The organism is Rodentibacter heidelbergensis (assembly GCF_002000125.1).
Classification (GTDB): Bacteria; Pseudomonadota; Gammaproteobacteria; order Enterobacterales; family Pasteurellaceae; genus Rodentibacter; species Rodentibacter heidelbergensis.
The window spans coordinates 1-57,671 of record NZ_MLHH01000004.1 but is presented as its reverse complement, the minus strand read 5'-3'; the positions used below and the strand labels follow the sequence as shown (position 1 = coordinate 57,671).

General features: G+C 40.8%; 54 protein-coding genes, 2 tRNA genes and 5 pseudogenes (1 of these 61 running past the window's edge). 33 read left to right on the top strand and 28 right to left on the bottom strand.

What is annotated here, in order from left to right:
- The 5 genes from BKK48_RS02005 to fabZ form a co-directional block, all read right to left on the bottom strand.
- On the bottom strand, positions 1-701 hold the 5' portion of the coding sequence (locus BKK48_RS02005) for an SLC13 family permease (RefSeq protein WP_077426537.1). Its footprint begins 1,156 nt before the window's first position; the window shows 701 of its 1,857 coding nt (coding positions 1-701); its start codon is at positions 699-701; its stop codon lies off the left edge, out of view.
- A gap of 15 nt (positions 702-716) precedes the next feature.
- Positions 717-1,310 (bottom strand): ribonuclease HII, encoded by a 594-nt coding sequence (gene rnhB / locus BKK48_RS02000; RefSeq protein ID WP_077426536.1) that lies wholly within the window; start codon positions 1,308-1,310, stop codon positions 717-719.
- Positions 1,303-2,475: a lipid-A-disaccharide synthase gene (gene lpxB / locus BKK48_RS01995; protein ID WP_077426535.1), complete on the bottom strand. Its 1,173-nt coding sequence runs from the start codon at positions 2,473-2,475 to the stop codon at positions 1,303-1,305. The genes rnhB and lpxB overlap by 8 nt, the downstream gene beginning before the upstream one ends.
- A 105-nt stretch (positions 2,476-2,580) precedes the next feature.
- Positions 2,581-3,369, bottom strand: coding sequence for an acyl-ACP--UDP-N-acetylglucosamine O-acyltransferase (gene lpxA, locus BKK48_RS01990; RefSeq protein ID WP_077426534.1), 789 nt, complete (start codon positions 3,367-3,369; stop codon positions 2,581-2,583).
- A gap of 14 nt (positions 3,370-3,383) precedes the next feature.
- Complete coding sequence (gene fabZ, locus BKK48_RS01985; protein ID WP_077426533.1) at positions 3,384-3,833, bottom strand: 3-hydroxyacyl-ACP dehydratase FabZ; 450 nt, start codon at positions 3,831-3,833, stop codon at positions 3,384-3,386.
- A gap of 232 nt (positions 3,834-4,065) precedes the next feature.
- Here fabZ and asd point away from each other — a divergent pair, with 232 nt between their 5' ends.
- Both asd and bamJ read left to right on the top strand, forming a co-directional pair.
- Positions 4,066-4,935 carry an archaetidylserine decarboxylase gene (gene asd / locus BKK48_RS01980; protein ID WP_077426532.1) on the top strand — a complete coding sequence of 290 codons (870 nt, stop codon included), beginning with the start codon at positions 4,066-4,068 and terminating at the stop codon, positions 4,933-4,935.
- A gap of 21 nt (positions 4,936-4,956) precedes the next feature.
- Positions 4,957-5,580 (top strand): BamJ family beta-barrel-assembly machinery protein, encoded by a 624-nt coding sequence (gene bamJ, locus BKK48_RS01975; RefSeq protein ID WP_077426531.1) that lies wholly within the window; start codon positions 4,957-4,959, stop codon positions 5,578-5,580.
- 61 nt (positions 5,581-5,641) lie between these two features.
- Here the strand turns inward: bamJ and BKK48_RS01970 are convergent, their stop codons facing one another.
- Positions 5,642-5,986, bottom strand: coding sequence for a hypothetical protein (locus BKK48_RS01970; RefSeq protein ID WP_143538755.1), 345 nt, complete (start codon positions 5,984-5,986; stop codon positions 5,642-5,644).
- 9 nt (positions 5,987-5,995) lie between these two features.
- Positions 5,996-7,099, bottom strand: a complete 1,104-nt coding sequence (gene proB, locus BKK48_RS01965; protein ID WP_077426530.1) for a glutamate 5-kinase — start codon at positions 7,097-7,099, stop codon at positions 5,996-5,998.
- 115 nt (positions 7,100-7,214) lie between these two features.
- Between proB and folA the strand changes: the two genes are divergently transcribed.
- The 6 genes from folA to BKK48_RS01935 all read left to right on the top strand — a co-directional run bounded on the left by folA (position 7,215) and on the right by BKK48_RS01935 (position 10,085).
- Positions 7,215-7,697, top strand: a complete 483-nt coding sequence (folA, locus tag BKK48_RS01960) for a type 3 dihydrofolate reductase (RefSeq protein WP_077426529.1) — start codon at positions 7,215-7,217, stop codon at positions 7,695-7,697.
- A 152-nt stretch (positions 7,698-7,849) separates the two neighbouring features.
- Positions 7,850-7,925, top strand: a tRNA-Phe gene (locus BKK48_RS01955).
- A gap of 2 nt (positions 7,926-7,927) precedes the next feature.
- Positions 7,928-8,003: transfer RNA gene (locus BKK48_RS01950), tRNA-Asn, on the top strand.
- Positions 8,004-8,093: 90 nt separating this feature from the next.
- Positions 8,094-8,471: a cytochrome b562 gene (locus BKK48_RS01945; RefSeq protein ID WP_077426528.1), complete on the top strand. Its 378-nt coding sequence runs from the start codon at positions 8,094-8,096 to the stop codon at positions 8,469-8,471.
- A gap of 130 nt (positions 8,472-8,601) precedes the next feature.
- Complete coding sequence (locus BKK48_RS01940) at positions 8,602-9,429, top strand: class II glutamine amidotransferase (RefSeq protein ID WP_077426527.1); 828 nt, start codon at positions 8,602-8,604, stop codon at positions 9,427-9,429.
- Positions 9,430-9,503: 74 nt separating this feature from the next.
- Entirely contained in the window at positions 9,504-10,085 is a 582-nt protein-coding gene (locus BKK48_RS01935) for an NAD(P)H-dependent oxidoreductase (RefSeq protein WP_077426526.1), read from the top strand.
- 516 nt (positions 10,086-10,601) lie between these two features.
- Here BKK48_RS01935 and copM (BKK48_RS01930) read toward each other — a convergent pair.
- Positions 10,602-10,829 (bottom strand): CopM family metallochaperone, encoded by a 228-nt coding sequence (gene copM, locus BKK48_RS01930; protein ID WP_244154848.1) that lies wholly within the window; start codon positions 10,827-10,829, stop codon positions 10,602-10,604.
- A gap of 286 nt (positions 10,830-11,115) precedes the next feature.
- On the opposite strand from copM (BKK48_RS01930), the gene BKK48_RS01925 reads away from it, so the two are divergent.
- Positions 11,116-11,376, top strand: a complete 261-nt coding sequence (locus BKK48_RS01925; protein WP_077426525.1) for a type II toxin-antitoxin system Phd/YefM family antitoxin — start codon at positions 11,116-11,118, stop codon at positions 11,374-11,376.
- Between the two features lie 9 nt (positions 11,377-11,385).
- Positions 11,386-11,802 carry a type II toxin-antitoxin system VapC family toxin gene (locus BKK48_RS01920; RefSeq protein WP_077426524.1) on the top strand — a complete coding sequence of 139 codons (417 nt, stop codon included), beginning with the start codon at positions 11,386-11,388 and terminating at the stop codon, positions 11,800-11,802.
- 57 nt (positions 11,803-11,859) lie between these two features.
- On the opposite strand, the gene BKK48_RS01915 is transcribed toward BKK48_RS01920, so the two are convergent.
- From BKK48_RS01915 to BKK48_RS01905, 3 genes and pseudogenes are all read right to left on the bottom strand, one after another.
- Positions 11,860-12,075 carry a carboxymuconolactone decarboxylase family protein gene (locus BKK48_RS01915; protein ID WP_077426523.1) on the bottom strand — a complete coding sequence of 72 codons (216 nt, stop codon included), beginning with the start codon at positions 12,073-12,075 and terminating at the stop codon, positions 11,860-11,862.
- Between the two features lie 186 nt (positions 12,076-12,261).
- The gene (locus BKK48_RS01910; protein ID WP_077426522.1) at positions 12,262-13,806 is read right to left on the bottom strand and encodes a class I SAM-dependent methyltransferase; all 1,545 of its coding nucleotides are present in this window, start codon (positions 13,804-13,806) and stop codon (positions 12,262-12,264) included.
- A 52-nt stretch (positions 13,807-13,858) separates the two neighbouring features.
- Positions 13,859-14,011, bottom strand: a pseudogene (locus tag BKK48_RS01905) (aldo/keto reductase); the annotation flags it as partial.
- A gap of 391 nt (positions 14,012-14,402) precedes the next feature.
- Between BKK48_RS01905 and BKK48_RS01900 the strand changes: the two are divergent.
- The 5 genes from BKK48_RS01900 to BKK48_RS01875 all read left to right on the top strand — a co-directional run bounded on the left by BKK48_RS01900 (position 14,403) and on the right by BKK48_RS01875 (position 22,331).
- Entirely contained in the window at positions 14,403-14,966 is a 564-nt protein-coding gene (locus BKK48_RS01900; protein WP_077426521.1) for a hypothetical protein, read from the top strand.
- Positions 14,967-15,125: 159 nt separating this feature from the next.
- The gene (locus tag BKK48_RS01895; RefSeq protein WP_077426520.1) at positions 15,126-16,334 is read left to right on the top strand and encodes an ATP-binding protein; all 1,209 of its coding nucleotides are present in this window, start codon (positions 15,126-15,128) and stop codon (positions 16,332-16,334) included.
- A gap of 53 nt (positions 16,335-16,387) precedes the next feature.
- Positions 16,388-19,189: an SIR2 family protein gene (locus BKK48_RS01890; protein WP_077426519.1), complete on the top strand. Its 2,802-nt coding sequence runs from the start codon at positions 16,388-16,390 to the stop codon at positions 19,187-19,189.
- A gap of 1,126 nt (positions 19,190-20,315) precedes the next feature.
- Positions 20,316-20,771, top strand: a complete 456-nt coding sequence (locus BKK48_RS01880; RefSeq protein WP_077426518.1) for a DUF411 domain-containing protein — start codon at positions 20,316-20,318, stop codon at positions 20,769-20,771.
- A gap of 12 nt (positions 20,772-20,783) precedes the next feature.
- Complete coding sequence (locus tag BKK48_RS01875) at positions 20,784-22,331, top strand: multicopper oxidase family protein (protein WP_047977617.1); 1,548 nt, start codon at positions 20,784-20,786, stop codon at positions 22,329-22,331.
- Positions 22,332-22,650: 319 nt separating this feature from the next.
- On the opposite strand, the pseudogene BKK48_RS09800 reads toward BKK48_RS01875, so the two are convergent.
- The 6 genes and pseudogenes from BKK48_RS09800 to BKK48_RS09960 all read right to left on the bottom strand — a co-directional run bounded on the left by BKK48_RS09800 (position 22,651) and on the right by BKK48_RS09960 (position 28,112).
- Positions 22,651-23,820: pseudogene (locus BKK48_RS09800) on the bottom strand (IS3 family transposase).
- A gap of 18 nt (positions 23,821-23,838) precedes the next feature.
- Positions 23,839-23,982 (bottom strand): annotated as a pseudogene (locus BKK48_RS10180) (helix-turn-helix domain-containing protein); the annotation flags it as partial.
- A gap of 53 nt (positions 23,983-24,035) precedes the next feature.
- Complete coding sequence (locus BKK48_RS01860) at positions 24,036-24,302, bottom strand: alcohol dehydrogenase catalytic domain-containing protein (protein WP_238327096.1); 267 nt, start codon at positions 24,300-24,302, stop codon at positions 24,036-24,038.
- Between the two features lie 352 nt (positions 24,303-24,654).
- On the bottom strand, positions 24,655-26,865 hold the full coding sequence (locus BKK48_RS01855) for a copper-transporting P-type ATPase (RefSeq protein ID WP_425271801.1): 2,211 nt from the start codon (positions 26,863-26,865) through the stop codon (positions 24,655-24,657).
- Positions 26,866-27,148: 283 nt separating this feature from the next.
- Positions 27,149-27,895 carry a CopM family metallochaperone gene (gene copM, locus BKK48_RS01850; protein WP_077426516.1) on the bottom strand — a complete coding sequence of 249 codons (747 nt, stop codon included), beginning with the start codon at positions 27,893-27,895 and terminating at the stop codon, positions 27,149-27,151.
- A gap of 70 nt (positions 27,896-27,965) precedes the next feature.
- Entirely contained in the window at positions 27,966-28,112 is a 147-nt protein-coding gene (locus BKK48_RS09960; RefSeq protein ID WP_167366156.1) for a hypothetical protein, read from the bottom strand.
- Between the two features lie 190 nt (positions 28,113-28,302).
- Between BKK48_RS09960 and cueR the strand changes: the two genes are divergently transcribed.
- The gene (cueR, locus tag BKK48_RS01845; RefSeq protein WP_005612063.1) at positions 28,303-28,692 is read left to right on the top strand and encodes a Cu(I)-responsive transcriptional regulator; all 390 of its coding nucleotides are present in this window, start codon (positions 28,303-28,305) and stop codon (positions 28,690-28,692) included.
- Positions 28,693-28,728: 36 nt separating this feature from the next.
- Positions 28,729-28,911: pseudogene (locus BKK48_RS01840) on the top strand (arsenic resistance protein); the annotation flags it as partial.
- Here the strand turns inward: BKK48_RS01840 and BKK48_RS09835 are convergent.
- Positions 28,899-29,069, bottom strand: coding sequence for a hypothetical protein (locus BKK48_RS09835; protein WP_220186751.1), 171 nt, complete (start codon positions 29,067-29,069; stop codon positions 28,899-28,901). The pseudogene BKK48_RS01840 and the gene BKK48_RS09835 sit on opposite strands and share 13 nt — an antisense overlap.
- Positions 29,070-29,240: 171 nt before the next feature.
- Between BKK48_RS09835 and BKK48_RS01835 the strand changes: the two genes are divergently transcribed.
- From BKK48_RS01835 to arsB, 3 genes are all read left to right on the top strand, one after another.
- A complete protein-coding gene (locus BKK48_RS01835) occupies positions 29,241-29,543 on the top strand; it encodes an ArsR/SmtB family transcription factor (protein WP_014550505.1) in 303 nt (100 codons plus the stop codon).
- Between the two features lie 64 nt (positions 29,544-29,607).
- Complete coding sequence (gene arsC / locus BKK48_RS01830; RefSeq protein ID WP_047977621.1) at positions 29,608-30,012, top strand: arsenate reductase (glutaredoxin); 405 nt, start codon at positions 29,608-29,610, stop codon at positions 30,010-30,012.
- 3 nt (positions 30,013-30,015) lie between these two features.
- Positions 30,016-31,032: an ACR3 family arsenite efflux transporter gene (gene arsB / locus BKK48_RS01825; protein ID WP_047977622.1), complete on the top strand. Its 1,017-nt coding sequence runs from the start codon at positions 30,016-30,018 to the stop codon at positions 31,030-31,032.
- Positions 31,033-31,115: 83 nt separating this feature from the next.
- Here arsB and BKK48_RS01820 read toward each other — a convergent pair whose 3' ends face one another.
- Entirely contained in the window at positions 31,116-31,730 is a 615-nt protein-coding gene (locus BKK48_RS01820) for a cation diffusion facilitator family transporter (protein ID WP_010907412.1), read from the bottom strand.
- Positions 31,731-31,802: 72 nt separating this feature from the next.
- Between BKK48_RS01820 and BKK48_RS01815 the strand changes: the two genes are divergently transcribed.
- Both BKK48_RS01815 and BKK48_RS10075 read left to right on the top strand, forming a co-directional pair.
- The gene (locus BKK48_RS01815; RefSeq protein ID WP_010907411.1) at positions 31,803-32,201 is read left to right on the top strand and encodes a Cd(II)/Pb(II)-responsive transcriptional regulator; all 399 of its coding nucleotides are present in this window, start codon (positions 31,803-31,805) and stop codon (positions 32,199-32,201) included.
- A 14-nt stretch (positions 32,202-32,215) separates the two neighbouring features.
- Positions 32,216-32,581 (top strand): annotated as a pseudogene (locus BKK48_RS10075) (bile acid:sodium symporter family protein); the annotation flags it as partial.
- Between the two features lie 52 nt (positions 32,582-32,633).
- Here BKK48_RS10075 and BKK48_RS01805 read toward each other — a convergent pair.
- Positions 32,634-33,389, bottom strand: a complete 756-nt coding sequence (locus BKK48_RS01805) for a zinc-binding dehydrogenase (protein WP_143538752.1) — start codon at positions 33,387-33,389, stop codon at positions 32,634-32,636.
- On the opposite strand from BKK48_RS01805, the gene BKK48_RS01800 reads away from it, so the two are divergent.
- On the top strand, positions 33,328-34,092 hold the full coding sequence (locus BKK48_RS01800) for an efflux RND transporter permease subunit (RefSeq protein WP_077426515.1): 765 nt from the start codon (positions 33,328-33,330) through the stop codon (positions 34,090-34,092). The two genes, BKK48_RS01805 and BKK48_RS01800, sit on opposite strands and share 62 nt — an antisense overlap.
- A gap of 49 nt (positions 34,093-34,141) precedes the next feature.
- Here the strand turns inward: BKK48_RS01800 and BKK48_RS01795 are convergent, their stop codons facing one another.
- From BKK48_RS01795 to BKK48_RS01775, 5 genes are all read right to left on the bottom strand, one after another.
- Positions 34,142-34,552 carry a hypothetical protein gene (locus BKK48_RS01795; RefSeq protein WP_005631033.1) on the bottom strand — a complete coding sequence of 137 codons (411 nt, stop codon included), beginning with the start codon at positions 34,550-34,552 and terminating at the stop codon, positions 34,142-34,144.
- A 1-nt stretch (position 34,553) separates the two neighbouring features.
- Positions 34,554-36,281, bottom strand: coding sequence for an integrase (locus BKK48_RS01790; protein WP_244154846.1), 1,728 nt, complete (start codon positions 36,279-36,281; stop codon positions 34,554-34,556).
- 313 nt (positions 36,282-36,594) lie between these two features.
- Positions 36,595-38,115, bottom strand: coding sequence for a site-specific integrase (locus BKK48_RS01785; RefSeq protein WP_208604175.1), 1,521 nt, complete (start codon positions 38,113-38,115; stop codon positions 36,595-36,597).
- Positions 38,102-39,382: a site-specific integrase gene (locus BKK48_RS01780; protein ID WP_059245731.1), complete on the bottom strand. Its 1,281-nt coding sequence runs from the start codon at positions 39,380-39,382 to the stop codon at positions 38,102-38,104. The genes BKK48_RS01785 and BKK48_RS01780 overlap by 14 nt, the downstream gene beginning before the upstream one ends.
- Positions 39,383-39,532: 150 nt before the next feature.
- Complete coding sequence (locus BKK48_RS01775; protein WP_077426514.1) at positions 39,533-40,036, bottom strand: single-stranded DNA-binding protein; 504 nt, start codon at positions 40,034-40,036, stop codon at positions 39,533-39,535.
- A 154-nt stretch (positions 40,037-40,190) separates the two neighbouring features.
- Here BKK48_RS01775 and uvrA point away from each other — a divergent pair, with 154 nt between their 5' ends.
- The 3 genes from uvrA to BKK48_RS10010 all read left to right on the top strand — a co-directional run bounded on the left by uvrA (position 40,191) and on the right by BKK48_RS10010 (position 44,566).
- Positions 40,191-43,022 carry an excinuclease ABC subunit UvrA gene (gene uvrA, locus BKK48_RS01770; RefSeq protein WP_077426513.1) on the top strand — a complete coding sequence of 944 codons (2,832 nt, stop codon included), beginning with the start codon at positions 40,191-40,193 and terminating at the stop codon, positions 43,020-43,022.
- A gap of 266 nt (positions 43,023-43,288) precedes the next feature.
- Complete coding sequence (locus BKK48_RS01765) at positions 43,289-44,329, top strand: YeeE/YedE family protein (RefSeq protein ID WP_077426512.1); 1,041 nt, start codon at positions 43,289-43,291, stop codon at positions 44,327-44,329.
- Between the two features lie 15 nt (positions 44,330-44,344).
- The gene (locus BKK48_RS10010) at positions 44,345-44,566 is read left to right on the top strand and encodes a sulfurtransferase TusA family protein (protein WP_077414580.1); all 222 of its coding nucleotides are present in this window, start codon (positions 44,345-44,347) and stop codon (positions 44,564-44,566) included.
- Between the two features lie 56 nt (positions 44,567-44,622).
- Here the strand turns inward: BKK48_RS10010 and nanQ are convergent, their stop codons facing one another.
- Positions 44,623-45,093, bottom strand: coding sequence for an N-acetylneuraminate anomerase (gene nanQ, locus BKK48_RS01755; RefSeq protein WP_077426511.1), 471 nt, complete (start codon positions 45,091-45,093; stop codon positions 44,623-44,625).
- A gap of 243 nt (positions 45,094-45,336) precedes the next feature.
- On the opposite strand from nanQ, the gene pnp reads away from it, so the two are divergent.
- From pnp to mltF, 4 genes are all read left to right on the top strand, one after another.
- On the top strand, positions 45,337-47,466 hold the full coding sequence (gene pnp, locus BKK48_RS01750) for a polyribonucleotide nucleotidyltransferase (RefSeq protein ID WP_077426510.1): 2,130 nt from the start codon (positions 45,337-45,339) through the stop codon (positions 47,464-47,466).
- 78 nt (positions 47,467-47,544) lie between these two features.
- Positions 47,545-48,480: a lipoprotein NlpI gene (nlpI, locus tag BKK48_RS01745; RefSeq protein WP_077426509.1), complete on the top strand. Its 936-nt coding sequence runs from the start codon at positions 47,545-47,547 to the stop codon at positions 48,478-48,480.
- Between the two features lie 192 nt (positions 48,481-48,672).
- On the top strand, positions 48,673-50,469 hold the full coding sequence (locus BKK48_RS01740) for a DEAD/DEAH box helicase (protein ID WP_077426508.1): 1,797 nt from the start codon (positions 48,673-48,675) through the stop codon (positions 50,467-50,469).
- Between the two features lie 84 nt (positions 50,470-50,553).
- Positions 50,554-51,978, top strand: coding sequence for a membrane-bound lytic murein transglycosylase MltF (gene mltF, locus BKK48_RS01735; RefSeq protein WP_077426507.1), 1,425 nt, complete (start codon positions 50,554-50,556; stop codon positions 51,976-51,978).
- 199 nt (positions 51,979-52,177) lie between these two features.
- Here the strand turns inward: mltF and BKK48_RS01730 are convergent, their stop codons facing one another.
- The gene (locus BKK48_RS01730; protein WP_077426506.1) at positions 52,178-52,975 is read right to left on the bottom strand and encodes an outer membrane protein assembly factor BamD; all 798 of its coding nucleotides are present in this window, start codon (positions 52,973-52,975) and stop codon (positions 52,178-52,180) included.
- A 109-nt stretch (positions 52,976-53,084) separates the two neighbouring features.
- Here BKK48_RS01730 and rluD point away from each other — a divergent pair, with 109 nt between their 5' ends.
- Positions 53,085-54,059 (top strand): 23S rRNA pseudouridine(1911/1915/1917) synthase RluD, encoded by a 975-nt coding sequence (gene rluD / locus BKK48_RS01725; protein WP_077426505.1) that lies wholly within the window; start codon positions 53,085-53,087, stop codon positions 54,057-54,059.
- 1 nt (position 54,060) lies between these two features.
- Complete coding sequence (pgeF, locus tag BKK48_RS01720) at positions 54,061-54,795, top strand: peptidoglycan editing factor PgeF (protein WP_077426504.1); 735 nt, start codon at positions 54,061-54,063, stop codon at positions 54,793-54,795.
- Between the two features lie 65 nt (positions 54,796-54,860).
- Here the strand turns inward: pgeF and brnQ are convergent, their stop codons facing one another.
- The gene (gene brnQ, locus BKK48_RS01715) at positions 54,861-56,159 is read right to left on the bottom strand and encodes a branched-chain amino acid transport system II carrier protein (protein WP_077426503.1); all 1,299 of its coding nucleotides are present in this window, start codon (positions 56,157-56,159) and stop codon (positions 54,861-54,863) included.
- A gap of 232 nt (positions 56,160-56,391) precedes the next feature.
- On the opposite strand from brnQ, the gene nhaA reads away from it, so the two are divergent.
- On the top strand, positions 56,392-57,555 hold the full coding sequence (gene nhaA / locus BKK48_RS01710; protein WP_077426502.1) for a Na+/H+ antiporter NhaA: 1,164 nt from the start codon (positions 56,392-56,394) through the stop codon (positions 57,553-57,555).
- Positions 57,556-57,671: the final 116 nt, after the last annotated feature.

Below are 57,671 nucleotides of genomic sequence, written 5' to 3'. Positions count from 1 at the left end.
AAACCGTATTCATCAATCAACTCGCCCATTGAACGTTGGCTATTTTCCGGGTTATCGGTGGCAATCGCCCCACCCAACCAACGGCGGGTTAAAAGCATATAGCCAATACCTAACAATAAAATGACGATGCCGATAGGTGTGAAATCAAAAAACTTTAAACGCACACCGGTATCTTTGACTAATTCGGCATTCACCACCAAGTTAGGTGCGGTGGCGATCAAGGTCATCATACCGCTTATCAACCCCGCCACACTTAGCGGCATCATTAAACGTTTTGGGGAAAGGTTCATTTGGCGGCAAATCATCAACACCACAGGGATAAAAATTGCCACGACCCCCGTAGAACTCATAAATGCCCCCAACCCTGCCACCGCAAGCATCAGTAATACCAAAACTTTGGTTTCACTATTTCCGGCAAGTTTTAAGATCCCTTCACTGACTTGATAAGCCACACCGGTACGCACCAATCCCTCACCGATAATAAACAACAAAGCTATCAAAATAATATTCGGGTCACTGAAACCGGCAAAAATTTCATGGGTGGTGAGAATACCGCTCAAATAGAACGCTAACATCACCAAAAGCGCAACTGCATCCATTCGCACTTTGTTTCTGATGAACAAAACCACAGCGATGGCGAGCAACACCAGCGTCCAAAAAAGTGGGCTAACCCAAAGTGCATGAGTAAATAAGGTATTCATTTCCTTTCCTCACTTTTAGCGATGTTCCAAAACTTTACGAACCGGTGCAAAACTACAGCGGTGCTGAGGTAATGCCCCGAATTCAGCGAGTTTTTCTAAGTGTAATTTGGTCGGATAGCCTTTATGTTGCGCAAAGGCATACTCAGGATATTGACGATCTAAGGCTTCCATTTCCTGATCCCGCGCCACTTTTGCCAAAATAGAGGCAGCACTAATTTCAGCCACTAAACTATCGCCTTTGACAATGGCTTGGGCGGGAATATCAAGATCTTGAGGAATGTTATTGCCATCCACCAGCACAAAGTGCGGTTGAATTTTTAAGGATTTTACCGCTCTTGTCATGGCAAGTAAGGATGCTTGCAAAATATTCAGTTCGTCTATTTCCTCTGCTTCCGCCCGCCCCAACGCCCAGGCGAGCGCCTTTTGTTTAATTTCTTCTGCCAGTGCAAGGCGTTTTTTTTCCGTCAATTTTTTAGAATCGGCTAAGCCCTCAATGGGCTGATTCGGATCTAAAATGACAGCCGCTGTCACCACGGCTCCCACTAAAGGCCCCCGCCCCACTTCATCGACACCGGCAATCAGCTCATAGCCTTGGGGATAGTTAAACATGTTGGTTTTCCTCTAATAAATCAATCACCGCTTGGGCCGCTTGTTTATCCGCATCACATTGGATTTGTTGGTGTAAATCCGTAAAGCGTTGAATTAAAACATGGCGATTTTTAACCGCACTTTCTTCGTCCGATAAATAGACCGCCAATCTTTCGGCCAGTAATGCAGGTTCACAATTTTCTTGAATCATCTCCGGCACAAGCATTTCATTCGCTAGGAGATTAGGTAAGGAAATATAGTCCGTTTTTACCAAGCGTTTAGCCAGTAAATAAGTGAGGGGTTTCATTTTATAACCCACCACCATTGGCGATTTACATAACATGGCCTCAAGCGCGGCTGTGCCGGAAGCCAATAATGTAGCCTGTGCAGCAATTAAAACTTGGCGTGCATTGCCATCGATCAGGTGCATCGCTAAATCCGGTGCTACTTTTGCCTTAATGGCTTCGAATTGCTGTCGGCGTTTTTCATTCACTAAAGGCACAAGAAATTGCAGATCAGGAAATTGTGCCTTCAACAATAAGGCGGTTTTCAAAAAAGGCTCGGCTAAAAATTCAACTTCCGAACCTCGGCTTCCAACCAGTATCGCCAAATAACGTTGAGTAGGATCAATATTGAGAAATTGGCACGCCTCGGCTCGATTGGGTTTAAGGGGAATGGCATCGGCCATGGTGTGACCGATAAAACGGCAAGGCACATTGAATTTATCATAAAAGGCCTTTTCAAAAGGTAAAAAGGCTAATACTTGGTGTGTGGCTTTTGCAATTTTGTGAATACGGTTTTGACGCCACGCCCACACGGAAGGGCTGACATAATGAATGGTTTTAATGCCATTGGCTTTGAGTTTTAACTCCACATCTAAATTAAAATCCGGTGCATCAATCCCGATATACACATCAGGCTTTTCACGCAACATGGTTTGGATCACCTTTTTACGGATTTTTAGCAAATGAGGTAAATGCTTCACCACTTCCGCCAACCCCATCACAGAAAGCGCTTCCATATCCACCAAGGTTTCGCACCCCTCAGCCAACATACGAGGCCCAGCAATGCCAATAAAACGGGCATGAGGATAATGAATTTTCAGTTGGCGAATAAGGCCGGCACCGAGAATATCGCCCGACACTTCTCCGGCAACAAGGGCAATGGTGATGTTTTCTTTATTCATTAAATTTATCCTAAAAAATAACCGCACTTTTAATCTGAAAGTGCGGTTGATTTACAATTGATTTCTTGAAAATTTCCATTTTGGAAGGAGGATAAAGGTTCGAGATTAACGAATAATACCGCGTGTCGAACGCTTGAAAAAATCAGTGAAAAAACTAATGGCAGAATCTGTTTCTGCGATTTGTTCAATTTCCGGTATCACTTCCTCAAGGGTTTTCCCACTGCGATAAATCATTTTGTAAACATTACGAATGGCATGCATTGTCGGCTTATCAAACCCACGGCGTTTTAACCCTTCTAAATTCACACCAAACGGGCGGGCATGGTTGCCTTGCGCCATCACATAAGGCGGCACATCTTGGCTCACCATAGAGCCGCCGCCGAGCATAACGTGTGCGCCCACCACAACAAACTGGTGAATGGCAGACATTCCCCCAACAATGACAAAATCATCTAATTCCACATGACCGGCCAGGGTGGCATTATTGGCTAAAATGCAGTTGTTTTTAATTTGACAATCATGTGCCACATGAACATTAATCATCAGAAGATTATTATTGCCGATACGGGTAACCCCGCCCCCTTGAATCGTGCCACGATGAATCGTCACATGTTCACGAATTTTGTTGGCATTTCCTACGATGGTTTTCGTCGCTTCACCTTTGTATTTTAAATCTTGGTTGACTTCCCCAATCGTTGCAAATTGATAAATTTCGTTATCTTCACCAATTACCGTATCACCGCGTACGACCACATGAGATTTCAGCACGGTGCGTGCTTTAATCTCCACACTTCCTTCAACAATACAAAAAGGACCAATGACCACATCCTCACCAATAATAGCCCCGTCTTCAACTAATGCTGTCGGGTGGATTTTTGCACTTGAGTGAATCATAGTTATTTCCTTACTTAGCGACGAGCGCACATTAATTTCGCTTCACAAGCCACTTCACCATTGACCGTTGCAATACCGGTGAATGCGGTGATCCCACGGCGTTCTTTGATGACTTTAACGTTTAATTCCATTTGATCCCCGGGTAGGACCGGGCGTTTAAAACGGGCTTCATCAATCCCCGCAAAATAAAACAGCTCTCCCCCTTTTAATTCGTGGGTTTTGAAAGCCAAAATCCCCATGGCTTGCGCCAGCGCTTCTAAAATTAACACGCCCGGTAAAATCGGCTCTCCGGGGAAATGCCCGGTAAAACAGGGTTCATTCACGCTGATATTTTTGATCGCTTTTAACCATTCGCCTTCTTTGAAATCCAACACACGATCCACTAATAAAAACGGATAACGGTGTGGTAATAAAGTCATAATTTCTTTTGCTTCAATCACTCTGTCTGCTTGAATTTCTGACACGTTTAATCCCTTTTAAAAAAATGCAAGATAGGCGAAATTATACGGTATTTTAATAGCGATTACAAAATCGCCCGCTTCTCATCTCGCTCAAAAAATCTACTATTAAAACGTAAGTGTTCCCAACAATGGCGATAGACCAAACCTTTTCCCTCACCGTTACATAGAATTTAAACGTTGGAAGAATGACAAAAATTGCTATAATCACCGCTCATTTTCATGAGGAAAAATAAATATGCATTCAATTTCTTATTGGCAACGTTTAAAAGTGGCTTTTCAATATGTGATGCCTCAACATTATTTAACCCAATTTGCCGGCTGGTTTGCTAAGCAAAAATGGGGAGCAATCACCCATCTTTCCATCAAAGCCTTTGCGAAAAAATACAACATTGATATGAGTATTGCGCAAAAAGAACAATTTAATGACTACGAAAGTTTCAACGAATTTTTTATTCGCCCGCTCAAAGATAACGCCCGTCCAATTAACCAAAATCCGACCGCACTTTGCTTGCCGGCAGACGGTCGTATCAGTGAATATGGTCATATTGATGATAATCGCTTATTACAAGCCAAAGGGCATTTTTTCCGTTTAGAGGATTTATTGGCAGAAGAAAAAGAATTAGTGGATACCTTTAAAAATGGTGAGTTTGTCACCACTTATCTTTCGCCAAGAGATTATCACCGTGTGCATATGCCTTGCGATGGGATACTGCGTAAAATGATTTATGTTCCCGGCGATTTATTCTCCGTCAATCCGTTTTTGGCTCAGCATGTACCGAATTTATTTGCCCGTAACGAACGGGTAATTTGTGTGTTTGATACAGAATTTGGCACGATGGTACAAATTTTAGTAGGGGCAACGGTCACCGCAAGCATTGGGACAACATGGGCAGGGGTCATCAATCCACCACGTCATCATGAAGTGAAAAGCTGGACCTACGAAGGCGAAAATGCAGTGAAACTAGTAAAAGGTCAAGAAATGGGTTGGTTCCAACTCGGCTCTACCGTCATTAATTTATTCCAAGAAAATCAAGTACGATTGGCAGACCACCTCAGCGTAGGCGAGCCGGTTCGTATGGGTGAAATTTTGGCATATAAAAACTAATATTTAACAAAGGAAAACACCATGAATTTTGAACAAGTTAAATTAGACAGCCTTTCAGAAAAAGGTAGCTACGGTATCGGTTTACAAATCGGTCAACAATTATTAGATAGCCAAATGGAGATTACCGTTGAAGCAGTAGCCAAAGGAATTTTCGATGCCATTAATCACAATCAACCGGCATTGGATATCAATGAATTAATGCTTTCCGTGCAGCAACTTCAACAACAAGCGGCACAAGCACAACAAGCCCAATTTAAAGCCATCGAAGAAGAAGGCAAAGCTTTTTTAGCAGAAAATGCGAAAAAAGCCGGCGTCAGCGTGACAGACAGCGGACTTCAATATGAAGTTATCACCGAAGGGAACGGTGCGAAACCCTCAGCCTCCGATAAAGTGCGTGTTCACTATACAGGAACATTACCAGACGGCACGGTCTTCGACAGTTCCGTTTCCCGTGGTCAACCGGCAGAATTCCCGGTTAATGGTGTCATTCGTGGCTGGGTAGAAGCATTACAAATGATGCCGGTAGGTTCTAAATGGAAACTGACTATTCCTCACGAACTTGCCTACGGCGAACGTGGCGCAGGTGCGTCAATCCCACCTTTCTCTACTCTTGTATTTGAAGTGGAATTATTAGATATTCTTTAATCTCAAAGAAAAAGAGCGGTTGATTTTCAAGGTGAATTTCAACCGCTCCCTTTATATCAAGCTAAACTCGAGCGTGTTTTTTTCGTTTTTTCTTACTCTGTTTTTTCTGAAGTGGTGCTCCTTTTTTATAACCTTGCATCCATGCCGACTTTAACCCACTAGAAACACCCCCGTATTGCTGACAGTAATTAATACGCTGTTGCAATAAACTTTGTTGATAAGCACTGAACGTTTTTCCTACTCTAAAACCATCTAGATACCAATCATCCGCATCATGGCAATCGGCTGTGTTTAAACGTTTTGTTGAGCTATTCACATAAAAGGGAGAACGTCCTGCACCACTATCTGCCAACACATTTAATGTCAAAGAACCCCATAACAAAGCAAAAATAAAGGCTTTTTTCACAATACATCCTTATAAAATAATCATATCATCACGATGAAGCGCTACTGCGCCATATTCGTAACCTAAAACCGCTTCAATTTCTTGAGATTTTTTTCCTTTGATCAGCAATAAGGCATCACTATTATAACGAGGCATACCCAGTGCGATATTTTTGCCTGCCTGGTTATAAATTTTCACTACTTCACCACGAGAAAAACGCCCTTCAACCGCGACAATCCCTGCGGGTAATAACGATTTATTTTGCATAAGCATCGCTTGTTCGGCCCCTTCATCAATGGTGATTTCCCCGGCTGAAGGGGCGGCAAATAACCATTGCTTGCGACTTTCCAAACGATCTGAGTGATGAGCAGTAAACTTTGTGCCAATATTCTGTTCATGGGCTAAATCCACAATCACATTTGAACGATTGCCCGGGGCGATAATGGTTTCAATACCGGATCGGGTTGCCACATCGGCGGCGATAATTTTCGTACTCATCCCGCCTGTACCAAGATTTGTACCACTCCCTCCGGCAATGGAACGAATATGATCGGTAATTTTATCCACCACTGAAATCAATTTTGCTTGCGGATTTTTACGGGGATCACTATCAAATAGCCCTTGCTGATCCGTTAAGAGATAAAGTTGCTCTGCTTGCACGAGAATGGCCACCAACGCCGAGAGATTATCGTTATCCCCTACCTTAATTTCTGCCGTTGCCACCGCATCATTTTCATTAATAACAGGAATGATGTGATTATCCAAAAGCGCATGCAAGGTATCACGGGCATTGAGAAAACGCTCACGATCTTCGATATCTGCACGGGTCAATAAGATCTGTCCGATATGAATATCGTAAATCGCAAATAATTTTTCCCAAGCCTGGATCAGTTGGCTTTGCCCTACCGCAGCTAATAGTTGTTTGGATGCAATGGTCGGAGGTAGCGTAGGATGATTTAAATAATGACGACCTGCGGCAATAGCGCCGGAAGTAACAATCACAATACGAAAGCCCTCATGATGAAGCTGTGCAATTTGTCTGACAATTTCCATCATATGCGGCGAATTTAATTTTGGTGAGCCTTGAGTTAAGGTGCTGGTGCCAAATTTAACAACAATGGTTTTCTTATTCATTTTGCTTTATTTTCATCTCAAAAAATGCCGTTTACGTTATCACTAAATTTGTTAAAAAGCATTAACTTTATGTGGCGCTGTGATATATTGCTTCACTCTTCAACAAGGAGTTTTTATGACATTCAGTTTAATTGTTGCCACCACTCTCAATAGCGTGATTGGTAAAGACAACCAAATGCCTTGGCACCTTCCCGCCGATCTGGCTTGGTTTAGAAAAAATACCACAGGGAAACCGGTGATTATGGGACGTAAAACCTTTGAAAGTATTGGTCGCCCCCTGCCCAAACGTGTGAATATTGTGCTATCACGTCAACCCTATGAACATGAAGGGATCATCTGGAAAAACAGCCTTGAAAGTGCGGTCGATTTTGTCAAAGATTCAGAAGAAATAATGCTTATTGGTGGCGGTGAACTCTTTAAGCAATATTTACCCCAAGCAGATAAACTCTATTTAACGCAAATTCAAACCGAACTGGATGGCGATACTTTTTTCCCTCCCTTAAATTGGGCTGAATGGCACATTGAATTTGAACAATATCGCCAAAAAGATGAAGATAACCCTTACGACTGCCGTTTTCTAATTTTAGCGAGAAAGTAAAAAAATCAGACAAAATTCGTCTTTTTTATCACCATTTTGATTATTAACCATTCAAATACGATTTTTTTTTCACTTTTTTAAATTTAGTTGTTGACCGATAACCGAAAAAATAGTTTAATACGCCCCGTTGTTCGGCACTAGCCTATAATAACGCCTCGATAGCTCAGTCGGTAGAGCAGGGGATTGAAAATCCCCGTGTCGGTGGTTCGATTCCGCCTCGAGGCACCATTTCCTCCTTAGTTCAGTCGGTAGAACGGTGGACTGTTAATCCATATGTCGCAGGTTCGAGTCCCGCAGGAGGAGCCAAATTCTAAGAAGCCGCTAGAGAAATTTAGCGGCTTTTTGCTATGTTTAAAATAACATTGAATTTAATCTCTAAAAGATAAGGAATTGTTTATGAAAAAACTTTTTACATTCTTTGCTTTCTTGATGCTTTGCACATCTACTTTTGCCTCCAATCAAGTTAATCTGCGCGATGAAATGATGATTATGGCGCAACGCCTCAATTTCGCCAATCGCACGGAGTCTGCTGAAGAATTTAAAAATAATATGAGTGCTTTTATTGAGGCCGCCGAAAAATCGAAAGCCACTGTTCCACCCGCATGGGATGGCGATATTTCTCAATTCCCGGGGTATCAACAGGGTTTACAAAAAGTCATTGATGTTGCCACGGAAGCCAAAACGCTTGCCGAACAAAATCAGTTAAATGACGCCAAAGAAAAACTCAGCGAAATGCCTGAATTGCGAAAAATGTACCATAAATTGTATAAATAACCGCTGGCGATTTCCTATCACATTTTTGTCTAAAAATCCCACAATACATCACTTGAAATTCACCTTATAATGGTGTTAAATCTGCACACATTATAAGGTTATTAAATAAGTTGTATTTTAGTAGGATTTTATGTGTCAATTACTCGGTATGAATTGCAATACCCCAACGGATATTGTTTTTTCCTTTGAAGGCTTTCGGCGTCGTGCCGGTTTAACAGATTGCCATTCTGACGGATTTGGAATTGCATTTTTTGAAGGACGTGGCGTGCGTATTTTTCGTGACAATCGTCCCGCCTCCCTTTCTCCTATCGCAGACTGTGTGAAACAGTACAACATTAAATCCCTCAATGTTATCGCCCATATTCGCAAAGCCACACAAGGCGAGGTAAATATCGAAAATACTCATCCTTTTATTAGAGAAATTTGGGGTGAAAATTGGGTGTTCGCTCATAATGGTAATTTAAAAAACTTACCCGATATGTCGGAAAGTTTCTGCCAACCTATTGGTTCCACCGATTCCGAGACCGCTTTCTGCTATATGGCGGAATATTTAAAAAATCGTTTCCGAAAAAAACCGACCGAAATACAAATTTTTGAAGCCATTCAAGAAGTGACCAAAGAACTTGCTACCCATGGCACTTTCAACTTTATTCTTTCGAATGGAGAATGGATGATCGCCCATTGTTCAACCAATTTGCATTATCTAACACGCAAAGCCCCTTTCGGAAAAGCACACCGAATTGATGACGATGGCGTGATTGATTTTAATGATTACGCCAAAGATGGCGATAAAGTAACCATTATCACCACCTTCCCCCTCACCAAAGATGAAGTTTGGACAAAAATGGAAAACGGCGGTTTCGTCTTCTTTAAAGAGGGGGATAAAGTGGCAGAAGTGATTGGTGTGGCAAAAGAAATGGAAGACGACGGCACGCTGGGTTTACGCCAAACCGCTTAACTCTCAAAGCTTTACGGCATGAATATCACGTTTATAGAAAAGCCGTGATTTTATTCGATTAGAAAGGAAAGAATATGAATATTTTATTATTAGATGGCGGCAAAGCCTTCGGTCATTCAAACGGACAACTGAACCACACCTTGCACCACACTGCTTGTGAAGTATTGAAACAACTTGGACACAACATTCAGGAAACCGTGATTGATAACGGCTATAACATTGAAGAAGAAGTCGAAAAATTCCTTTGGATGGATGCCGTGATCTGGCAAATGCCGGGTTGGTGGATGGGTGAACCTTGGACGGTCAAAAAATACATTGACGAGGTCTTTACCGCCGGACACGGCAAACTTTATCACAGTGATGGTCGTCATCGTGTTGAACCGACCAAAGGCTACGGCACGGGTGGTTTGCTCCACGGTAAAAAACATATGCTTTCTTTAACTTGGAACGCCCCTATTGAGGCCTTCACCGCACCTAACGATTTCTTTGAAGAACAAGGCGTGGATGGGGTATATCTTCACTTCCACAAAGCCAATGAATTTATTGGGATCAAAGAAGCATTACCGACCTTCATTTGCAACGATGTAATCAAATCACCGGATGTGCCAAAATATATCGCTGATTACAAAGCTCATCTGACGAAAGTGTTTGGTTAAGGTGATGAAAGAGCGGTCGGATTTTGAGATGTTTTATCCATTCCGGCCTTTATTTTATTTAACGTACTTATTACTACTTGTGTCGAAATACAATTGTGATAGATCATCAACTATCCCATTGAGTTTAGGCGCAATCAGGCTAAGTGGTTTTATCATCCCTGGTTAGCAAAAGTTCTTCAATTCCCGTTTGAAAAGCAATCCCCATTCCCACCAACACGCCAATCGGGGCGGAAAATAAAGCAATCATTGTTTTTCTCCATAAAATTAAGTTAAACCCATTATAGGTGGGAAAGATTGTTTTGATTAGATGGGAACAATTGAATGGGCTATTGAGTAAAATTCAATAATCTCTTTTGAGTGAAAAGTGCGGTCGCTTTTTCTCCTGTTTTTGCAAAAGCGGCTAATTGATGGCTGATATAAGCCGAAATGCCCCTAAAATCGACCGCACTTTTAATCTGATAAAGGATATTAAAATTTGTAGAGCAACTATTTTTATAATGAGATGAAATCGTTATGTTATTTTTGGTGTTTCTTCAACCATTGTTGCATAAATTTAATTTCCTCTTCTTGCGCCTGAATAATATTTTTAGCCAGTTGGCGTAATTCAGGATCTTTGCCATATTTCAGCTCAATCTCCGCCATTTTCACCGCACCTTGATGATGAGGAATCATCCCCGCAGCAAAGGCAATATCCGCATCTTGGCTTTCCATACCTTTCATCATATCTTGGTGCATTTCATTCATTCCCACCATTAATTCTTGCTACATCGGGGTAAGATGAGTGGCTTGATGGTGATGAGTGGTGTTAGCCATCGCTGCTGCACCAAGGGTTAAACCGAGTAATGCGATCATTTGTTTTTTCATAAAATACTCCATTGGGTTAAATTGAGCAGGCATCTTAAACCCTAACCTTAGGTTAAGGTCAAGCATATTTCGGCTGTTTATTTTAAAGAAAATAATATTGCCCTTGTCCAAGGCAAAAAAACGCACTAATATTGTATCTACTTATCTACATTAAGGGAGATGTAATATGCCCATTATGACCAGCCGTGAATTTAACCAACATTCCAGTCAAGCCCAAAAATACGCCTTAAAAGAACCAGTGATTATCACCAATCGTGGTACACCGGCATTTGTGTTGATGAGTTATTCAGACTATGAAAAAACACAAAAACCGTTTATCAGCATTGCTGATGCACTTTGCCCTACCAATCCTGATGTAGCCGATATTGAGTGGGAATTACAAGCACGCAGTCGGACCCAACGACGTCCTGTTGATTTTTCAGAATAAGGGGAAATAATGTATTTGCTGGATACCAACATTATTAGTGAAATCAGAAAATTAGCTAAAAATAAATGTCATCAAAGCGTAGCAAACTGGGTTAGAGCCACATCAAAAGAATTAATGTTTACCAACGCAGTAGTAATGATGGAATTAGAGCGAGGCGTGATGTCTGTTGAACGTAAAGACACCACGCAGGGAAAATTGTTGAGATATTGGCTAGAAATAGAGGTGAAATCAGCTTTTCATGGAAAAATCCTCAAAATTGATGAAAAAACCGCTCAAATCTGCGCCAAACTACATATTCCAGACCACGCCCCTGAAAATGATGCGTGGATTGCCGCAAGTGCCATTCAACACAATTTGATATTGGTCACACGCAACACGGCAGATTTTGCCCGTACCGGCGTGAGATTATTTAATCCCTTTGAATAATCAAAACCGCCCGAGTGATTATCCGGACGGTTTTACTCAAAAGTGCGGTCATTTTTATCACTGTTTTTGTAACCGCTCTAACACCTCATTCGCCTTATCCGCAGCCACTGGATTAGACTTACTTAACTCAGCAGTGATCCGTTTTAATTCCACTTCATTTAAACCGAGATTTCTCAAAATGCCTAGATGAGAACGCACCGTTTCCAGCCCTGCAAGGGTGCTGACGGTAACGATCTCACGATTAACCGCACTTAAATTATCACGACTGAACAAATAACCGAATAAATGGGCTTTTAAAGCATAATCAATGCCCTCAAAATTCCATAAAATCGCTGAATTATCCCGTCCATTTAGGGTACTGAGCGTATGCGTACCTAAGGCATAATAGTCGGTCGATCCCGTTTTTGCTGTCGGATTGCCTTGCTCATCATGAATACCTTTCCCTTATTTTTCCTTTGCTTAGAGAATGGCTAAACATTTTAAATACGGAAGTTGTTCTTCTACAAACGCCTTGTGGAGATCTTTCATCATGGCTTTGCCTTCGTTGTCATCATGTAGGGTTCTCCCCTCTTTCGACATAAATAATCCGTTAGCCTTTAACAGATCCCAAGCAAATTCCACCTGTTTATTTTTCGCAATGCCTTCAATATGCGCCAGCAAGAACCAACGTTGTACCAAGTCAATATGATACGCCCCACCGGTAATCGGGCAGACAAGATAGCTAATATTGAATTGCGAAGAACGGGATTGTTCCAGTATATAGCGATTAAAGGCCACACAATGAGGACGGGCTTGCTCAATCGCCTCTTCAGATTGAACAATCGCTAGATTATTTTTCCCCGCAAGCACTGCCAAGACGTTAAAGATACCGTCTTCGTTTATCTGATCTTTTAAGGTTTCTACAATTGCTTTCACAGAATGAATTTTGTGATCTTGTAAAATATCGAGTACAGGATTAAATAACGTTTCATTTAACCCGACATTTAAATGGCTTGAGGCTTTCATTTCAATTTTCAAACGCGGGGTATGTAGCAAGACGCGTAGCTTTTTCCACGCTTCACTTTGTTCATAAGGAGTTAAATGACGTGCACCTTTTACCCAAAAATCCTTACGAAACTGCTTATTCAAGATAAAATCTTTCACTGTTTGCGCAAAGGAGGGATTGCTAAAACTTGCCATTAATTCACGCTGTTCTTGGTTATAGAGCGTGTCGTTGAAATCGTCTAAATAATTACTGGAACAAGCAAAAATTAACTTAGCCATTTCCAACCATTTTTGCATATCGGCAAAATACATCGGTTGCCAATCTTTATTCAGATATTCATGGGCAATATAATTGAGATCTTTATCCTTCAAGCTTTCAAGGCGAGATTGAAGTTGCGGTGAGTTTTGAGTAAGAGATGGGCTCTGTGCAAACACTTTCTCGACAAATTCTACACTGTCTTTGATATTTTGTTGACGGCTGTTCGCCGTAGAGGTCATCGTGTTATGGTGCTCAAGCAATAAATGACGCAACGGTGAAGGAGCCGACCATCCCGGTAAGGTGTTATAACTGATATATAATATCCCACCCACTTTTAATTTACGGCGAATGAAATCCACCAAAATCGCCCTGTTTTCATCGGAAATCCAAGACCAAATGCCGTGTAATCCAATAAAATCAAATTCCGGTAAATCATCACGTTGACAAAATTCATTAAAACCTTGGTCTGCAATTAATGCACCATTATCGGCAATATGAGAAAGATGACGGGCAAAATTGGCTTGAGAGGGGTTAAAATCCGTGGCATACCATTTGGCATACCCCGCCGTTGCATGGGCATTTACCGATACCCCTTGTCCAAAACCAAGCTCACAAGCATGATATTGACCGTTTAAAATCGATTCAGGTAAGGCTAACCCCGCCATAAGAAAGGGAACAATCGCATTATTAGGATTGAGTTCCGAATAATAACCAAACGTGTAGTTTACATCACTCACATAGCCTTCCGACCAACTAGACATAAGTTCTCCTCTTGAATATTAATCGTTAAATCATTTATTAATATTGATCGCCTTATCCGCGATGTTCTGCCAACCCTTTCACCATTTTCGGATCACGGTGATTGAAGATGATCTCATCACGATTGAGTGTCGCAATTTGTGCTAAATCCTGCTCATCAAGGGTGAAATCAAAAATATCGCGGTTTTCAACCATCCGCTCAATTTTATGCCACACTCCTCTCTGCACTGGTAGAATGAGTGCTTTCAATGCGATTGCGGTAAAAAATATCATCATTTAAATCACTGGAAACATTCAATCTTGAAGAAGAAAAAGGCTGATAAAAACAACCGCACTTTAAGCCCAACCTAAAGTGCGGTTAAATTTGAGGAAGAATTACCAAGGGTTAAAAGCCCCCCTTCTCTAATCTTATTTCATCGCTCATCGTTAAGAATATTCATTATTTCCCCTTCTCTTAATTTCTCCTTAAGATCTTTTTGTTTTAATAAACTCATCGAAAGGCAAACAGGCTAATCGAAAATAACCAAGTGATAGGGCTTAATCAATTTGAAAGCCACACTTTTTATTTAAAAAAATAAACTTTAAATAAGGAAAAAATATGGAACACAACAAAACGATGAATGATTTAATGCGGCAAACTCAACAAAAAATCGAGCAATTTAAAGTAGAGGCGATAGAAAAACAGCAGGCATTAATCCAATCCTTACATGAACAAATCGCAAAAAGCCGTGAAATTCAAGCCACACTACAACAAAGCCAACAACAATTAATGGCGCAAATGGAATATGGGGCTGCTGTACTAATGGATTTAGAACAAGGATTACAGCTGGATTTTAGTGCAGAAATCGCAGAATTCGAACAAGCTTATCAGAACGAAAATGCCGATAAAGAAGCATTAGCTCAACACTTAGAGCAATCTACACAGGAAAAAATCGCATTACAGCTCAATGAATTAAAAGCAAAAACCAATGTAGCATTACAAGAATTAGGGCTGGTAAGACAAAATATCCAGCAATTATTTCGTGAAGAAAATGCTGCAAAAATTAATCGCCTAGCAAAATTAAAACGCCATTTTTATAGACGTTTTGGTAAACAACTCATTGCCTCAAAAGAATGTTTGGCAAAACAATTAGAACTGGGCGCCGCCAAACTTCGGGCATAGGCAATGTAAATTAAGTGCAGAGGGGATTTTTCAAATCCCCCGTTTTATATTTTGGTTATACCTGTAAACATCTTGGTTTCAACCTGTTTTTTATGGTTATAACCATAAATAAATGATAAAATCATCTTAATTTTATGAACAAAACCAGAAAAATTAAAGATGATCAATCGCCCCAACTATCTCAAACAAATCAAACCTTTTATCAACATGCCTTTAATCAAAGTGATTACAGGCATTCGTCGTTCAGGAAAATCCACTGTCATAAAGTTGTTGCAAGCAGAATTATTAGCTCAAGGCATTGCCGAACAACAAATCATTCATATCAACTTTGAAAGTTTTGCTTTTACTGACTTTAAAACCGCCGGCAAGCTCTATAACTTAGTCAAAGAGAGAATTCACACATCAGAAAAATACTACCTCTTACTTGATGAAATTCAAGAAGTCACAGACTGGGAAAAGGCTGTTAATGCTTTTATGGTAGATTTCAATCTTGACCTCTATATCACCGGTTCAAACTCACATTTATTGTCATCAGAACTGGCAACTTACCTCGCCGGGCGTTATGTAGAAATCCCTATTTTTACATTATCGTATCAAGAATTTTTAGATTTTAAAGCAAACTACACACAGCAAAGTACACAAAACTCCACTGCTCTTTTTAACGAATATCTACGCAAAGGCGGTTTTCCAATGGTACATACGGCTGATTATTCTCAGGAAACCGTCTATAAAATCGTGCAAGATATTTATGCCTCTGTGATTTTACGAGATACCGTACAACGCAACAAAATTCGTGATGTAGAGTTGTTAGAGCGCATTGTGAAATATGCCTTTGACAACATCGGCAACACCTTTTCAGGCAAAAATGTAGCGGATTATTTCAAAAGCCAGCAGAGAAAAGTGGATTTAAACACCGTTTACAACTATTTGAAATCTTTGGAAAGTGCCTTTATTTTACACCGTGTGGAACGCTTTGATATTAAAGGTAAAGAGATTTTAAAAACTCAAGAAAAATTCTATTTAGGCGATGTATCACTGCTCTACGCCACAATGGGCTTTCGCACAAGTCTCATTTCTGGCATTTTAGAAAATCTGGTTTATTTAGAACTCAAACGCCGTGGCTATCAAGTGTATATTGGTAAACTGGGTACGCAAGAAGTTGACTTTATCGCTCAAAAGCAAAATGAAAAAATTTATATTCAGGTAGCGTATAAATTAGAAAGCGAACAAACCGTTCAGCGTGAATTTTCTCCGTTGCAAACCATCACGGATAATTACCCGAAATATGTGATCACGATGGACGATTTTTGGCAGGATAATATAGATGGCATTGTGCATCAGCATATTGGGGAGTTTTTGTTGAACTAATTCCTTATATAAGATTAAGATAAGTGCTAGTAAATATTAGAGGTACTTTAGAAATGCAATTTATGCAAGCAGATATTGACTCAATTTCAAAAGCTCAAGAGAATGATAGCTTAACAGTTTTCGTTGGTTCTGGCTTTTCAAAATTCTCTGAAACAGATACTATTAAGTTTCCCTCTTGGGGAGAATTAATTGAAACGTTAAAAAGTGAAATAAATACAAATGAAACAGATTATCTTAAAATAGCACAGCTATATTATCTTGAATTTGGTGAATATAGGCTTTATCAGAAATTAAGAGAGTCTATTCCATTACATGCAGCACCATCTGATTTTCATATAAAACTATTTCAAATATTACAACCTAAGTACATTATTACAACAAATTGGGATAATTTGCTAGAAAAGACTATTGCAGAAAATGGTTTAATTTATGACATAGTAAAAACGGAAAGTGATTTAGTTAAGTCAATACTTCCGAATAAATTGATCAAAATTCATGGAGATTTTGAATCTCATAACATCATCTTCAAAGAAGATGATTATTTAAATTATAGCATAAATAACCCTTTATTTGATAATTTTTTAAAGCATATATTATCAACAACAACTGTTTTATTTCTTGGTTATTCATATAATGATAGTGATTTAAAACAGATAATAAAATGGATTGAGAAAAATTCTAAAATATCCCCACCTAGATTTTTATTAAATATGAAGACAGAATCATCTCAAAAGAAATATCTAGAAAACCACGGAATAAAACATTTAGAGATCAAATCTGAATCTATTATATACAATGAATTATATGAGAAATTTTTCTACTCAGTAGAGAATACTATAAATGGGGAGCCATTCTCTCAAAAGAAAGATATTTCTGATATCGATGTTGTAGAGTTTTTTTACAACAAATTAGTCGGCTTGGATGAATTGAATACTTTACTACCAGAACAAGTCACAAATATTTTCTCAAATTGCACAATAAAATACCATTATGATTGCTTTGGTTTAGAGTTTCATAGTAATTCCTTAACCATAGATTATAGTGATAATATCAGAAAAGTTTATGCTCATTTCTTTGAGATCCTTAAAAATGAAGAAAAGACTAAATTATTTAAAAATAAACTAGATTATATTTTCTCTTCATTTCTGTCTGCTGGTGTAGCATTTATTGAGAATAATAATTTCACATTTGATATTACAAAACATTTTGAAACTCAAAGATTCAACCAAGGATTTATTGCTGAGAAAGACAAATTTTCAAGATTTATTTCTTTTTCTAGCAAAATGACAAAAACTAATTTCGATATTCTTATATTTCATGATAAGTCTGAAGACGAAAAATTATCAATATTCCAAAATTTATCATCCGAAGTAACTAAAAAACTTATGCGAAAGCAGTATTTATCAGCAATGATTTGCAAATTTAATAAATCTGTTTTTGCTTATAAATTAAGCCATGATACACATATAAAGAAAGATTTAATAGATAAATTTAGAAAGGAAGCTAATTATAAATTTACTAATGATTTAATAAACAATAGATATCCCTCTAAAAGTAAAAAACATCTACAACCACTAATCGAACTATTAGATTTTAAATCGATATACAAATTTCATTTCGATTCTACTATTGATAATACAACTTTTTTAAAAGCTGCTAAAAGCAATAAGAATGGTGGATTTAGTTTCAATAATAAAGAGCAAAGGTCTAATGATCGCTTAATCCAATTATTGCGTTTTTGTGCAGATAATGATGTAGTTTTAGATTTTTATTCTGAATTTAGAAACTTAATGACATCATATATTACGGGAAAAATTGAAATTTCAAAAGTAAACGAAATCTTTAAATTTTCTGTATACGATCTATTCATTATGATCAAATATCTTAAGTTTAAAGATACTTTGTCAATTTTGCTAGAAAACATTATACCTTTTGCAAGAGAACCAGAAAAAGAAGGAAGTGGAGAAAACTTCTTACATTTTGGTGAAAATGAAAAAATATACATCCGAACAGTTTTTAGTAATTTGTCTGAGCTATTTGTAAAGCATAGCCATTCATTTTATTCAAATGATATATCTAATTCCTTTCTGAATTTTATGTTGATTTTAGGTTTAATTAAATGGAATAGTGAAGAGCTAAACGAATTTATCAAGAGAATAAAGAATGTATTATTAATATCAGATATTCCTTATGACTGTATTAAATCTATAAATTATTTTACAATAATACAATATAAATTATATAAAACTAATAATGAAGTTTTTTTAGAGCTAATTGATACTGTATTAGAAGGATTTGTGTCAGGTAAATTCAGAATTCCACGCTACCAAGGGATTGGCCGTAATCTATCATATGTGTACCATTACTCTATTGCAATGAATATTCCTTATTCAAATAAGGATTTGGTTGAAAAAGCGATCTTTTCACTTGAAAAAAATTTTCAACATGATAAGAAAATCCAAAGATTTTTCCTACAAGAGTTTTTACTTCCGGTATATCAAATATCAAATGATGAACTTAAAATAATTTTTATTAGCTGTTTTGATAAATTGAGAGTAGATTACTGGGAAGATATTAGTAATAAAGAAGAACTATACGAAGAAATATTTAGTGAATTAATTTTCTTACAATATGGCTGTAAAATTAAAGATAAATTTTTGAGATTTTTAAAGGATTGGATTAATAATAAATTGAATAAAGATATTTATTCTAGTCTTGAATTCCTTAAAGTTGGAGGTATTGAACGAATGCTTGAATTTATTAGGTTTTTACTTGAGGAGAAAAAACTCAAAAAATTTTCAGAGATATATTCTATATTGCAGAGTAAAAAGCAAAGTTTTACTAATGAAACTTAGTATTTCTTTTCAAATGCCGTCTAAAATTCTAGACAGCATAGTGCATAATTAAATGCGACTAGCTAAAGTATAGCAATTAAGTGAGATCAGGCTACGGTTTTGGCATATCAGTTCAGAGATAAAATAAGTAAAGTATGTAGATAATCCACTGTTACATTTGCTTAAGGATTAAATTTAGCACTTCTTTTATTTTTTTCTTCTATTTATTAAATAACTTTTTGTATATCCGGATGATTAGCTCAGATTGGTAATGTCGTTCTACCGTAACCTATACCTTTATTGATTAATAGAGGAAAACCTTCTCTCTTATTCATTTAAAAAACATTGTTTCTAACTTATACATCTTATCTGAATTTACAAAAAAGCTATGTACAAATACTAGTGAATATTGAAAAGTACATCAAAACTAAAAAAGAGAAACCTTGTTTTAGTAGGGTTTCTCTTTGAGCTTTATGATGTATTTTTATAGAATTTATGTATATGTAATTCAAAACGGTTGTTTCTATATCACTTAAGAATGTAAATTATAAAATTCTTTTAAATCAATTAATTAAATATTAAGTTTCCCAGATTGAAGTATGAGTACGTAAAAATAAAGTATAAAAAGACTAAATTTCAGATTTTATTTTTACACAATGTACTTACTATAAAATACCAAACAGATAATATTTGTCCATAAATTCATTGAGTTGATTATGCCATTTTTACACTTATTGACTATAGCGTTTTAATATGATGATTTAGGATTGCAAAACGCCGTGTTTGATGATCGTGTGTAAGCGCGTGACAAGTTGCTCGAAATGCATATTTGATCATCTCAAATCGCAGGTTACGATGTCAAAATCGGTGGTTTAAATAGCCAAGAAATTGACTTCGTGGGCGAACGTATTTATGTGCAAGCCACACTCACGATTACTCAAGGTGGTCATTCAGAACATCATAAATAATAATTCTGATCACATTTTAAAAAATAATAGTGGATGGTACGTTGGCATATCTCTACTACAAGCAGTAGGATTTTGAGAAAAATTTTCAAATGATAGAATTTTTTCAGATTACTTGACCTTAACCCTAGGTCAAGCTTTAACATTGCGCCATTCCATCTCAATAAAAATAAGGACATCTTATGAAATTACATAAATTCACCCGCTCATTGTTGCTTTTAAGTTTAGGGATAACCGCTTGTGCTCAAGCACAAACACTTTCTATGGAAGTGTGGAAAAGCCCGACTTGTGGCTGTTGTAATGAATGGATCAGCTATATGCAGAAAAACGGTTTTGAGATTAAAGTCAACGAAACAGGCAATTATGATGCTCATAAGCGCTTTAACATTAAAAATGAACACGCCTCTTGCCACACGGCAGTGATTGATGGCTATGTGATTGAAGGACATGTACCTGCTGAGGATATCAAACGTTTACTCGCAGAAAAACCCGATGCAGTTGGCTTGTCCGCACCTGGCATGCCGATTGGTTCACCAGGTATGGACGGTGAAGCATACGGCGGACGCAAAGAACCTTATGATGTTGTTTTAATTAAGAAAAACGGTGAAAGTGAAGTGTTCAAATCCTATAACCAATAGGGGGGTGAAAGAATGAAACGTCGAGATTTTTTACGTTATGGAATTGGAATTAGCTTAGCCAGTAGCTCGCTTTATAGCCTTGCGAATATGATGAACCACGCACAACATGGCAATATGGCGATGATGCATTCAGTACCTACTGGCCTAATGCCAACTGAGGCAATGCCTTCAGGTTTATCGCTTAATGGGATATTGCCAAAACTTGCTAATCAATCGACTCAAGCAGGGCTATTCAAAGCCACTTTAAAAGCAGAGCCAATTAAAATTCGTCTCGCAGACAATAAAGAAACGGAATTTTGGGCTTATAACGGACAACTACCAGGGCCACAAATTGAAGTATTTGAAGGCGACACCGTAGAAATTGAATTTATCAATCACCTACCACAACCCTCAACAGTACATTGGCACGGCTTAGATGTACCAAATGAGGCGGATGGTAACCCGATGGATATGGTTGAACCGCAAGGGAAAAAAGTCTATCGCTTTACGCTACCTCAAGGCAGTGCTGGGACATATTGGTACCACCCTCATCCACATGACCATGTTTCCGAACAAGTCTATAAAGGCTTAGCAGGCACTTTCGTTGTTAAAGCGAAAAATGATCCGCTTGCACACCTTCCTGAACAACATTGGGTGATTTCCGATCTGCGTTTAAATGCCGATGGCACCATTCCAGCAAACACGATGTTAGATTGGATGAACGGTCGTGAGGGTGAATTTGTGTTAATCAACGGTCAATATCAGCCCCAGATTCAAGTGAAAACGAATGAACGAATCCGTCTTTGGAATGCCACTAGCGCTCGTTATTTTCGTTTAAACATTCCAGGGGTGAAATGGATTGTGGTGGGTACCGAAGGTGGTTTACTTGAAAAACCTCGCTCGCCTGTTGATGAACTGCTACTTACACCAGCCGAACGCGTTGAAGTGATTATGGTGGGTGAAACGCAAGGGACAGTCAATTTACAAAGCGGTTATTATGATCGCCGTAAGATGATGGTTCAAGAACAGCCTAAAGATCTCACTTTAGCCACAATTCAGGTGAAATCAGAACCTGTTCAGTTACCTGAAAGCTTAAGGTCCTTGCCTAACTGGGATGAGCCAAAGCAGGTTCGCCAAATTCGCTTTAGTGAAAAAATGATGAACCATACGAATATGCCAATGATGAATCACGGTACACATCACGCTACTACAACACCAACGGACAACCCTATTCCACCAATGATGAATGGTATGTTCTTAATCAACGGTCAAACCTTTGATATGAACCGTATTGATTTTGTTACCAAATTGAATGAAGTGGAACAGTGGGAAATCTTCAATGAAAGCCATATGGATCATCCATTCCATTTACACGGCACTCAATTTGAAGTAATTCAACATACGTTAAACGGTAAAACCTTTAAGCCAGAAGGCAGAGCGTTAAAAGATGTGGTTAATTTACGCCCTTATGAAAAAGTGATTATTCGCTTTAAGCAAGGACATACTGGGTTGAAAATGTACCATTGCCATATTTTAGAACATGAAAATCTCGGTATGATGGGGATGTTTAAAGTGGAATAGTGGTATCTAACTATAAAAATAGAGGGATTTTCGTGAAAATTTGTAAATTGCGAAAATCCCTCTGCTTGTCATTATTTATTCCAACGGTTTAACAACGCAACAAGTGAGAGCATCACAGGCACTTCAACCAATACACCGATAACAGTGGCTACATATGAACTTATTTAATAACCCATCTGGTAATTCACTTTCCGGTTATATAGATAATATTTTATGGTCTTGATGCTTTAATAAAAGTGAGTATTTTCTTCTCTTGGTTTTTTATGATTTATTTTTACAAAATTTAATTATTGATCTGCCCCCAAAAAGTTAGACTACGTTAATTCAAGGACTGAGTTCTGTATTGCACAGGGCTTAGCCCTTTTAGTCTCACTTGAATACGCTCGTGATTGTAATAATGAATATATTTGTGAATAGTTTGTTCGAGTTGCTCAAATGTTTCAAATCGTTTACCAAAATAACATTCCGTCTTCAATCGCCCGAAAAAGCTTTCCATCGCACTGTTATCCAAGCAATTTCCTTTTCTTGACATACTTTGCACGATGCCATTTTGTTTCAATATCGCCTGATAACCTGCCATCTGATATTACCATCCTTGGTCGGAATGTAAAATCAGGCTTGCTCCTTGCGGGAGCTTTGCGACAGCTTGTTTCATCATTCGCATTATTTGCTCAAAGTTTGGGCTTCGGGCAAGGTCATAGGCGATAATTTCGCCATTAAATAAGTCCTTAATCGGCGAAAGATAAAGTTTGCCTTCCGCACATTTAAACTCGGTAATATCCGTGACGAGCTTTTCATTTGGAGCGTTTGTGTGAAAATCCTGTCGCAATAAATTCTCGGCAATTTTACCCACTTCGCCTTTGTAAGAACGATATTTTCTCTGCTTACATTTTCCTTTTAAATCAAGCTGTTGCATTATCGCTTGCACACGCTTATGGTTAATTGCACCGAACATTTTTCGCAATGCTAACGTAATACGACGATAGCCATAATTGCCGTCATTTTTGCGATAAATCTCAACAATTTCCTGCCTAATTGCCACATTTTTATCAATTTTAAGCTGTAAATGATAAAAGAATGAACAGCGTTTTAAACCTGTCAAATGGAGTAATATTTCCAAGGAAAAATTTACCCTCAACATTTTCATGATGGCTACTTTTTCCGCATTTTTGCTTGGTTGAGTTCCCGCAACTTTTTTAGGTAAGCATTCTCCGCTTCCAGTTCCAAAATCCGATAACGCAAGCGTTCTTCTTCGGTTTTGGGGGGGAGGCATTTTCGGGTATTTCGGTTTCATTGCTGGTCGTCCTTTCGGCTTTGGAAATAAGCCGTTTATACCTTGTTTTTCAAAGGCTTGCAACCACTGGCTAATCACCCCTGAATTAGCAATACCAAAATGCAGACAAGCACTTTCTGCAGAAAATTGCCCCTTTTTGACCGCTTGTATGACGGTTAATTTAAATTCTGGGGAATATTTTTGCTTCTTACCCAGTACGGCTAAACTATTGATTCCATTATAGTTATATTGCGAAATCCAACGACGTAGCGTGGAGGCTTTAAGCTGAAATTGCTGGCGAGTGAGTGAGCAATTTTTCCCGTTTTGGAGAAAAAATGCGATCACTTCTTGTTTGAAAGATTGGTTGTATTTCGTCATAAAAAATCTGCACCTTAATCAGTTGGTTTTTAGTCCAACTTTTGGGGGGCAGATCAGACGCTCACTTTGTCGCCGATTTGAAATTCGCCAGCGTCATCGCCCACCGCCACGACCACGCCTGCCCCTGCATAACCCAAAGTCGCAGGGAACACAGAGTCAATCACATACGCCCCTTCCCGATACATCATCTCGGCACGGTTTAGTCCCAAAGCATGCATTTGGATTTGCACTTCGCCCGATTTTGGGGCGGGGATTTGTACATCAACGATTTGCAGGACATCAGGCGAACCTGTTTTTGTAAATTGGATTTGTTTGCTCATTGTTTTGACCTATATTAAAAAATGGGCGTATTTTAGCGTTTTAAAATAACAATAAGAATGGCGAAAAATGGGAAGTTGGTTTTTAAAAATGGAAAGATTGGGTGTTTTAGTCCGTCTGAAAAAAATGCCGTCTTAAAAAAGCATCAAAGATGTAGGGTGCAACTTGTTGCACCATTTTCCTGATGAAATATTGGGTTGGTGCAATGACGCACACTGCGAAACTGTTTGAAAAACACAATGCCGTCTGAAAAAGTATTAAAGACCTTTTCAGACGGCATAAAAAACACCGCTTTATCAAAAGCGGTGTTTTTGAGGTCGTTTTGTCATTGGAAGAAGCCTGCGGGGCTGTGGTCTACAACTTGCTTTTGCGCAGCCGCAGTGCGTTGCCGACCACGGATGCCGAGCTTAGGCTCATCGCCAGTGCGGCAATCATCGGCGAGAGCAGCCAGCCGGTAAAGGGGTACAGCACGCCGGCGGCAACGGGAACCCCCAGGCCGTTGTATAAGAAGGCAAATAACAGGTTTTCCTTCATATTGCGCACGGTGGCCTCAGACAATTTGCGTGCGGTGGCAATACCCCGCAAATCGCCTTTGACCAGCGTGATTTGCGCACTGCTCATTGCCACATCGGTGCCGGTACCCATTGCGATGCCGACATCGGCTTTGGCCAGTGCGGGGGCATCGTTGATGCCGTCGCCTGCCATTGCGACCACCCGCCCTTCGTTCTGAAGCCGCTCGATCAGTGCCAGTTTGTCGGCGGGCTTGACTTCGCCGTGCACTTCGTCGATGCCCAGTTTTGCGCCCACGGCGTTTGCCGTGGTCAATCCGTCGCCGGTTGCCATAATGATGCGCAGGCCGGCTGCTTTGAGCGAGGCCAATGCTTCGGGGGTGCTGTCTTTTACAGGATCGGAGACGGCAAGCAGTCCCGCAAGATGTCCGTCCGCAGCCAGATATATCACGCTGGCACCTTCACTGCGCAGGGATTCGGCCTGCTCGATCAGTGGTTCGACGCTAAGCCCGTTCTGCCGCATAAACGCCGTGTTGCCCAGTGCCAGCGCACGCCCTTCAACCACGCCGCTCACGCCGATGCCGCTGCCTGAATCAAACTGTTCGGGTTTGCTCAGCTTCAGCTGTTGTGCCCGTGCGGCCTGCACAATGGCGTCGGCCAGCGGGTGTTCGCTGCCCTGATCCAAGCTGGCGGCCAAACGCAGCACTTCTTCGGCGGAAAAGCCTGCTGCCGCAACGGCACGGTCAAAGGCGGGTCGGCCTTCGGTGAGTGTGCCGGTTTTATCAATCACCAAAGTGTCTACTCGCCGCAAGTTTTCGATAGCGGCGGCATCACGGAACAATATGCCCCTGCCTGCCCCGCGTCCTGTGGCGACCATCACCGACATCGGCGTGGCCAGTCCCAGTGCACAGGGGCAGGCGATAATCAAGACCGCAACGGCGTTGATCAACCCGAACACCCAAGACGGTTGCGGGCCGAACACGCCCCAGACAAAGAAAGTGGCAACGGCGACGGCGACAACCGCCAGTACGAAATAGCCTGCCACCCCGTCGGCCATACGCTGCATCGGTGCTTTGGAGCGCTGCGCCTGGGCCACCATCTGGACAATCTGCGAAAGCACGGTTTCCGAACCGATGCGCTCGGAGCGGATGACGAGCGCACCGCCGGTGTTGAGCGTGGCGCCGATGACTTTGTCGCCGGTGGCTTTGCGCACCGGCAGCGGCTCGCCGGTCAGCATCGATTCATCTACCGAGCTTGCGCCCTCAACCACCACGCCATCGACAGGCACTTTTTCGCCGGGGCGCACACGCAGAAGGTCGCCGATGTGGATGTGGCTGAGCGGCACATCTTCTTCAGCACCGCCCGGGCCGATACGCCGTGCGGTTTTGGGCGCCAGTCCGAGCAGGGTCTTGATTGCCGCCGAAGTCTGCGACCGGGCTTTGAGTTCGAGCATCTGGCCGAGCAAGGTCAGCGAGATGATGACGGCCGCCGCCTCAAAATACACGCCGACCCGCCCCATCGATACAAACGATGCCGGAAAGATGCCGGGTGCAGCGGTGGCAACAACGCTGTAAACGAAGGCTGCACCCGTTCCCAGTGCAATCAGCGTCCACATATTGGGACTACGGTTTGCCAGCGACTGCCAACCCCGTGAGAAAAACGGCAGCCCCGCCCACAGCACGATCGGCAGCGACAGCACCAGCTCTACCCAGCTTTGTGCGGCCATATCCATCAGGTTCAGACGCTCGCCGAACATCGCCAGCACCAGTACTGCCGCCGTCAGGGGCAGCGTGTACCAAAAGCGTCGGGAAAAATCACGCAGCTCCGGATTGTCGTCGTCCAATTCAGGCATCAGCGGCTCCAATGCCATACCGCAAAGAGGGCAGTTGCCGGGGCGGTCTTGCCGGATTTCCGGATGCATCGGGCAGGTGTAGCCCGAAGCAGCCGCTGCATCGGACGGTGTCTGCACAGGGCGGTGCTGTCCGTGTCGGCACTCGTGGTGTTTGGGCGGTTTGTGTGTTTCTTGCTTCATCACAATTTCTCCTGTTGAGTTCATAGGGTCATCACCGGTCGTTTACCGAAAAAGCAGGTACGGATTGGGCCGGTCAGAATGACGGTTTTTTTCAGGCTGCCTGCAAATACCGATGCCGTCTGAAAAAGCAGAAGGTTCAGAACATCGCTTGCCGATGTGTCCGACAAGTCGGCATCATCATTTCCTTGGGGCTTGTTTTAAAGGCTGCCTGAAAACCCCAAATGCCGTCTGAAAAAGCCTTAAACCTGTTTTCAGACGACCTCAAAAGCACCGCTTTATCAAAAGCGGTGTTTTTTCCTTATTGCCCCTACTGTTTTAGCCAGTCTTGCATCAGCTTGATTTCAGGTTCTTGGGCTTTGATGATGTCTTGAGCGAGCTTTTTCATTTTTTCGTCTTTGCCGAACTGTAATTGCACTTTTGCCATCTCGACCGCCCCTTGATGATGCGGAATCATTGCTTTGGCAAAGGCAACATCAGGGTTTGGCTCATTGATTGCCGCCATCATCGCCTCGTGGTGCGCCTTGCCTGCGGCATAGGCCTTGGCGTGCGGGGCTTGCGGGTTTTGGGTTGCGGTGTCTTTACCCGCCAGCCAAGCGTTCATCAGGTCGATTTCACTTTGTTGTCCATCAATAATCGCTTGGGCAAGTTTTCTCATTGTTTCGTCTTTGCCAAATTCAAGCTGTACTTTTGCCATCTCAACTGCTCCGATATGGTGCGGAATCATACCTTTGGCAAAAGCGGTATCAGCATCGGCAAGATTGCCCGCTTTGCTCATCTCATCGCCCATCTTGTTCATCATTGCAAGATAGGCTTGGGTATGGGGCGGAGCATTTTGAGTATCCATCGCCATAGCAGAGTGGTTCATATGGGCGTGGTTCACCGCTGCGTGCCCGTTTTGGTTATTTGGGCAGTTGTGGGTGGTTTGGGTGTAGTTATTGTCGCACGCCATCGAGTGCGTCGGCACTTCGTTTTTGCCGTCGGCAAAAGCGGTTGAAGTCGCCAAAACAACAGCGGCAGCGACAAGATGTACGGCACGGTTTTTGATGAATGTCATTAGATTCTCCTTGTCAAAATGGGCATTGATAACATTGGGCAAATGACAGATTCGCCCAATGTCCACTTCACTATTTGGTTTTACGATTCACACGCACAGCCGTTGCAAGTGCAGTCATCACAAATGCAGGGCTTGCCGTTTTGGCATTGGCAGTCCGGACGGCAGTTTTGCCCCGTGCAAGACTGGCAGCCGCAATGGGCGTGTCGTTTTTGAACAAAATCAGCGTTCATAACAGTTTCTCCGAATGTTAAGTTAAAGTGGATTATCAAAACAAAGTGCTTTTAAGCGATTAAAAGCATTGCTTTTTTGTTTTGATGTGTGCATCATAAACCCTAACCTTGCGTTAGGGTCAAGGGTTGTTTTTACTTGATAACATTTTTTTACACACCACTCAATAAGGAGCAACAATGAACATCGGACAAGCGTCTAAATCTACCCAACTTTCCGTTAAACAAATCCGTGATTATGAAAAAGCAGGCTTATTAATTAACCCATCACGCAGTGAAGCAGGTTATCGGATTTATAACTCCAATGACATCGCTCGGCTAAAATTCATCGCCAAAGCCCGCAGCGTCGGTTTTTCGCTTGCACAGATTGGCGAGCTTTTGGCACTGCAAGACAATCCACACCGCACAAGTGCTCAGGTCAAAACGCTCACCGCCAGTCATATTGATTTTTTATCCAATAAAATCAAAGAATTAAAATCAATGCAACACACCCTGCAAGTGTGGAGCGATGCCTGCGGGGGCGATGACAATCCCGACTGCCCCATCTTAAAAGGCTTGGGCGATTTTTAACCACCATCAAAGCAGATGAATGCCATAGCTTGATAACAGCCTTTTACGATGGCACTTGTGGGCTGGTTGTTTTTTAAGGTGTTTTTTGCTGGCTGGGTAGATGAACAATCGGCAGGCGAGTACATTGCAGGTATGATTTTGCTTGGGGTGGCGCCTTGTACGGCAATGGTTTTTGTTTGGTCTCAACTGGTCAAAGGCGACCCCAATTACACGCTGGTGTAAGTGTACTTAAATGATGTGATTATGATTTTTGCCTTTAGCCCCAAAGCGTGCATTTGGATTTGCACTTCGCCCGATTTGGGGGCGGGGATTTGTACATCAACGATTTGCAGGACATCAGGCGAACCTGTTTTTGTAAATTGAATTTGTTTGGTCATTTTTTTACCTTATTTATGAAATGGAATGAGCGTATTTTAATGTATTGAAATTAGGATAAGAATAGCGAAAAATGGGAAGTGGGTTTTTGGATTTGGAAAGGTGGCTTCGGACAATTAAAAAACATTTCAACCATACTTGAAATATTGAAATTTCTTGTTATAATTACGCCTATGAATACGATACAAGCAAGCAAACTCTTTGAGAGCCTGTCTTCTCCGATAAGACTGGCGATTTTTCAACAACTTACCGCCGCAGGCAGTACTGGCATGATTGCTGGCGACTTGGCAAAACAGCTTAACCTTGCCCCGAATAATGTGTCTTTTCATCTAAAAAGCCTGTTGCATTCGGGGCTTGTGCGTGTGGTGCAGGAAGGACGGCACATGCGTTATTTTGCCGAGCTGGATTTGATGATGGCATTGACCCATTTTCTGACCCAAAACTGCTGTTCTCAAACAGGCGAATCTTGCCAGTGATTTTCAGGCAGCCTGAAAAATTATTGCCAAATATTTCTATATTTCTTGAAAGATTGGAGTAACTATGAACATTACCATTTATCACAACCCAAACTGCGGTACTTCACGCAATGTGCTGGCACTCATCCGCCACGCTGGTATTGAGCCACAAGTGATTGAATATTTGAAAAATCCGCCAAGTGAAACGACTTTGCGTAATTTAATCAAACGCATGGGCATCACGCCCCGCCAGTTACTTAGGACGAATGTAGTGCCGTATGAAACGCTTGGTTTGCAAAACGAAAAGTTAAGCGATGACGAACTCATTTCCGCCATGCTTCGTGAACCGATTTTAATCAATCGTCCGATTGTGGTGAGCGAAAAAGGCGTGAAATTATGCCGTCCGTCCGAAACAGTTTTGGCATTTTTACCGCCTTTTGCGATCCCGTTTGTCAAAGAAGACGGCGAAATTATTAATCATAAGGAGTAAATCATGGGGTTGTTTGAACGTTTTTTAAGCCTTTGGGTGGCGTTGGCGATTGTGCTGGGCGTGGTTTTGGGTGTTTGGTTGCCCAATGTATTTCAATGGGTTGCATCTTTGGAAGTGGCTCATGTGAATTTGCCTGTGGCGATACTGATTTGGCTGATGATTTATCCGATGATGATTCAGATTGATTGGTCGGCAATCAAAGACGTGGGCAAAAAACCAAAGGGCTTATTTTTAACCTTATTTATCAACTGGTTGGTCAAGCCGTTTACGATGGCGGTGTTCGGCTGGTTGTTTTTTCGGGTGTTTTTTGCAGGTTGGGTGGACGCACAGTCGGCACAAGAATACATTGCCGGCATGATTTTGCTGGGTGTGGCACCGTGTACGGCAATGGTGTTTGTGTGGTCGCAACTGGTCAAAGGCGACCCCAATTACACTTTGGTGCAGGTTTCGGTCAATGATTTGATTATGATTGTGGCGTATGCTCCGATTGCAGGCGTATTGCTCGGCGTAAGCGACATAGAAATTCCGTGGAATACCTTGATTTTAAGCACGGTTTTGTATGTGCTGTTGCCCTTGCTGGCAGGCTGGCTTACCCGCTCTTATTTACAAAAATCGGGTAAATCGGTGGCACAATTTTCAGGCAGCCTAAAACCCTTTTCCGTGATGGGCTTGATTTTGACGGTGGTGTTGCTATTCGCCTTTCAAGCCCAAACCATTATTGCCAACCCTTTGATTATTCTGCTGATTGCTATTCCCCTGCTGGCACAGACTTACGGCATTTTTGCCTTGGCTCACGTTTTAGCAAAATGGCTCAAATTACCACACGAAATTTCCGCCCCTGCGTGCTTGATTGGCACGAGTAATTTTTTTGAATTGGCGGTGGCGGTGGCAATTTCTTTGTTCGGTTTGCATTCTGGGGCGGCATTGGCAACGGTGGTCGGTGTGCTGGTGGAAGTGCCTGTGATGCTCTCGCTGGTGTGGTGGATAAACCGAAAATCGCTGGGGAATAAAGGGGTGTAGGTTTTTCAGGCAGCCTGAAAGTTATTTTGCAAAATTTAAAAATAAAAACACCGCTTGAACATCAATCCAAACGGTGTTTTAAATTAACTGACTTTTAATTCCGCCCAAGCCCTTTTGATGATTTCTTGACTGGCTTGTAATGCCAAAAATGCCAAAACAAACGCCACAATTAAATCAGGATATTTTGATTGAAAAAAATAAACTGCCATACCCGCCAAAATTACCGCCACATTACCAATCGCATCGTTTCGGGAACACACCCACACACTGCGGACATTGCTGTCGCCATCACGAAATTTTAATAATATCAACAATGCCGACACATTGATCAATAACGCCAAAAACCCCACAATGCTCATTTCAGAATAACTGGGCATTTCCCCATAAAACACACGATAAATGGTTGTCATTAAAATAAATAAACCAAAACCGCCCATCGTTAGCCCCTTAACCATAGATGCTTTGGCTCGGTAACTTAACGCCATTGGCAAAACAATCAAACTTATCAAATAATTGGCACTGTCGCCCAAGAAATCCAAACTGTCCGACAACAGCGAAGTTGAACCTGATTTAACCCCCATCACAATTTCCACAAAAAACATTGATAAATTTAATATCAAGACAATCCACAAGGCTTTTTTGTACTTGGGCGATTGATGAATGGGCTGATTTGAACCACAACAATTTTGGCACGCCATTTTTTTTGCTCCTGTTTTAAGATGAAATTTCCTATACTATAAACTCCGTAGTCATTACAGGGTCAAGCCAAAATGTCAAAATTTTTTAAAATAAAACAAGCCAGTGAACAAACAGGCGTACATTTGGAAACCATTCGTTATTATGAAAAACAAGGCTTAATCGCCCCTACACATCAACAAAACGGCTATCGTGTGTTTGATGAAAATCAGTTAGAACAATTACGCTTTATTAAAACTTGCCGTAATATCGGTCTTTCTTTAAGTAACATCAAAACGCTGTTGCAATTACAACAAACGCCTAACAAACAATGCAATGAAATCAATGCACTTGCCGAGCAACATTTGGCATATTTGGACGAACAAATCACAGAACTACAACAAGTTAAAACTTTTCTAATGCAATTTGTGGGTTGTGAAAATAAAACGGTTGATAAGTGTCAGATTATTCAAGGTATTAAAGAAAAAGAATAGCGGAATATTTTTCAGGCAGCCTGAAACCTTTTTCCATTATGGGTTGGATTTTGACGGTGGTGTTGCTGTTTGCCTTTCAAACCCAAACCATTATTGCCAATCCCTTGATTATTTTGCTGATTGCCATTCCCTTGCTGGCACAGACTTACGGCATTTTTGCCTTGGCTCACGTTTTGGCAAAATAGCTCAAATTACCACACGAAATTTCCGCCCCTGCGTGCTTGATTGGCACGAGTAATTTTTTTGAATTGGCGGTGGCGGTGGCAATTTCTTTGTTCGGTTTGCACTCGGGGGCGGCATTGGCAACGGTGGTCGGTGTGCTGGTGGAAGTGCCTGTGATGCTCTCGCTAGTGTGGTGGCTTAATCGGCAGGTAAAATAACGATGTGCCGTCTGAAACTTATTTTTCAGACGGCATATTTACCTTAAAACAATCAAACCTTTACCAAAATCTTCCCAATCTGTGCATTGCTTTCCATATAACGGTGAGCTTCCGCCATTTCATCAAAAGCAAAAACTTTGTCAATTTCTGGTTTTAATTGACCGCTTGCTAAGCCGTCAAACACGAATTTTTTCGCTTGAGCGAGTTTTTCTGGTACGGTAGTGATTTCAAACAATTCATAGCCTCGCACGGTTAAGTGTTTGCCTAAAATTGGGAACACAGGCACGGCGATATCATCGTGGCTTAATGCACCGTAGATGATGTATTTGCTGTCTTGTGTCATTGCGTTGATAATTTTTGCTGCTTCTTTGCCACCCACAGGGTCGAACACCAAATTCACGCCTTTGCCGTTTGTAATTTCTAGTAATTTAGCCGTAACGTCATCTTCTTTGGTGGCAATCACAAAATCCGCCCCTTTCTGTAAAAGCACATCGCCTTTGGCGTGCGTGCGAGACAGAGCAATCACGTTTGCCCCTTGCATTTTGGCGATTTGAATGGCGGCAATGCCTACCGAGCTGGTCGCTCCGCCCAATACAACAAAATCGCTTTTTTGCACCTTGCCAAATTCAATCAAACCGCCGTATGCGGTTACAAACATCATCCAACTGGCAGCCGCTTGCTCCATCGTCAGATTTTCAGGGTGTTTTACCACTGCGTGAACAGGCATATTCACGAGCTCGCCATAAGTGCCGTATCGTTGCCGATATTCATCGGCAAGTTTAGAGCGTTTCGACCGTGAACACTGCATTGCAGTGGAAGCAGATTTAGCCTTAGGGCAAACCATCGGCACCGCATTATCTCAAATCAACGAGCTACAGATAATGCAAAACCTGCCTGACGGCGTGCGTGTGCCATCATCGGGCGATGCGGAAATGATGGACGAAATGTTCAGCCAATTCGGCTTTGCTATGGCGTCTGGCGTAGCGATGGTGTTGTTAGTGCTGGTATTGTTGTTCAAGGATTTCTTGCAACTGCTTACCATTTTGACCGCACTTCCGCTCTCTATTGGCGGCGCAGCAGTTGGCTTGCTCGCCTACGGTGCAGCGTTGGATATGTCTTCTGTGATCGGCATTTTGATGTTAATGGGCATCGTAACTAAAAACTCCATTTTGCTGGTGGACTTCGTGATAGAAAAACGTCAACAAGGAATGATACGCCATCAAGCCTTAATTCAATCGGGTTCGGAACGTGTCCGCCCGATTTTAATGACCACCATTGCAATGGTAGCGGGAATGATCCCGGCCGTGTTTGCCAGCGGTGCAGGCGCGGCATTTAGAGCACCTATGGCAATCGCTGTCATTTGTGGTTTAATCGCCTCAACCTTGTTGAGCCTAGTATTTGTGCCTGTAGTTTATTCCTTAATGGATGACCTCAGAGAATGGCTAGCCCCGAAATTAGCCAAATTAACATCAGTAACACCGGAGGATAGAATCCCAAGAAGAGAAGGATAATCTTTTTGAAAAAATACTGTTTGAAATTTAAATTTCAAACGGTATCTCTTTATCGATGCTGGCGATTAACTGCAATAAGTGGCTTATTTAGCTTATCTTCTGTCATTCCATGCATATATGCATTATACTGCCATACAATGAATTTTTGCTTGTATTGCTCATTGATTTCTTCCAATCGTTGTACTTGAGCCTTTAAATTATTTACTTGTTTTTGCAAATAATCTATCGTTACATTTGGTTGAGGATTAGCTTTAGAGTTTTCTTTTATTCTTTGTTTCCGTGTACTAAAAGCCTTTTGTATATCACTATAATTAGCTAGTGATTGTCTTTCAATGCTTTTAATATTCAATAGTTGTGAAACTTCAGAACAAAGTAAATCCCATGTTAATTTACCCTCCCAAGTATTAATCAACATGATTATATCTTCTAAATTTTCCTCTGTGATAAGAATTTTAGGCATACTATAACTCCATTAGTCTATATAAATCATCGTCTAATCTAGCTGTTTCAGGCTTTTGAAGATCTATATCCATTCCCTTTTCCTGTAAAGCTAATTTAACTGGAGAAGGGTCGTACTCATCAGGCATTCTTAATAATGATCCATTTGGGATTTCACTATTTTCTAAGAACTTAATTTTAGTTTTTATATGTGTTAATCTCCATCCTAGGTTACTTATCCAACGATCTTCACCAAAAACACCTATTTTATGGTGTTCTTTGGCTTTATTAAATTGCTCGATTAATTGAGTCTCACGTTGCTTTAATATTTCTAAAGAAGACTCTAATCCTTTAATACAAATAAGCTCTTTACATGTTTCACAATCACCATGACGAGAACATGGAGACATTGCATAATCATGTTCACAGATCCCTATTTCTGTTACCGTTGCGATTCCAATTCTATCTTTCCCTAAGTCTTCATAGGTAATAGGAAGATTCAAATGAATTTTATCTAAGATAGAAATATCTTCGGGAATGAGTAAATTCCTAACTGATTCACTTTTTTCTTCTTCTGTTCTGTGATCATAAGCCTTGTTATCTGCAACTCTTGCTCGTCCTGCCCAATTAGCTAAAGTTAACTCATCCATTCCTCCTCGTTCAGCTTTTGTACTTAACCAATGTCTTGCATTGTGTGATGGTAATCTTATGAATTCTCCTTTGGATGTGCCTATACAATGTTTTTCCCATAATGATGTTTTAGGACGAGTTTCAGAATAGCAAAACCTATCATTAATTTGATTCACCGTTGGTAACACAAAAGAAAAACTTTTAGGGGAAAAGTCATCATGAAATTCATTTTCTCTGAACAATAACAAAGCTTCAGAAGCCTTAACATTTTTATTTTTATCGATATATGGCCAGTAATTAAATTTTGAGGTATATTTTTCGTATAAGTATTTCCCTAAAACATCATAAGTGATAACAAAATCATTTTCCTTCATTAATTTTTTAAACCACTTAGTTCTAATCCCATACTTTCCATTAAATCCTAAAGCCTTACCTATTTCTATTTCAGTTAAAGGCTTTTGAGATAAATAAGGGGATAATTGTACGTCTTGATCGGATATCATCAACGTATTAGGATTTTCTTCCGCAAACTTTGCTGCATTTCTTGCTAAAGCTCCTATATTTGTTAAACGTTTGACAGCTTCAATAATCACATCTTGCATGCTACTAGGAACCCATTTCAAACCCTCTTTTCCATTTTTTGCAGGTATCCATCGAATACCTAATTGCTTGTTTCCTAAGCTATCTTCTTCCCATTCTAAGCAATTAACAGATAAAGACATCAACTCAGAGCAACGAGATGGAGCAACCATAAGTAGGGCCATAACTGCTGTATAATATTCAGTTTCTTTATCTAAATTTGGTGCATCATGAAAGAGTTTAGCAACCAACATCATTTCTTCATCTGTTGGCATTTTACTTGAACGGTATTCTTTTCCTTTATCATCCAGTAGTATAGTCAAATCTCTAGGGCGTTTATAAGGATTTTCCCATAAAGGTAGTTGAGGTGTAATTTGATTTTCTCTACAAAAATCAAATAACTTTTGAAGTTGATAACCTAATTTATTGACTGATTCCGTACCTTTTTTATATTTCTTTGATACGATATTTTCTACTTCATGAATAACTAAATAATCAAGCAGAAGTATGTCAACCTTTCCTTTAATATTATAGAGAGCCATTTCAACTATACGTAAAGATTCAATATGTCGGGCTAAATTACGAATAGGATTTAGAGAATAAGTATAACGAATATAGGCTTTGGCAAATTCAATGAATGGTTCAGATAACGGTTCATATTGATACGATGTAGATTTAACTCTATCGGTGGAAAAACGAACTTGAATGTTGTGAAGATTAAAAGTATCTCTCCATTGATTATTTTCCCAACAATCACTTCCGAAGGCTGTAAGTTGATTTTTACAGAAAGTGATAAAATTTTCTAAACTAGATTCTGGACTCTCATATACTTGGAAAAAATTGGGTTATTCATGATTAATGAGCTTCCATAGTTTTTTTCATTTCATTACACGCTTGAACAACATATTCAACAGCCAATATAATACGATCTTTAGAGGATGCATAATCTATACTTTTAGTTCGTTTTAAACGCTCTTCTTTTTCTTTATATAGCTTATTTAATATTTGTTGATGTGGCCCATCAACCAAAGGTCTAAATTTAGGGCATAAATAACAAGTTTCATAGCCAGTTATACAAAAATCATTTGTTCCACATGCACCTATAGTATCTACTCCGTCATTAGTTATTAAAGATGTTGGATCATATCCTCTCTCACTTTCATTTAAATTAGAAATAATTCTACCAGTAAACGCTTGAGCCAGTTTTCCCATTTCAGCTCCCATAACACGATCAATGTATTGCACTGTATCAGCTGTATTTTCTGTGTAAACTTTTACATTTTGCGTATCTGTGTGATCTAAAAGCTCCGCAATGATTGTCGCTCCAACTCCTTTTCTCCCTAGATTTGTTCCTCTTGTATGGCGAAAACGTCTTGCTGTTATATGAATAATTTCACCTGTTCGTTCTGAAATTGCTTTTTGGTGAATACAGAATTTTCGTAATGAGTATAGGTCCAACGAAGAAGCAGAATAATGAAAAATATCTTTGTTTAATAATGAAAGATCAAAATTCCTATTTTTGATATTCTTCTTTAAACAATTCCAATCAATAAACATTGGTAATTTCATTTTATAACTAGAAATAAAGGTTTCATCAACCAGACTAAGCAATTTCTTATATTGATGTTCCATAAAGTTTAGGAGAATTAAATATAAGTCCTCTGTTATAGCAAGCTTTTTAAACGTTTCTCTAAATAGCCCTCCTCTTTTTTTTGCACTAGGGATATTTAGAAAATAATTCCATGTTCCTTGAGAGATTTCCTTTCTTAGGTCTTCAAATTTTAAATGGCGTATTTGAATGGGTCTTCTAGCTGTAGATTGAAGTAAGTGAATATATGCATATGTTTCAAATGAAATAAGATCTTCTCTCCAAAGTCTAGCAAGTTCAGCCATTAAAGCCAAAATTTCATTTTCGGTAAATGCTCCTGTATAAGGGCATCTCATTAATACCGATTTACCTTTATCATTTCCACTCAACGTAAAGCTTTCTAGCAATGACACAACAGATTTATCAACTCCATAATAGCCATACTCATGCCATGACAGTAAAAAACCCTTTAATGCTCCTAAATGCCACTCACGCTCTTTACCTAAAGTAGCTTTCCAATTTATTATCACAGATGTATCAATAATATTTGAGTTAGTACTTATTACAAATTCTTGGAATCGACGATGCATATTAAAAGTATGGTAGCTAGAATATTTTTCAGCATAAATAGCAAGTGTTTTTTTAAATCCTGCTAGTGTTTTATGATCTATATCTAATACAGCTTGAGAGAAATTAATTGTAATATCTTTACTTATATGCCAAGAGTTTTCATTTTCATCAAATACATACCCATCTCTTGACTGTCTAAGACGTTTATTCTGATTCATAATTATCAACCTTTTTTTGAAACTCAATCTGAAGATCTAATAATATCTTGTTAGCTTTTTCTCTTATATAACGTTGATTATAAATATTTCCTGATTTCTCGGATGTATGTCCCATAAGATGTTGTCTCATCTTTGCTTCTTTTTCAGGAGAAATAAAATCTTTATGAGAAGAATCATGATTTACATTTTGATTATTTTTATCCACCTTTCGTGAAAAATCTAAGTTCCATTCATGACGAAAAATATGTGGATGAATAATTGAAAATTTAGAATCTATCTTTTTCATCGTTGGTACAATAACATTATCAAAAGAACTGGTACTAATTGGGTTTCCTTGCGTTTTCCCTTTTCGATGGGTTACAAATAAATATGGATGTTTATTAGCGTTAGGAATCTTAGAGCGATAGTTCATAATATAGTCATTGATAAGTTGAGCTATATTTTGTGAAATAGGAAGTCGCCTTTCTTTCGTTTTACTTACAGCTTGCTTCTTCCTTGTGTCAAATTTATCATCATGCGTTCGTCTAATTGTAATTGAGGATTTAGCTGTCCCTATATCAATAAATGGGATTTGAATTGATAATAGCTCTCCTCTTCTAATCCCTAATTCCTTTAATAAGATAAACATCAAATGGTTTCTTTTTCTAATTCCAATATCTTGAAATGGATTATTAGGATTAGAAAAGTTCGCAATAGACATAAACTCATCTAACAATCCATCAGGTAGCTCACTTTCTGGTTTGATAGATAATGTTTTATGATTTTTAGGTCTTGACTCTTTAATTAACGTAATTAGTTTCGTCAATTTTTCAATATATTCATTAGATACATTAATTACTTTAGATAGAAATAATATGTATTCTGAAAGCGTTGTTAGTCTATTATATTGATGACTAAGAGATACGGCAGAATAAATATCAATAAATTGAGTCCTACCTTTCATTAACACACTTTTTTTTGTATTGATTACATTCTTTTGCTTTTTTACATTTATTCTCATATGCCGAATAAGAGATTCTAATTGGTTTTCTGTTAAGAGTACTTTGTTATGAATTAGATCACTAATAACAAGATTATTCTGTTTTTCCCAATTCATTATCCACTGTATAGTTCCCAGCTTATTTCTAATTGTGTTTACTGCGGATTGATTACGTAGTTCCACAGTTACCCATAAGGTTGAATAAAAATCAGGAATACCAGTTTTAACATTAACCAATATAGGAAAACGTTCTCCATTTGAAAAAAGGACTGTTTCTAATCTATACATATTCATTTAATTTACAAAAATATCATATATAAATACTATCAAATTAAAGATATTGTGTCAAAATTAATGTAAAAAAAGAGAACCCTTTTAAAATAAAGGGTTCTCTATATTTATATGGGTTTTATTTTACAGTTTTAAATTATATGTAACTCAGAACGGAATTTCATCATCAAAACCATCCATTGGGGGTTCGGCCTGTGGTTTTGGTTGCTGTTGGGCCGGGCGGGATGATTGATAACTGTTGTTGGCGTTCGCTTGGTAGCTTGGCTGTGGGCTGCTTTGTGTCATATCCGGAGCGCCATATCCCCCTGCATTTGCGTTACGGCTACCTAGCATTTGCATGACATCGCCTTGAATTTCTGTGGTGTAGCGATCTTGTCCATTTTGATCTTGCCATTTGCGGGTACGCAGGCGGCCTTCTACATAAACTTGCGAGCCTTTGCGTAAATATTCGCCACAGATTTCGGCTTGACGGCGATAAAATACGATACGGTGCCATTCTGTGATTTCACGACGTTCGCCACTGTTACGATCAGTCCAACTTTCACTGGTTGCAACGCTGATATTGGCAACGGCATCCCCATTTGGCATGGTACGAACTTCAGGATCATTACCTAAATGACCTACAATAATTACCTTATTTACTCCTGCCATTGAAAAATCCTCATTTTTTATATTAAAAAAGTGCGGTTATTTTGCCTGAATTTTTACAAAAGATCTATAAGATTTAACTGGATATTTGCACAGATATTGAAATGTGCGATAATGCCCGCAATTTTGCAAAAATAATCACCAGTACGAATGATTTATGGAAAATATCGACATTCGTGGGGCAAGAACCCACAATCTTAAAAATATCAATTTAACCATTCCCCGCGATAAACTCATTGTTATCACCGGCCTTTCAGGCTCCGGCAAATCCTCATTAGCGTTTGACACCCTTTATGCTGAAGGGCAACGTCGTTATGTGGAATCCCTTTCCGCCTATGCCCGTCAGTTTCTTTCTTTGATGGAAAAACCGGATGTGGATTCCATTGAAGGTTTATCGCCTGCCATTTCTATCGAACAAAAATCCACCTCCCATAACCCTCGTTCTACGGTGGGGACGATCACGGAAATTTACGATTATCTCCGTCTTCTTTTTGCCCGAGTGGGAGAACCTCGCTGCCCAAATCACGATGTACCGCTAACAGCGCAAACCATCAGCCAAATGGTAGACAAAGTATTAAGTTTGCCTGAAGAATCGAAGATGATGTTGCTTGCACCGGTGGTGAAAAACCGTAAAGGAGAGCACGTTAAAATCTTAGAAAATATTGCCGCGCAAGGCTATATTCGTGCAAGGATTGATGGCGAGATTTGTGATTTGTCTGCTCCGCCAAAACTGGAATTACAGAAAAAACATACCATAGAAGTGGTGGTGGATCGTTTCAAAGTGCGGTCAGATTTGAGCTCTCGTTTAGCGGAATCCTTTGAAACCGCATTAGAGCTTTCCGGTGGTACGGCAATTGTAGCAGAAATGGATAATCCAAAAGCGGAAGAACTGGTTTTTTCGGCAAATTTTGCTTGTCCGCACTGTGGGTACTCTGTGCCGGAATTAGAACCTCGTTTGTTTTCGTTTAACAACCCCGCAGGCGCTTGTCCGACCTGTGATGGCTTGGGCGTTCAGCAATATTTCGATGAAGCACGCGTGGTACAAAATCCAAGCATTTCCCTTTCCGGTGGAGCGGTGAAAGGCTGGGATCGCCGTAATTTTTATTATCATCAAATGCTCACTTCCCTTGCAAAACATTATGATTTTGATGTGGATGCGCCTTATGAAAGCTTACCGAAAAGAATCCAACACATCATTATGCACGGTTCAGGTAAGGAAGAGATTGAATTTCAATATATGAATGATCGTGGTGATGTGGTTATTCGTAAACATCCTTTTGAAGGCATTTTGAATAATATGGCCCGCCGTTATAAAGAGACGGAGTCTATGTCGGTGCGTGAAGAATTAGCCAAAAACATCAGCAACCGTCCTTGTGCGGATTGTGGCGGTTCACGTCTACGCCCGGAAGCACGAAATGTGTATATTGGGCCGACTAATTTACCCATGATTTCAGAAAAAAGCATTGGTGAAACCCTCGAATTTTTCACCGCCCTTTCATTAACCGGGCAAAAGGCACAGATTGCTGAGAAAATTCTGAAAGAAATTCGAGAGCGTTTACAGTTCTTAGTTAATGTAGGGCTGAATTATCTTTCCCTTTCCCGCTCTGCCGAAACCCTTTCAGGCGGTGAGGCGCAACGAATTCGTCTAGCCAGCCAAATTGGGGCAGGTTTAGTGGGTGTGATGTATGTGTTAGATGAGCCGTCTATCGGGTTGCATCAGCGTGATAATGAACGGCTACTCAATACACTCATCCATTTACGCAATTTGGGTAACACCGTAATTGTGGTGGAACATGATGAAGATGCCATTCGTGCCGCCGATCATATCATTGATATCGGCCCGGGTGCTGGCGTGCACGGCGGACAAGTGATCGCCCAAGGCAATGCACAAGAAATTATGGAAAATACGAATTCTATCACCGGTAAATTCCTATCCGGTGTGGAACAAATTGAAATTCCAAAAAAACGAACCGCACTTGATAAGAAAAAATGGCTAAAACTAAAAGGTGCATCCGGGAATAATTTAAAAAATGTGAATTTAGATATTCCTGTCGGATTGTTCACTTGTATTACCGGCGTATCGGGTTCGGGCAAATCCACGTTGATTAATGACACCCTCTTCCCGCTTGCTCAAAATGCTTTGAACCGGGCCGACAAAACCGACTATGCCCCTTATAAATCCATTGAAGGGCTGGAGCATTTCGATAAAGTCATCGATATTAACCAAAGCCCAATTGGGCGTACGCCACGTTCAAACCCGGCGACCTATACTGGGTTATTCACCCCAATTCGTGAACTTTTTGCCGGCGTACCGGAAGCACGGGCTCGTGGCTATAACCCGGGGCGTTTTAGTTTTAACGTGCGTGGTGGACGCTGCGAGGCGTGCCAAGGCGATGGTGTCATTAAAGTGGAAATGCATTTTTTACCGGATGTGTATGTACCCTGCGATCAATGTAAAGGGAAACGTTATAACCGTGAAACCTTGGAAATCCGCTATAAAGGCAAAACTATCCATCAAGTCTTGGATATGACGGTGGAAGAGGCTCGAGCGTTTTTTGATGCCATTCCAATGATTGCCCGTAAACTGCAAACCCTCATGGATGTGGGGTTATCCTATATCCGTTTGGGGCAATCTTCTACCACCCTTTCCGGCGGGGAGGCGCAACGTGTTAAATTAGCAACCGAGCTTTCCAAACGGGATACCGGGAAAACCCTTTATATTTTAGATGAACCCACCACCGGTTTGCATTTTGCTGATATAAAACAATTGCTTGCCGTGCTTCACCGCCTAAGAGATCAAGGCAATACCATTGTGGTGATTGAGCATAATTTAGATGTCATCAAAACCGCCGATTGGATTGTGGATCTCGGCCCTGAAGGGGGAAGCGGAGGCGGACAAATTATCGCCACCGGCACCCCTGAAGAAGTGGTAAAAGTAGAGGGTTCTCACACGGCGAGATTTTTAAAACCCATCTTAGAAAAACGTTAAAAAAACTGACCGCACTTTCACGCCATACCCGCCGTATGGCGTGAATTTATCGACGCCTCCACCCTCACCAAATCGAGTAGCTTATCCCCTTTTTCTCACTAGAACAAAGTAGGTGATAAACCACATATTTATATTTCCTTTTTTAGCAAAAAACACCTCTCTTTATTCCAAAAGGAAATATCAATTAACCAAAAGTTCTTGGCATCTTCAGGCTGAATTCATTAAAAATATCCCTATCTTTTCTTTGTTTGACTTTAGGAGGACCAATGCTTTTAACCGGGTTATTTTGTGGAATTTTGCTTGGCTTTGTGATGCAACGTGGACGATTTTGTATCACGGGCGCATTCCGTGATCTCTATGTGACAAAAAGCAATAAAATGTTCGTTGCTTTGCTGATTGCCATCACTGTGCAATCCGTTGGTTTTTTCATTTTGAAAGAAGTGGGTTGGTTAAATATTGAACCGGCTAAAAACTTTGAATTTGTTGCCGTGATGGTCGGTTCTTTTCTGTTTGGCATCGGTATTATTTATGCCGGCGGTTGCGCTACAGGGACATGGTATCGTGCGGCAGAGGGTTTAATCGGGAGCTGGGTGGCATTGTTTATGTATATGCTGTTTAGTGCGATGATGCGTACAGGCCCTTTGGGCGAGTTCAATCAAACATTACGCAGTGTAAAAGTAGACGAACGCAATATTTATGAAAGTGTTGGGATATCCGCATGGTGGCTGGTGGCATTATTAACCCTTATCACCGGCTATTTGGTGTATAAACACTTGGCGAAACCACAAGCAAAAGTGGCAACACTCAAACCAAAGAAAACTGGCCTTGCCCATATTTTATTTGAAAAACGTTGGCATCCTTTTGTTTCTGCCACATTAATCGGTTTGATTGCCCTTGCGGCTTGGCCGTTAAGTGTGGCAACCGGACGAATTGGTGGGTTGGGCATCACTACGCCATCAGCCAATATCATGCAATTCTTAATTACCAACGAGGTCAAATTTATTAATTGGGGCGTATTCTTAGTATTAGGGATCTTTATCGGTTCATTTATCGCCGCAAAAGGGAGCAACGAATTTCGTCTTCGCCTACCGGATACGCAAACCATGATACGCAGCACATTTGGCGGTTCACTCATGGGAATCGGGGCAAGCCTAGCAGGCGGTTGCTCAATCGGCAATGCCCTTGTCGCTACCGCTTATTTTTCATGGCAAGGTTGGGTATCCCTTCCGTTAATGGTGCTGGGAACGTGGTTTGCCGCCTATTTCACCATTATCCGTCCACAACGATTAAAAGCGGTTACCGCTTAATTTGAGGAGAAAAACATGATTGTAAAATTACCAACACTGGGTTTAGTTTGCCCTTTTCCCCTAGTGGAAGCCAAAGCCGAAATGGCAAAACTGAATAAAGGCGATGGCCTTGAAATTGAATTCGATTGTACGCAAGCCACCGAAGCCATCCCAGCTTGGGCGGCGGAGGAAGGTTATGAAGTCACCAATTTTGAACAAATCGGTGACGCCAAATGGACAATCACTGTCCTGAAATAAGCAACCAAAGTGCGGTTAAAAAACAACAGGATTTTTAACCGCACTTGACATAAAAACTAAATTAACGAAACCGGCACTTTCACCACGAGCTTCTTAATTTTTTCCGCCTTTCCATTCACTAAACAGCAAGGTTTGTGCGGTTCGTAAGGATAGAATACGGCAAACATATTCGGCGTTAATGTGACTGTAAATTTATTTTCAATTTCTGCTGGGGTGAGCTGATAATCATCGGCTTCATTGTAATCTTCATAGCTTGCTAAATCCGGATAGGTTGCACCAACTTCAATGTTTTCCGTTCCCTGAATTAACACTTGTATGTCGAGATAGTCATGATGTAACTCTGCTTTTTTACTGCTTGGCTCTGCGGTTTCCGGCTCCATCACGTTCATATAAATTTGCTCATTAATCTCATGACGACCGACTTCTAAGGCATTGAGATCTAATGTATTGAGATAATCGCACACTTGTGCAATCACATTTGGTAAACCCACTTTAAAATTGGGGTTGGTTAGGCTGCTGATAATCATCTTCTCTCCTTATAAATGAATAAAAATTAACCCATCATAGCAAGTTGGCAAGATGAAATAAAGTTACCAATCGCATCAAAACCTCTGTATAATGTGCCAGTTTTATTTTCTGTATTAGCGTGCGGCTAACAAAAGAAATTTTTTTCGCAAAAGTGCGGTCAATTTTCTTAAAGATTTCTTTTGCTAGTCGCAATCTGGAAAATAAAACATTGTTTTTTACTATCAAAATCAAAGGAAAACATTGTGAATCCAATTGTTAAACAATTTAAATACGGTCAACACACCGTAACTTTAGAAACCGGTGCGATTGCACGTCAAGCCACCGCCGCCGTCATGGCAAGTATGGACGATACCAGCGTATTTGTTACCGTTGTGGCGAAAAAAGATGTGAAAGAAGGTCAAGACTTCTTCCCTTTAACAGTGAATTATCAAGAGCGTACTTACGCAGCCGGCCGTATTCCGGGTGGTTTCTTCAAACGTGAAGGCCGTCCGTCTGAAGGTGAAACCTTAATTGCCCGTTTAATTGACCGCCCTATCCGCCCATTATTCCCGGAAGGTTTCTTCAATGAAATCCAAGTGGTTGCTACCGTTGTGTCCGTCAATCCGCAAATCAGCCCGGATTTAGTGGCGATGATTGGTGCTTCTGCCGCATTATCCTTATCCGGCGTGCCATTTAACGGCCCTATCGGTGCCGCTCGTGTTGGCTTTATCAACAATCAATTCGTGTTAAATCCAACCATGGCGGAACAAAAACAAAGCCGTTTGGATCTTGTTGTGGCAGGAACGGATAAAGCCGTATTAATGGTGGAATCTGAAGCAGATATTTTAACTGAAGAACAAATGTTATCTGCGGTAGTATTCGGTCATCAGCAACAACAAGTGGTGATTGAAGCGATTAAAGAATTTACCGCAGAAGCCGGTAAACCACGTTGGGATTGGGTTGCACCTGAACCAAATACGGATTTAATCAATAAAGTAAAAGCCATTGCAGAAACCCGTTTGGGCGATGCTTACCGCATTACCGAAAAACAAACCCGCTATGCGCAAATTGATGCGATTAAAGCAGATGTGATCGCACAAATTACTGCAGAAGATGAAGAAATCAGTGAAGGGAAAATCGTTGATATTTTCACCGCACTTGAAAGCCAAATCGTTCGTGGCCGTATCCTCGCCGGTGAACCCCGTATTGATGGTCGTACCGTTGATACTGTGCGAGCTTTAGATATTTGCACCGGAGTGTTACCTCGCACCCATGGTTCGGCTATTTTCACCCGTGGCGAAACCCAAGCCTTAGCCGTTGCCACATTAGGTACTGAGCGTGATGCGCAAATTATCGATGAATTAACCGGTGAGCGTTCCGATCATTTCTTATTCCACTACAATTTCCCACCTTACTCTGTGGGTGAAACCGGTATGATAGGCTCACCAAAACGTCGTGAAATCGGTCACGGTCGTTTAGCAAAACGTGGTGTGGCAGCTGTCATGCCAACCCTTGCGGAATTCCCTTATGTGGTGCGTGTGGTATCTGAAATTACTGAATCCAACGGTTCTTCATCTATGGCATCAGTATGTGGTGCGTCATTAGCATTAATGGATGCCGGTGTACCTATTAAAGCTGCGGTTGCAGGTATCGCAATGGGGCTAGTGAAAGAAGAAGAAAAATTCGTGGTACTTTCCGACATTCTGGGTGATGAAGATCACCTTGGTGATATGGACTTTAAAGTGGCGGGAACCCGTGAAGGTGTTACGGCACTTCAAATGGATATCAAAATTGAAGGGATCACACCGGAAATTATGCAAATTGCATTAAATCAAGCGAAAAGCGCACGTTTGCATATTCTCGGCGTCATGGAACAAGCCATTCCGGCACCTCGTGCAGAGATTTCTGACTATGCCCCTCGTATCCATACGATGAAAATCGATCCGAAGAAAATCAAAGATGTGATTGGTAAAGGTGGGGCAACTATTCGTTCCTTAACCGAAGAAACCGGCACATCAATTGATATTGATGACGATGGTACGGTGAAAATTGCAGCTGTCGATAACAATGCCGCGAAAAATGTGATGGCTCGCATTGAAGAAATCGTTGCAGAAGTGGAAGCCGGTGCGATTTATAAAGGTAAAGTAACCCGCTTAGCCGATTTCGGCGCTTTCGTTGCTATCGTGGGCAATAAAGAAGGTTTAGTTCACATTTCACAAATCGCTGAAGAACGTGTTGAGAAAGTGAGCGATTACCTTCAACTCGGTCAAGAAGTCAATGTGAAAGTGGTGGAAATTGATCGCCAAGGTCGTATTCGTCTTACCATGAAAGATCTTGCACCGAAACAAGAGGCGGAAATCCCTCAACAATCCCCTGCTGATGAGCAAGAATAATCTCAGCAGGATTAAGCAAAACTTGGTGGTACGCCATCAAGTTTTGTTGTTTTTAACCTGTTACACAAAAGAGAGCAAATGCAGTATTTTCGGTTATCTCACCGTTATCTCACCTATTTATTTGGGTTATGTACGATATTGTTGCTTGCCGGCTGTATCCAATCCAGCGGGACTTTTGTGTCTAAAAATCGGGTAGTACTGGCTGAACAAAATCCGAATGTTCACTTTGAACAAGAGGTGATGATTGTACGCCTTAGCCAAGTATTGCTTGTCGGAAAAATGAGTAACGAAGAACGTGCCTCCTTACATTTTGAACGGGGTGTGCTATATGACGCTCTCGGTTTATGGGGGCTTGCGCGTTATGATTTTATCCAAGCCCTGGCATTGCAGCCTAAAATGGCTTCCGTGTATAACTATCTAGGGCTTTACTTATTGCTTGAGGAAGATTATGACGGTGCATTGGAAACCTTCAATGCCGTGTTTGAATTAGATCCAAGCTATGACTACACCCACCTTAACCGTGGTTTAAATTTTTATTATGTAGGGCGCTATAATCTTGCCGAACAAGATTTCTTACAGTTCTACCAAGCCGATACAAAAGATCCTTACCGTGTCTTATGGCTGTATTTGAACGAACAAAAATTAAAACCACAAGAGGCCCACAAAAACCTTGTTGAACGAGCAAAAGGGCTATCGGAGGACTTCTGGGGTACATCTATCGTTCAATATTACTTAGGACACATTTCCGTAGAAGAATTACAACAGCGTGCCGGTGAGTTTGCCCAAAACACGCAACAATATGCTGAAATTCTCACGGAAACTTATTTTTATCTAGCAAAACAAAAACTCAATGTAGGGCTGGTTGATGAAGCCGCGGCTTTATTTAAACTGGCAATGGCAAATCAGGTTTATAACTTTGTTGAGTATCGTTTTGCCTCCTTTGAGCTGATGAAACTCAAACCGGCTCAAACGGAAGAGGAAAAAGACGGAAAAAGTGCGGTCATAAAACCCTGATGTTTTAACTCGCACTTTCATCGCCATCTCTCATGCTTTCTTTGCAAGTGGTTGGAGAAAATAAGAGGACAAAAAGATGTTCTCCTCTTGCACTTCAATAGGCTTTAATATGCCCTGCAAAATGGATGAGAAAGATACCACAAACAAACCTGAAAGCCCTTTGAGCTTTCCTTTTTATATTCGAGTATTTTAATGACTGACAAAATCACCTTTAATGACTTAGGCTTACCTGACTTTATCTTAAAATCGGTTTCAGACTTAGGTTTTGAAACCCCTTCTCCCATTCAACAAACCTGTATCCCCCATTTACTAAAGGGTCACGATGTATTAGGAATGGCACAAACCGGGAGTGGGAAAACCGCCGCTTTTGCTTTACCCCTATTGGCTCAAATTGATGCTGGGGCTAAATATCCACAAATGTTAGTAATGGCGCCCACCCGAGAGCTTGCGATCCAAGTGGCAGAGGCTTGCGAACAATTCGTCAAATATGCACAAGGCATACGCATTGTGACCCTTTATGGTGGACAACGCTATGACATTCAACTTCGTGCGCTAAAACAAGGGGCGCAAGTGGTGGTCGGCACACCGGGGCGTATTCTTGATCATATTCGCCGAGAGACGTTAGATTTATCCGAGCTTCGTTTCATTGTGTTAGATGAAGCGGACGAAATGTTGCGTATGGGCTTTATTGACGATGTAGAAACCGTTATGGCGGAACTTCCGGAACAACACCAAACCGCCCTCTTCTCTGCCACAATGCCGGAGCCGATTCGCCGGATTACCAAACGCTTTATGAATAACCCTCAAGAGGTGAAAATTAAAGTCAATAACGAAAATGCACCTGATATTGAGCAAAGCTGTTGGTATGTCCACGGTGTGCGTAAAAATGAAGCACTACTTCGCTTTCTTGAAGTGGAAGAATTTGATGCGGCAATTATTTTTGCCCGCACCAAAACCGGTACGCTAGATATTACCGAACTGTTAGAAAAAAACGGCTTTCGTTCTGCTGCACTGAATGGCGATATGACCCAACAACTCCGTGAGCAAACCCTCGATCGCTTACGTAACGGCAGCCTTGATATTGTGGTAGCTACCGATGTTGCCGCACGGGGGATTGATATTGAGCGTATCAGCCTCGTGGTGAATTATGATATTCCGCTTGATGCCGAATCTTATATTCACCGCATCGGCCGTACCGGTCGTGCCGGTCGTTCCGGTCGTGCATTACTTTTCGTTGAGCCCCGTGAACGCCGTTTGCTACGCAATATTGAGCATTTGATGAAAAAACCGATTAATGAAGTGGAATTACCAAATCATTTGGTTTTGCAAGATTGTCGCCGTAAAAAATTCGTTGCCAAAATTACCAAACAGCTTGAACATCATGATTTAGAACAATATCGTAGCTTATTGGAAGATTTATTCACCGCCGATCAAGCACAAGAAGATATTGCCGCTGCCATGTTAATGTTGCTCCAAGGCAAACAAAAACTCATTCTGCCACCGGATCCGCCAATGGAAAAACGCCGTCGCGAACGCAATGAACGCCGTGAAAACCCACGTTCTGTAGAACGCCGTGGCGAACGAAAAGGCTATGGCAATCCACAGCCGATGGATTTATACCGTATCGAAGTGGGCAGAATGGATGGGGTTGAGGTTCGCCACATTGTGGGAGCGATTGCCAACGAGGGCGATATTAATAGCCGTTATATCGGCCATATTAAACTTTATGATGATTATTCTACTGTGGAATTACCACAAGGTATGCCAAAAGAATTGCTTCAACAATTCGGTAAAACCCGTGTGTTAAACAAACAAATGAGAATGTCATTCCTCGGTGCAGTAAAATCTGAACACGCACATGACCGTGATGATTTTGCCGGAAAACGAAAAGGCCGAGGCAAGGACAACGCTGACAGTCGTGGTCGTAAATTTAATGAAAAAAACAACCGCACTTTTAGCGAGAAACCTCGGAGAGGTCGCCGTAGTTAATCACTCTTAGCGGGGAGAGATAGAAAATATCCTCCCCTTTGCCACGAAGAATTCGTTTCAAACTTGTAAATAAGGAAAACGTATTTGAAAGGTCTATTTTTACGCATCATCGCTGCTTTTGCTCTCCTTTTATGGGCAATTGACATGGTTTTCCCTTGGCAGAAAATCAGGCTATCGGAGGAAAATCATTATGCCGTGGTTCAATCACGCGGTAAGCTCATTGTCGGCACGATTAATAACCCGATTTATTATTTTATTGATGCGAAAGGGGAATCGGGCCTGGAATATGAGTTAACCAAACACTTTGCCGATTATTTAGGCGTACCACTTGAAATCAAAACCCTTGAGAATACCGATGCCCTTTTCGATGCCCTTGAAAACAACCAAATTGATTTAGCCGCCGCTAACTTACTTTTCCATCCTAAACGGGCAGAGCAATTCCAAATTGGCCCTGCTTATACTTCCGCTTCTTGGCAAGTAGTCTATAAAAAAGGGGGAAATAGACCCAAAGATTTAAGTGCGCTACAACAGGAAATTGTCACGGCAGGCGGTCAAGAATTAGAAGAACTCCTCAGCCAATTTCAGCAAAAATTTCCTCAATTAAAATGGAAAAACAGTAAACAATTCACACAAGAAGAATTACTCATACAGGTGGCTGAAGGCAAAATTCCTTACACTATCGCCAATTCTATCGATGTCGCCACGGCACAGCAAATTCGTCCTGATATTGCCATCGCTTTTGATTTAACTGATGAGGCCAGCGTGCATTGGTATCTTGCTAATAATTCTTATAATGAATTACAAGCAAGCCTGTTGGATTTTATGAATAATGCTTTAGATACAGGCTTAATAGATCGTATTGAGGAAAAATATTTTCGCCATATTGCACAATTTGATTATGTAGATAGCCGAGCTTACTTAGCGGCGATTGAGAAAATTCTCCCTCAATATCAACCGCTCTTTGAAAAATATAAAGGGGAACTGGATTGGCGGTTACTGGCTGCGGTAGCCTATCAAGAATCCCATTGGAACCCTGATGCGACCTCACCTACCGGCGTGAGAGGGATGATGATGCTCACCAAAGATACCGCAGAAAGAATGAAAATCACCAATAGAACTGATCCTGAACAAAGTATCAAAGCCGGTTCAGATTATTTACATTGGCTGGTATCACAAATGCCTGACAGCATCGCCCAAGAGGATCGCATTTGGTATGCCCTTGCCGCTTATAATATGGGGTTGGGTCACCTTGTGGATGTTCGCCGTTTAACCAAAAAATTAGGTGGCAATCCGGATAATTGGCTTGATGTAAAAAATAACTTACCGCTGTTAGCCGAAAAGCGTCATTATAATAATCTGAAATACGGCTACGCCCGAGGTTATGAAGCTTATCAATATGTGGAAAATATCCGCCGCTATATGAATAATATCGTAAATTATCACCGTGTGCAGAACAATCAAAATAACAATGAGTTGGAAAATGCAATAAATCATAAAGAAGAGCAGTAAGGAGAAAAGAGAGATGTTAAAACGTAAAACCTTTTTGAAAAAAGTCAAATCACGGGATAGTTCAGTATCTCGAAATTCCCGTATAAGACGGTTAAAACATCGTAAACAAAAACAATTTGAACGGCATGCGATGCAATTCGTTTTACAAGAATTTTGTTGCTAACGAAAAACCCCGATATCACTATCGGGGTTTTAGTTTTTACTGATTAGTCGCCGTCGGCACCTTTAATTCCGGTTCTTCCGGTTTCTCCACTTTCGTCAAGGCTTTGTCTTTGTTCGCATCAATCACTTGCTGGGTCTGATTAGCGAGGGTTTCTAAGCCCATTTTTTGATAAGCATCACGCATTAAGAATAACCCTTCATAAGTGGCTGGGGTATCAGGGTATAACTGCAACATCCCCACAACACGATTTGCCACTGCCACATCGGCATTACGTTTTGCATAAAACTTCGCAATTTCTAACTCATGGCGAGCTAAAGAATCTTTAATATACGCCATACGGGCTAGGGCATCTTGAGAATAAGGACTATTCGGGAAAGCACGAACTAAACTCTGGAAGTTAGCAAATGCGGTTTTTAATGAAGTTGTTTCTCTTGTGGCACGATCAATACCAAAGAAATCTTGGATCGCATTGTCGGCAGTTGCCGCATTGGTTAACCCTGCCATATAAACCGCATAATCACGATGTTGGCTTTGTGGAAACTGATTTAAGAAACTGTCCACCGTGACTAATACTCCGGTATAATCCTGCGACTTATAGTTTGCATAAATTAAATCCAGCATAGCCTGCTCTTGATAAATACTGCCCGGGAAACGTTCCGTTGTGGCGTTTAAATAGCGAATTGCCTCAGAATATCCCCCTTCCTGCAAAGCCGTCGCGCCCTTATTATAAAGCGTATCAACCGATGCCTCTTCAACCTCTTTATTACCACTTGAACAACCCACCACAGCAAAGGCGGTCATTGCAATCAATGCCAATGATTTTATTTTACGCATTATTTTTTCCTTAATTTTTACGAAAGCCAATAAATCAGATACAATTGGCGGCTATTGTATAGAACATTGCTAAATAAGCCAACTTTTAAAACGATTGAGACCCATTTTTATGCCACAAATCACCCTTTCTGCCGAGGTTCAACCGGAACAAATAGGACAGCGATTAGACCAAACCCTCGCCGAATTGTTCCCCGACTATTCCCGTTCACGCCTAAAAACCTGGATTGAAGCGGATCTCGTTAAAATAAATCAGCGTATTGCCAATATTCCCCGTGAAAAAGTGCTTGGTGGTGAGCATATCGAAATTACGGTCGATGTTGAAGATGAAAACCGTTTTGAGCCGGAAAATATCCCTCTCAATATCGTGTATGAAGATGATGATATTATGGTGATTAATAAACCCAAAGATCTTGTCGTTCACCCCGGGGCTGGTAATCCAAGCGGTACGGTATTAAACGCATTGCTGCATTATTACCCGCCCATTGCCGAAGTACCACGGGCAGGTATTGTGCATCGATTAGATAAAGATACGACAGGTTTAATGGTGATCGCCAAAACCATCCCGGCACAAACGAAATTAGTACGGGATTTACAAAAGCGTAAAATCACCCGGGAATATGAAGCTGTTGCATCAGGCATTATGACCAAAGGGGGAACCGTGGATCAGCCCATGGCACGCCACGCCACGAAACGCACGTTAATGGCAGTTCACCCCATGGGAAAACCTGCGGTCACCCACTACCGTATTATGGAAAACTTCCGCAATTACACCCGACTACGCTTACGTTTAGAAACAGGGAGAACCCACCAAATCCGTGTTCATATGGCGCATATTGCTCACCCTTTATTAGGCGATCAAACTTACGGAGGCCGCCCTCGCCCACCGAAAAACGCCAGTGAACCCTTTATGGAAGTCTTGCGTAATTTCAAACGCCAAGCTTTACACGCAGTGATGTTACGTTTAGCGCATCCTATCAGCGGTGAAATGATGGAATGGTATGCCCCTCTGCCCGATGATTTTGTTGAATTAATTAACGCATTAAAAGCAGACTATATCGAACATAAAGAAGAATTGGACTATTAATATGCAAGCAATTTTTCCCACATGGCAAGTTCCCACTCATATTCATGCGTTTACGACTACTCGAACAGGTGGGGTAAGCCAAACGCCATTTGACAGTTTTAACTTAGGTGATCATGTTGGTGATGAAAAAAGTGCGGTCAAAACCAACCGCACTTTATTAGTAGAAAAATTCCATTTACCCCATTCTCCTTTATTTCTCAATCAAACCCACAGCACAAAGGTGATCACGTTGCCCTATTCAGGTGACAATATTGAAGCTGATGCGGTTTATACCAATCAACCTCACCAAGTTTGCGCCGTGATGACGGCCGATTGTTTGCCCGTGCTTTTTACCAATAAACAAGGCAACGAAGTAGCCGCCGCCCATGCCGGTTGGCGGGGATTATGTGATGGGATTTTGGAAGAAACGGTGAAATGTTTTCATACCGAGCCACAAAATATTATCGCTTGGCTTGGCCCTGCCATTGGCCCTAAGGCATTCCAAGTGGGAAAAGAAGTCATTGAGCAATTTATGCAATATGATCCTCAAGCAGAAAAGGCTTTCCAGCCTGATCCGGCTCAAAAAGGAAAATACCTCGGTAATCTTTACCAAATTGCCATACAACGCCTAAACAAACTGGGTATTACCCATATTTTGGGCGGAGAACACTGTACTTTTTATGAAAAAGCGCTGTTTTTTTCTTATCGGCGAGAAGGAAAAACAGGAAGAATGGCGAGTGTCATTTGGTTTGAATAATGGCCTATTCAAAAACAGGGAGGGGATAATATTCCCCTCCCTGTTTTCATTGATAATGTTTCGAATTAAGCTGATTTTTTCCCTAAGAATAAGGATAACCCTAACGCAATAAAAGCCGGTATCAGCCACCCCATCCCTTCTGCATAAAGAGGTAAATAATTGAGCATATTCTCAACACCTTGAGGCAATAAATCTATATTCTTTAAACTGTCACAAGCACTAAAACTCACTGTAATCAATAACGTAAAATAATAGCTCAATTTAATATTCGGGAGTTTATGGCGAATAATCTGTAAAAAAACTAACATAATAGCCACAGGATAGATCAATAATAACGCAGGAATTGTCACACGAAGCAATTCCGTTAGGCCCGTTTGAGCAATGGTTGTCGTTAACACCGTGAAAATAAACACCCAAAATGAATAAGACAAACGCACATGAAATTTCGAAAAGTAATCAGCACAGGCACTGGTTACGCCCACGAGGGTTGTCATATTGGCTAAAAGAATGATACCCGACATAATCCAAGTTCCGGCCGTACCAAATAACGCATTGACATAACGAGAGAATATTTGCCCGCCATTGGTTGCACCTTCAGCCACTTGAGCACTCGTTGCCCCTAAATAAAACAGGGAAAAATAGAGAGCAGCCAGTAAAAATACGGAAATAAACCCTGCAGAAATCGTATATTTCATCACATCTTGCGTAGAAGAAACGTTTCGTACCGCTAAAGCACGAGCCACAATGCCGCCAAAGGCAATGGCTGCCAGCACATCCATCGTTTGATAGCCGCTAATCAGCCCTGAGGTCATTGCAGAATTTGTCGCATAAGCTTTGCTTGGCTCCACAATATCAGAAAGCGGTGAAAGGATAACATTGACAGCAACCACAACCAGCAACACCAGTAATGCCGGTGTCATGAATTTTCCCACCGTCGAAATAATCGTATTAGGGCGAAGCATGAAAAGCATGCCTACCAAATTAAAAATAAGCGAAAAAATAAGATGTGTATGGGAATTGTCCTCTGTAATGCTCAATGGTACCCATGCCATTTCATAAGCCACATTGGTGACACGCGGCATCGCAAATAAAGAACCGATGACTAAATATAATGTAGCTAAAAAAATCACCTCAGCCCATTTCGGTAAATCACGCGTTAAGACTTCACCTCGCCCCACAACCGAAACCACAACCAAGGTGATAAAAGGCATGAATACCCCGGTTAAAACGAAACCGAAAGAGGCGGTAGCCCATTGAGTGCCGGCGGTAAACCCTTCCATTGGTGGAAAAATAATATTTCCCGCCCCTAAAAAGAGCGCAAAAATCATCATTCCTAAAACAACAATATCTTTACGACTAAACATAATTTTCTCAATTGATTAAAAAAAGCTCATTTTACTATAAACTCAAAGAGAACCCTAACCCTCAAAACTTAAAAATGTGAACTCCGTCACGCCATTCTTATTTCTTCAAAAATATCGTCAAAAACGACCGCACTTTTACTGCGATTTTCCCCTCAAGAAATAAAAATATGGTAGTATCTCGGTTTCAGTGATTTTTTTATTACATTTATTTTAATTTTTTGGGGAAATTTTAGTGTTACAGCTGATACAACGATTTTTGAAACTTGAATCTGCCGGCGGCATTTTACTGCTCTGTGCGGCATTCATTGCCATTTTATTTGCTAACTCACCATTAAATAACGCTTATCATGATTTCTTAAATCTTCCGGTAAGCATCCAAATAGGGGTATTTTCCATTGATAAAACTCTTATTCACTGGATTAATGATGGTTTTATGGCGGTCTTTTTTGTTTTAGTGGGGCTAGAGGTCAAACGTGAATTATTAGAGGGTTCACTTTCCAGCTATCAACAAGCGATTTTCCCTGCTTTTGCTGCAATAGGCGGAATGGTTATTCCCGCATTAGTCTATGTCTTTATTGCCCGTCAGGATCCATCGCTTGCCAATGGCTGGGCCATTCCAATGGCTACGGACATTGCCTTTGCTCTCGGCATTATGGCGCTTTTAAGCAAACAGGTTCCGCTCGCGTTAAAAATCTTTTTGTTAGCACTCGCCATCATTGACGACCTAGGTGCCATTGTGGTGATTGCGTTATTCTTCTCCCAAGGATTAAGTATTCAAGCCCTGACCTTTGCTGCGATTGCCATCATTTTACTTATCGCCTTAAATCGCTTTAAGGTCACCGCACTTTGTGCGTATATGGTGGTAGGTACAATATTATGGGCTTCAGTATTAAAATCCGGCGTACATGCCACCCTAGCCGGAGTGATTATCGGTTTCTGTATTCCATTGAAAGGAAAAAATGGTGAAACACCATTAGAAGATTTTGAGCATTTACTTGCCCCTTGGACCTCATTCCTCATTTTGCCTTTATTTGCCTTTGCTAATGCAGGAGTGAGCTTTGAGGGATTGGATTTCTCTATGATAACTTCACCATTATTACTTGCTATCGCCTTAGGGCTGATTATTGGAAAACCGATCGGCGTATTTGGTTTCAGTTATCTTTCCGTGAAGTTAGGTATCGCTAAACTGCCTGAAGGCATTAATTTTAAACAGATTTTTGCCGTAGCTATCCTATGTGGTATCGGTTTTACTATGTCGATGTTCCTTGCAAGTCTTGCTTTTGATGCCGATGCGGGTGAAAGTATTAGTACATTATCTCGTTTAGGTATTTTGATCGGATCAACCATTTCAGCTATTGTCGGTTATATTTGTTTAAAACAAACGACAAAGCCCTAGTTTTAACATGAAAACATAGAGATATTCACTCAACTAAAAATCCCTATTGAGATTTTACTCAATAGGGATTTTATTTTATGAAGATAGGCTCAGAATTGGCTTAATGGACAAAAGTG

Excerpts from the sequence above, each read along its gene's own strand:
- rnhB (WP_077426536.1), bottom strand. The coding sequence starts at position 1,310 with ATGTTTAACTATCCCCAAGGCTATGAGCTGATTGCCGGTGTCGATGAA.
- lpxB (WP_077426535.1), bottom strand. The coding sequence starts at position 2,475 with ATGAATAAAGAAAACATCACCATTGCCCTTGTTGCCGGAGAAGTGTCG.
- lpxA (WP_077426534.1), bottom strand. The coding sequence starts at position 3,369 with ATGATTCACTCAAGTGCAAAAATCCACCCGACAGCATTAGTTGAAGAC.
- asd (WP_077426532.1), top strand. The coding sequence starts at position 4,066 with ATGCATTCAATTTCTTATTGGCAACGTTTAAAAGTGGCTTTTCAATAT.
- bamJ (WP_077426531.1), top strand. The coding sequence starts at position 4,957 with ATGAATTTTGAACAAGTTAAATTAGACAGCCTTTCAGAAAAAGGTAGC.
- proB (WP_077426530.1), bottom strand. The coding sequence starts at position 7,099 with ATGAATAAGAAAACCATTGTTGTTAAATTTGGCACCAGCACCTTAACT.
- folA (WP_077426529.1), top strand. The coding sequence starts at position 7,215 with ATGACATTCAGTTTAATTGTTGCCACCACTCTCAATAGCGTGATTGGT.
- BKK48_RS01945 (WP_077426528.1), top strand. The coding sequence starts at position 8,094 with ATGAAAAAACTTTTTACATTCTTTGCTTTCTTGATGCTTTGCACATCT.
- BKK48_RS01940 (WP_077426527.1), top strand. The coding sequence starts at position 8,602 with ATGTGTCAATTACTCGGTATGAATTGCAATACCCCAACGGATATTGTT.
- BKK48_RS01935 (WP_077426526.1), top strand. The coding sequence starts at position 9,504 with ATGAATATTTTATTATTAGATGGCGGCAAAGCCTTCGGTCATTCAAAC.
- copM (WP_244154848.1), bottom strand. The coding sequence starts at position 10,829 with ATGAATGAAATGCACCAAGATATGATGAAAGGTATGGAAAGCCAAGAT.
- BKK48_RS01925 (WP_077426525.1), top strand. The coding sequence starts at position 11,116 with ATGCCCATTATGACCAGCCGTGAATTTAACCAACATTCCAGTCAAGCC.
- BKK48_RS01920 (WP_077426524.1), top strand. The coding sequence starts at position 11,386 with ATGTATTTGCTGGATACCAACATTATTAGTGAAATCAGAAAATTAGCT.
- BKK48_RS01910 (WP_077426522.1), bottom strand. The coding sequence starts at position 13,806 with ATGTCTAGTTGGTCGGAAGGCTATGTGAGTGATGTAAACTACACGTTT.
- BKK48_RS01900 (WP_077426521.1), top strand. The coding sequence starts at position 14,403 with ATGGAACACAACAAAACGATGAATGATTTAATGCGGCAAACTCAACAA.
- BKK48_RS01895 (WP_077426520.1), top strand. The coding sequence starts at position 15,126 with ATGATCAATCGCCCCAACTATCTCAAACAAATCAAACCTTTTATCAAC.
- BKK48_RS01890 (WP_077426519.1), top strand. The coding sequence starts at position 16,388 with ATGCAATTTATGCAAGCAGATATTGACTCAATTTCAAAAGCTCAAGAG.
- BKK48_RS01880 (WP_077426518.1), top strand. The coding sequence starts at position 20,316 with ATGAAATTACATAAATTCACCCGCTCATTGTTGCTTTTAAGTTTAGGG.
- BKK48_RS01875 (WP_047977617.1), top strand. The coding sequence starts at position 20,784 with ATGAAACGTCGAGATTTTTTACGTTATGGAATTGGAATTAGCTTAGCC.
- BKK48_RS01860 (WP_238327096.1), bottom strand. The coding sequence starts at position 24,302 with ATGAGCAAACAAATCCAATTTACAAAAACAGGTTCGCCTGATGTCCTG.
- BKK48_RS01855 (WP_425271801.1), bottom strand. The coding sequence starts at position 26,865 with ATGAACTCAACAGGAGAAATTGTGATGAAGCAAGAAACACACAAACCG.
- copM (WP_077426516.1), bottom strand. The coding sequence starts at position 27,895 with ATGACATTCATCAAAAACCGTGCCGTACATCTTGTCGCTGCCGCTGTT.
- cueR (WP_005612063.1), top strand. The coding sequence starts at position 28,303 with ATGAACATCGGACAAGCGTCTAAATCTACCCAACTTTCCGTTAAACAA.
- BKK48_RS09835 (WP_220186751.1), bottom strand. The coding sequence starts at position 29,069 with ATGACCAAACAAATTCAATTTACAAAAACAGGTTCGCCTGATGTCCTG.
- BKK48_RS01835 (WP_014550505.1), top strand. The coding sequence starts at position 29,241 with ATGAATACGATACAAGCAAGCAAACTCTTTGAGAGCCTGTCTTCTCCG.
- arsC (WP_047977621.1), top strand. The coding sequence starts at position 29,608 with ATGAACATTACCATTTATCACAACCCAAACTGCGGTACTTCACGCAAT.
- arsB (WP_047977622.1), top strand. The coding sequence starts at position 30,016 with ATGGGGTTGTTTGAACGTTTTTTAAGCCTTTGGGTGGCGTTGGCGATT.
- BKK48_RS01820 (WP_010907412.1), bottom strand. The coding sequence starts at position 31,730 with ATGGCGTGCCAAAATTGTTGTGGTTCAAATCAGCCCATTCATCAATCG.
- BKK48_RS01815 (WP_010907411.1), top strand. The coding sequence starts at position 31,803 with ATGTCAAAATTTTTTAAAATAAAACAAGCCAGTGAACAAACAGGCGTA.
- BKK48_RS01805 (WP_143538752.1), bottom strand. The coding sequence starts at position 33,389 with ATGCAGTGTTCACGGTCGAAACGCTCTAAACTTGCCGATGAATATCGG.
- BKK48_RS01795 (WP_005631033.1), bottom strand. The coding sequence starts at position 34,552 with ATGCCTAAAATTCTTATCACAGAGGAAAATTTAGAAGATATAATCATG.
- BKK48_RS01790 (WP_244154846.1), bottom strand. The coding sequence starts at position 36,281 with ATGGCTCTCTATAATATTAAAGGAAAGGTTGACATACTTCTGCTTGAT.
- BKK48_RS01785 (WP_208604175.1), bottom strand. The coding sequence starts at position 38,115 with ATGAATCAGAATAAACGTCTTAGACAGTCAAGAGATGGGTATGTATTT.
- BKK48_RS01780 (WP_059245731.1), bottom strand. The coding sequence starts at position 39,382 with ATGTATAGATTAGAAACAGTCCTTTTTTCAAATGGAGAACGTTTTCCT.
- BKK48_RS01775 (WP_077426514.1), bottom strand. The coding sequence starts at position 40,036 with ATGGCAGGAGTAAATAAGGTAATTATTGTAGGTCATTTAGGTAATGAT.
- uvrA (WP_077426513.1), top strand. The coding sequence starts at position 40,191 with ATGGAAAATATCGACATTCGTGGGGCAAGAACCCACAATCTTAAAAAT.
- BKK48_RS01765 (WP_077426512.1), top strand. The coding sequence starts at position 43,289 with ATGCTTTTAACCGGGTTATTTTGTGGAATTTTGCTTGGCTTTGTGATG.
- BKK48_RS10010 (WP_077414580.1), top strand. The coding sequence starts at position 44,345 with ATGATTGTAAAATTACCAACACTGGGTTTAGTTTGCCCTTTTCCCCTA.
- nanQ (WP_077426511.1), bottom strand. The coding sequence starts at position 45,093 with ATGATTATCAGCAGCCTAACCAACCCCAATTTTAAAGTGGGTTTACCA.
- nlpI (WP_077426509.1), top strand. The coding sequence starts at position 47,545 with ATGCAGTATTTTCGGTTATCTCACCGTTATCTCACCTATTTATTTGGG.
- BKK48_RS01740 (WP_077426508.1), top strand. The coding sequence starts at position 48,673 with ATGACTGACAAAATCACCTTTAATGACTTAGGCTTACCTGACTTTATC.
- BKK48_RS01730 (WP_077426506.1), bottom strand. The coding sequence starts at position 52,975 with ATGCGTAAAATAAAATCATTGGCATTGATTGCAATGACCGCCTTTGCT.
- rluD (WP_077426505.1), top strand. The coding sequence starts at position 53,085 with ATGCCACAAATCACCCTTTCTGCCGAGGTTCAACCGGAACAAATAGGA.
- pgeF (WP_077426504.1), top strand. The coding sequence starts at position 54,061 with ATGCAAGCAATTTTTCCCACATGGCAAGTTCCCACTCATATTCATGCG.
- brnQ (WP_077426503.1), bottom strand. The coding sequence starts at position 56,159 with ATGTTTAGTCGTAAAGATATTGTTGTTTTAGGAATGATGATTTTTGCG.